General features: G+C 50.3%; 62 protein-coding genes, 1 other RNA gene and 1 pseudogene (2 of these 64 only partly in view). 27 read left to right on the forward strand and 37 right to left on the reverse strand.

Going from position 1 to position 56680, the window contains the following annotated elements; all coding sequences use genetic code 11:
• The 6 genes from LVQ79_RS15460 to LVQ79_RS15485 all read right to left on the reverse strand — a co-directional run.
• On the reverse strand, positions 1-997 hold the 5' portion of the coding sequence (locus tag LVQ79_RS15460; RefSeq protein WP_232865622.1) for an AAA family ATPase. 101 nt of this gene lie to the left of the window's left edge; the window shows 997 of its 1098 coding nt (coding positions 1-997); the start codon lies at positions 995-997; its stop codon lies off the left edge, out of view.
• A 226-nt stretch (positions 998-1223) separates the two neighbouring features.
• Positions 1224-1602: RNase P RNA component class A (rnpB, locus tag LVQ79_RS15465), an RNA gene on the reverse strand.
• Between the two features lie 42 nt (positions 1603-1644).
• The gene (garK, locus tag LVQ79_RS15470) at positions 1645-2790 is read right to left on the reverse strand and encodes a glycerate 2-kinase (protein ID WP_232865623.1); all 1146 of its coding nucleotides are present in this window, start codon (positions 2788-2790) and stop codon (positions 1645-1647) included.
• A 59-nt stretch (positions 2791-2849) separates the two neighbouring features.
• On the reverse strand, positions 2850-3740 hold the full coding sequence (gene garR, locus LVQ79_RS15475) for a 2-hydroxy-3-oxopropionate reductase (RefSeq protein WP_232865624.1): 891 nt from the start codon (positions 3738-3740) through the stop codon (positions 2850-2852).
• Between the two features lie 27 nt (positions 3741-3767).
• On the reverse strand, positions 3768-4538 hold the full coding sequence (gene garL / locus LVQ79_RS15480; protein ID WP_232865625.1) for a 2-dehydro-3-deoxyglucarate aldolase: 771 nt from the start codon (positions 4536-4538) through the stop codon (positions 3768-3770).
• A 37-nt stretch (positions 4539-4575) separates the two neighbouring features.
• Positions 4576-5907 (reverse strand): MFS transporter, encoded by a 1332-nt coding sequence (locus tag LVQ79_RS15485; RefSeq protein WP_232865626.1) that lies wholly within the window; start codon positions 5905-5907, stop codon positions 4576-4578.
• Between the two features lie 400 nt (positions 5908-6307).
• Between LVQ79_RS15485 and garD the strand changes: the two genes are divergently transcribed.
• Entirely contained in the window at positions 6308-7879 is a 1572-nt protein-coding gene (gene garD, locus LVQ79_RS15490) for a galactarate dehydratase (RefSeq protein WP_232865627.1), read from the forward strand.
• A gap of 146 nt (positions 7880-8025) precedes the next feature.
• On the opposite strand, the gene LVQ79_RS15495 is transcribed toward garD, so the two are convergent.
• Positions 8026-8955, reverse strand: coding sequence for a LysR family transcriptional regulator (locus LVQ79_RS15495; RefSeq protein ID WP_232865628.1), 930 nt, complete (start codon positions 8953-8955; stop codon positions 8026-8028).
• Between the two features lie 132 nt (positions 8956-9087).
• Here LVQ79_RS15495 and LVQ79_RS15500 point away from each other — a divergent pair, with 132 nt between their 5' ends.
• The 3 genes from LVQ79_RS15500 to LVQ79_RS15510 all read left to right on the forward strand — a co-directional run bounded on the left by LVQ79_RS15500 (position 9088) and on the right by LVQ79_RS15510 (position 12631).
• Positions 9088-10482 carry an MFS transporter gene (locus tag LVQ79_RS15500; protein ID WP_232865629.1) on the forward strand — a complete coding sequence of 465 codons (1395 nt, stop codon included), beginning with the start codon at positions 9088-9090 and terminating at the stop codon, positions 10480-10482.
• 294 nt (positions 10483-10776) lie between these two features.
• The gene (locus LVQ79_RS15505) at positions 10777-11568 is read left to right on the forward strand and encodes a nuclease-related domain-containing protein (RefSeq protein WP_232865630.1); all 792 of its coding nucleotides are present in this window, start codon (positions 10777-10779) and stop codon (positions 11566-11568) included.
• On the forward strand, positions 11477-12631 hold the full coding sequence (locus LVQ79_RS15510; RefSeq protein WP_232865631.1) for a DEAD/DEAH box helicase: 1155 nt from the start codon (positions 11477-11479) through the stop codon (positions 12629-12631). The genes LVQ79_RS15505 and LVQ79_RS15510 overlap by 92 nt, the downstream gene beginning before the upstream one ends.
• 182 nt (positions 12632-12813) lie before the next feature.
• Here the strand turns inward: LVQ79_RS15510 and LVQ79_RS15515 are convergent, their stop codons facing one another.
• Positions 12814-13623, reverse strand: coding sequence for a DeoR family transcriptional regulator (locus tag LVQ79_RS15515; RefSeq protein ID WP_232865632.1), 810 nt, complete (start codon positions 13621-13623; stop codon positions 12814-12816).
• Positions 13624-13874: 251 nt separating this feature from the next.
• Between LVQ79_RS15515 and kbaZ the strand changes: the two genes are divergently transcribed.
• The 10 genes and pseudogenes from kbaZ to LVQ79_RS15565 all read left to right on the forward strand — a co-directional run bounded on the left by kbaZ (position 13875) and on the right by LVQ79_RS15565 (position 21496).
• Complete coding sequence (kbaZ, locus tag LVQ79_RS15520) at positions 13875-15167, forward strand: tagatose-bisphosphate aldolase subunit KbaZ (protein WP_232865633.1); 1293 nt, start codon at positions 13875-13877, stop codon at positions 15165-15167.
• A gap of 27 nt (positions 15168-15194) precedes the next feature.
• Positions 15195-15257 (forward strand): annotated as a pseudogene (locus LVQ79_RS15525) (PTS N-acetylgalactosamine transporter subunit IIB); the annotation flags it as partial.
• A 174-nt stretch (positions 15258-15431) separates the two neighbouring features.
• Positions 15432-15866, forward strand: coding sequence for a PTS galactosamine/N-acetylgalactosamine transporter subunit IIA (agaF, locus tag LVQ79_RS15530; RefSeq protein ID WP_232865634.1), 435 nt, complete (start codon positions 15432-15434; stop codon positions 15864-15866).
• 25 nt (positions 15867-15891) lie between these two features.
• The gene (locus LVQ79_RS15535) at positions 15892-16059 is read left to right on the forward strand and encodes an amidohydrolase family protein (RefSeq protein WP_370639860.1); all 168 of its coding nucleotides are present in this window, start codon (positions 15892-15894) and stop codon (positions 16057-16059) included.
• Positions 16060-16362: 303 nt separating this feature from the next.
• Positions 16363-17517 (forward strand): SIS domain-containing protein, encoded by a 1155-nt coding sequence (locus LVQ79_RS15540; RefSeq protein WP_232865635.1) that lies wholly within the window; start codon positions 16363-16365, stop codon positions 17515-17517.
• Positions 17518-17529: 12 nt separating this feature from the next.
• Complete coding sequence (kbaY, locus tag LVQ79_RS15545; protein WP_232865636.1) at positions 17530-18402, forward strand: tagatose-bisphosphate aldolase subunit KbaY; 873 nt, start codon at positions 17530-17532, stop codon at positions 18400-18402.
• Positions 18403-18586: 184 nt separating this feature from the next.
• Entirely contained in the window at positions 18587-19063 is a 477-nt protein-coding gene (gene agaB, locus LVQ79_RS15550; protein ID WP_232865637.1) for a PTS galactosamine transporter subunit IIB, read from the forward strand.
• Positions 19064-19119: 56 nt separating this feature from the next.
• Complete coding sequence (agaC, locus tag LVQ79_RS15555) at positions 19120-19923, forward strand: PTS galactosamine transporter subunit IIC (RefSeq protein ID WP_232865638.1); 804 nt, start codon at positions 19120-19122, stop codon at positions 19921-19923.
• Entirely contained in the window at positions 19913-20704 is a 792-nt protein-coding gene (gene agaD, locus LVQ79_RS15560; RefSeq protein ID WP_064540490.1) for a PTS galactosamine transporter subunit IID, read from the forward strand. Before agaC ends, agaD begins: the two co-directional genes overlap by 11 nt.
• Positions 20705-20761: 57 nt before the next feature.
• Entirely contained in the window at positions 20762-21496 is a 735-nt protein-coding gene (locus tag LVQ79_RS15565) for a galactosamine-6-phosphate isomerase (RefSeq protein WP_232865639.1), read from the forward strand.
• Positions 21497-21581: 85 nt separating this feature from the next.
• Here LVQ79_RS15565 and LVQ79_RS15570 read toward each other — a convergent pair whose 3' ends face one another.
• Positions 21582-22184: a hypothetical protein gene (locus LVQ79_RS15570; protein WP_232865640.1), complete on the reverse strand. Its 603-nt coding sequence runs from the start codon at positions 22182-22184 to the stop codon at positions 21582-21584.
• Positions 22185-22326: 142 nt separating this feature from the next.
• Positions 22327-23193 carry a 16S rRNA (cytidine(1402)-2'-O)-methyltransferase gene (gene rsmI / locus LVQ79_RS15575; protein ID WP_232865641.1) on the reverse strand — a complete coding sequence of 289 codons (867 nt, stop codon included), beginning with the start codon at positions 23191-23193 and terminating at the stop codon, positions 22327-22329.
• A 62-nt stretch (positions 23194-23255) separates the two neighbouring features.
• Between rsmI and LVQ79_RS15580 the strand changes: the two genes are divergently transcribed.
• The 4 genes from LVQ79_RS15580 to dolP are packed head-to-tail and all read left to right on the forward strand — an operon-like array spanning position 23256 to position 26879.
• Positions 23256-25331, forward strand: a complete 2076-nt coding sequence (locus LVQ79_RS15580) for a penicillin-binding protein activator (RefSeq protein WP_232865642.1) — start codon at positions 23256-23258, stop codon at positions 25329-25331.
• Complete coding sequence (locus LVQ79_RS15585) at positions 25289-25684, forward strand: YraN family protein (RefSeq protein ID WP_064515874.1); 396 nt, start codon at positions 25289-25291, stop codon at positions 25682-25684. Before LVQ79_RS15580 ends, LVQ79_RS15585 begins: the two co-directional genes overlap by 43 nt.
• Before the next feature lie 19 nt (positions 25685-25703).
• Complete coding sequence (diaA, locus tag LVQ79_RS15590) at positions 25704-26294, forward strand: DnaA initiator-associating protein DiaA (protein WP_034461282.1); 591 nt, start codon at positions 25704-25706, stop codon at positions 26292-26294.
• 9 nt (positions 26295-26303) lie between these two features.
• Positions 26304-26879: a division/outer membrane stress-associated lipid-binding lipoprotein gene (dolP, locus tag LVQ79_RS15595; RefSeq protein ID WP_151994010.1), complete on the forward strand. Its 576-nt coding sequence runs from the start codon at positions 26304-26306 to the stop codon at positions 26877-26879.
• A gap of 362 nt (positions 26880-27241) precedes the next feature.
• On the opposite strand, the gene LVQ79_RS15600 is transcribed toward dolP, so the two are convergent.
• Genes LVQ79_RS15600 through LVQ79_RS15645 form a run of 10 tightly spaced genes read right to left on the reverse strand, consistent with a single transcriptional unit; the run spans position 27242 to position 35786 of the window.
• Entirely contained in the window at positions 27242-29152 is a 1911-nt protein-coding gene (locus LVQ79_RS15600; RefSeq protein ID WP_232865643.1) for a BglG family transcription antiterminator, read from the reverse strand.
• 15 nt (positions 29153-29167) lie between these two features.
• Complete coding sequence (locus LVQ79_RS15605) at positions 29168-30274, reverse strand: lactonase family protein (protein ID WP_232865644.1); 1107 nt, start codon at positions 30272-30274, stop codon at positions 29168-29170.
• 25 nt (positions 30275-30299) lie between these two features.
• Positions 30300-31040: a 2-dehydro-3-deoxy-phosphogluconate aldolase gene (dagF, locus tag LVQ79_RS15610; RefSeq protein WP_232865645.1), complete on the reverse strand. Its 741-nt coding sequence runs from the start codon at positions 31038-31040 to the stop codon at positions 30300-30302.
• Positions 31037-32155 carry a DgaE family pyridoxal phosphate-dependent ammonia lyase gene (locus LVQ79_RS15615; protein WP_232865646.1) on the reverse strand — a complete coding sequence of 373 codons (1119 nt, stop codon included), beginning with the start codon at positions 32153-32155 and terminating at the stop codon, positions 31037-31039. Before LVQ79_RS15615 ends, dagF begins: the two co-directional genes overlap by 4 nt.
• Positions 32139-33272, reverse strand: a complete 1134-nt coding sequence (locus LVQ79_RS15620) for an amidohydrolase/deacetylase family metallohydrolase (RefSeq protein WP_232865647.1) — start codon at positions 33270-33272, stop codon at positions 32139-32141. The genes LVQ79_RS15615 and LVQ79_RS15620 overlap by 17 nt, the downstream gene beginning before the upstream one ends.
• A 46-nt stretch (positions 33273-33318) precedes the next feature.
• Entirely contained in the window at positions 33319-33960 is a 642-nt protein-coding gene (locus LVQ79_RS15625; protein WP_064515863.1) for a DUF4310 family protein, read from the reverse strand.
• A gap of 11 nt (positions 33961-33971) precedes the next feature.
• Positions 33972-34748 (reverse strand): DUF4311 domain-containing protein, encoded by a 777-nt coding sequence (locus tag LVQ79_RS15630; RefSeq protein WP_064515860.1) that lies wholly within the window; start codon positions 34746-34748, stop codon positions 33972-33974.
• Between the two features lie 23 nt (positions 34749-34771).
• The gene (locus LVQ79_RS15635; protein ID WP_151994016.1) at positions 34772-35068 is read right to left on the reverse strand and encodes a DUF4312 family protein; all 297 of its coding nucleotides are present in this window, start codon (positions 35066-35068) and stop codon (positions 34772-34774) included.
• 2 nt (positions 35069-35070) lie between these two features.
• Positions 35071-35433 (reverse strand): SFCGS family glycine-rich protein, encoded by a 363-nt coding sequence (locus LVQ79_RS15640; protein ID WP_034492950.1) that lies wholly within the window; start codon positions 35431-35433, stop codon positions 35071-35073.
• A gap of 17 nt (positions 35434-35450) precedes the next feature.
• Complete coding sequence (locus LVQ79_RS15645; protein ID WP_232865648.1) at positions 35451-35786, reverse strand: glycine dehydrogenase; 336 nt, start codon at positions 35784-35786, stop codon at positions 35451-35453.
• 631 nt (positions 35787-36417) lie between these two features.
• On the opposite strand from LVQ79_RS15645, the gene LVQ79_RS15650 reads away from it, so the two are divergent.
• The 4 genes from LVQ79_RS15650 (at position 36418) to nadS (ending at position 37872) form a co-directional block, all read left to right on the forward strand.
• Positions 36418-36912 (forward strand): glutathione peroxidase, encoded by a 495-nt coding sequence (locus LVQ79_RS15650; RefSeq protein WP_232865649.1) that lies wholly within the window; start codon positions 36418-36420, stop codon positions 36910-36912.
• Positions 36913-36932: 20 nt separating this feature from the next.
• On the forward strand, positions 36933-37145 hold the full coding sequence (locus tag LVQ79_RS22595) for a helix-turn-helix domain-containing protein (protein WP_370639862.1): 213 nt from the start codon (positions 36933-36935) through the stop codon (positions 37143-37145).
• A gap of 108 nt (positions 37146-37253) precedes the next feature.
• Positions 37254-37586: a type II toxin-antitoxin system RelE/ParE family toxin gene (locus tag LVQ79_RS15660; protein WP_232865650.1), complete on the forward strand. Its 333-nt coding sequence runs from the start codon at positions 37254-37256 to the stop codon at positions 37584-37586.
• A 1-nt stretch (position 37587) separates the two neighbouring features.
• Positions 37588-37872, forward strand: a complete 285-nt coding sequence (gene nadS, locus LVQ79_RS15665) for a NadS family protein (protein ID WP_134186308.1) — start codon at positions 37588-37590, stop codon at positions 37870-37872.
• 33 nt (positions 37873-37905) lie between these two features.
• Here the strand turns inward: nadS and LVQ79_RS15670 are convergent, their stop codons facing one another.
• From LVQ79_RS15670 to LVQ79_RS15680, 3 genes are read right to left on the reverse strand one after another with little or no spacing between them, the layout of a single operon-like run.
• A complete protein-coding gene (locus tag LVQ79_RS15670; RefSeq protein ID WP_232865651.1) occupies positions 37906-39213 on the reverse strand; it encodes a TRAP transporter large permease in 1308 nt (435 codons plus the stop codon).
• Positions 39214-39225: 12 nt separating this feature from the next.
• Positions 39226-39768, reverse strand: a complete 543-nt coding sequence (locus LVQ79_RS15675) for a TRAP transporter small permease (protein ID WP_232865652.1) — start codon at positions 39766-39768, stop codon at positions 39226-39228.
• 47 nt (positions 39769-39815) lie between these two features.
• Positions 39816-40829, reverse strand: coding sequence for a TRAP transporter substrate-binding protein (locus LVQ79_RS15680; RefSeq protein ID WP_232865653.1), 1014 nt, complete (start codon positions 40827-40829; stop codon positions 39816-39818).
• Between the two features lie 283 nt (positions 40830-41112).
• Between LVQ79_RS15680 and LVQ79_RS15685 the strand changes: the two genes are divergently transcribed.
• On the forward strand, positions 41113-42051 hold the full coding sequence (locus LVQ79_RS15685) for a LysR family transcriptional regulator (RefSeq protein WP_232865654.1): 939 nt from the start codon (positions 41113-41115) through the stop codon (positions 42049-42051).
• Here the strand turns inward: LVQ79_RS15685 and mdcH are convergent.
• From mdcH to mdcA, 8 genes are all read right to left on the reverse strand, one after another.
• Positions 42035-42943 (reverse strand): malonate decarboxylase subunit epsilon, encoded by a 909-nt coding sequence (gene mdcH / locus LVQ79_RS15690; protein ID WP_232865655.1) that lies wholly within the window; start codon positions 42941-42943, stop codon positions 42035-42037. The two genes, LVQ79_RS15685 and mdcH, sit on opposite strands and share 17 nt — an antisense overlap.
• 2 nt (positions 42944-42945) lie before the next feature.
• Positions 42946-43563, reverse strand: a complete 618-nt coding sequence (locus LVQ79_RS15695) for a malonate decarboxylase holo-ACP synthase (RefSeq protein WP_232865704.1) — start codon at positions 43561-43563, stop codon at positions 42946-42948.
• Positions 43564-44523 (reverse strand): AEC family transporter, encoded by a 960-nt coding sequence (locus tag LVQ79_RS15700; protein WP_154152092.1) that lies wholly within the window; start codon positions 44521-44523, stop codon positions 43564-43566.
• Positions 44524-44661: 138 nt separating this feature from the next.
• Positions 44662-45462, reverse strand: coding sequence for a biotin-independent malonate decarboxylase subunit gamma (gene mdcE / locus LVQ79_RS15705; RefSeq protein ID WP_120065607.1), 801 nt, complete (start codon positions 45460-45462; stop codon positions 44662-44664).
• Positions 45459-46292: a biotin-independent malonate decarboxylase subunit beta gene (locus tag LVQ79_RS15710; protein WP_232865656.1), complete on the reverse strand. Its 834-nt coding sequence runs from the start codon at positions 46290-46292 to the stop codon at positions 45459-45461. The genes mdcE and LVQ79_RS15710 overlap by 4 nt, the downstream gene beginning before the upstream one ends.
• A complete protein-coding gene (gene mdcC / locus LVQ79_RS15715; RefSeq protein WP_232865657.1) occupies positions 46285-46584 on the reverse strand; it encodes a malonate decarboxylase acyl carrier protein in 300 nt (99 codons plus the stop codon). The genes LVQ79_RS15710 and mdcC overlap by 8 nt, the downstream gene beginning before the upstream one ends.
• 9 nt (positions 46585-46593) lie before the next feature.
• Positions 46594-47478, reverse strand: a complete 885-nt coding sequence (locus LVQ79_RS15720) for a triphosphoribosyl-dephospho-CoA synthase (protein WP_232865658.1) — start codon at positions 47476-47478, stop codon at positions 46594-46596.
• Complete coding sequence (gene mdcA, locus LVQ79_RS15725; RefSeq protein ID WP_232865659.1) at positions 47478-49133, reverse strand: malonate decarboxylase subunit alpha; 1656 nt, start codon at positions 49131-49133, stop codon at positions 47478-47480. The genes LVQ79_RS15720 and mdcA overlap by 1 nt, the downstream gene beginning before the upstream one ends.
• Positions 49134-49495: 362 nt before the next feature.
• Between mdcA and LVQ79_RS15730 the strand changes: the two genes are divergently transcribed.
• Positions 49496-49846 carry a type II toxin-antitoxin system RelE/ParE family toxin gene (locus tag LVQ79_RS15730; RefSeq protein WP_232865660.1) on the forward strand — a complete coding sequence of 117 codons (351 nt, stop codon included), beginning with the start codon at positions 49496-49498 and terminating at the stop codon, positions 49844-49846.
• Position 49847: 1 nt separating this feature from the next.
• Positions 49848-50147 (forward strand): helix-turn-helix domain-containing protein, encoded by a 300-nt coding sequence (locus LVQ79_RS15735; RefSeq protein ID WP_151994030.1) that lies wholly within the window; start codon positions 49848-49850, stop codon positions 50145-50147.
• Between the two features lie 56 nt (positions 50148-50203).
• On the opposite strand, the gene LVQ79_RS15740 is transcribed toward LVQ79_RS15735, so the two are convergent.
• From LVQ79_RS15740 to pmbA, 3 genes are all read right to left on the reverse strand, one after another.
• Positions 50204-50788 (reverse strand): hypothetical protein, encoded by a 585-nt coding sequence (locus tag LVQ79_RS15740; RefSeq protein WP_232865661.1) that lies wholly within the window; start codon positions 50786-50788, stop codon positions 50204-50206.
• A 68-nt stretch (positions 50789-50856) separates the two neighbouring features.
• Complete coding sequence (cybC, locus tag LVQ79_RS15745) at positions 50857-51243, reverse strand: cytochrome b562 (protein WP_034461367.1); 387 nt, start codon at positions 51241-51243, stop codon at positions 50857-50859.
• Positions 51244-51296: 53 nt separating this feature from the next.
• Positions 51297-52649 (reverse strand): metalloprotease PmbA, encoded by a 1353-nt coding sequence (gene pmbA, locus LVQ79_RS15750; protein ID WP_151994033.1) that lies wholly within the window; start codon positions 52647-52649, stop codon positions 51297-51299.
• 99 nt (positions 52650-52748) lie between these two features.
• Between pmbA and yjgA the strand changes: the two genes are divergently transcribed.
• Positions 52749-53300 carry a ribosome biogenesis factor YjgA gene (gene yjgA / locus LVQ79_RS15755; protein ID WP_064515802.1) on the forward strand — a complete coding sequence of 184 codons (552 nt, stop codon included), beginning with the start codon at positions 52749-52751 and terminating at the stop codon, positions 53298-53300.
• Between the two features lie 46 nt (positions 53301-53346).
• On the opposite strand, the gene LVQ79_RS15760 is transcribed toward yjgA, so the two are convergent.
• Both LVQ79_RS15760 and mpl read right to left on the reverse strand, forming a co-directional pair.
• Positions 53347-53874: a GNAT family N-acetyltransferase gene (locus LVQ79_RS15760; RefSeq protein ID WP_232865662.1), complete on the reverse strand. Its 528-nt coding sequence runs from the start codon at positions 53872-53874 to the stop codon at positions 53347-53349.
• Positions 53875-53932: 58 nt separating this feature from the next.
• The gene (mpl, locus tag LVQ79_RS15765; RefSeq protein ID WP_232865663.1) at positions 53933-55303 is read right to left on the reverse strand and encodes a UDP-N-acetylmuramate:L-alanyl-gamma-D-glutamyl-meso-diaminopimelate ligase; all 1371 of its coding nucleotides are present in this window, start codon (positions 55301-55303) and stop codon (positions 53933-53935) included.
• A 174-nt stretch (positions 55304-55477) separates the two neighbouring features.
• Here mpl and fbp point away from each other — a divergent pair, with 174 nt between their 5' ends.
• Entirely contained in the window at positions 55478-56476 is a 999-nt protein-coding gene (gene fbp, locus LVQ79_RS15770) for a class 1 fructose-bisphosphatase (RefSeq protein WP_034492895.1), read from the forward strand.
• A 95-nt stretch (positions 56477-56571) separates the two neighbouring features.
• Here fbp and LVQ79_RS15775 read toward each other — a convergent pair whose 3' ends face one another.
• Positions 56572-56680, reverse strand: the final stretch of a protein-coding gene (locus tag LVQ79_RS15775; protein WP_232865664.1) for a methyl-accepting chemotaxis protein. Its footprint extends 1445 nt past the window's final position; only the last 109 of its 1554 coding nucleotides appear in the window; the start codon falls outside the window, past its right edge; its stop codon occupies positions 56572-56574.

Raw genomic sequence — 56680 nt, forward strand, 5'->3', positions numbered from 1 at the left:
GGCTGGTGAGCCAGATTTGTGTGTAACGACTCGCTTCTGCAATCAGGCGAGCCAACGCGGGTAACATCTGTGGATGCAGGCTATTTTCAGGTTCATTCAATGCAATAAAGCGCGGTGGACGTGGGCTAAGTAACGCCACAGTCAGGCACAAAAATCGTAATGTCCCATCAGAAAACTCAGCCGACTCCAGCGGGCGGTTAATCCCCTGCCGGTGCATCATCATCTGAAAACGCCCGTTACTGTTATCACAGAAAAATGTGCATTCAGGGAAGGCTTCACCCAGCACCTCAAACAGTAACTCGCTATCACCAATTTCAACGATGGTCTGGAACGCGGCGGCCAGGTTTAGCCCATCACCCGCTAACACTGGCGAACGATAACCAACCTGCGGCAAGCGCAACCCGGCTCCTTTCGTGATATCGAACTCATGGTAGAAACGCCAGTTACATAGCGTTTCGCGGGCGCTGGAAACTTCGGGATAAAGGTGTGGCTCGCCAAGTTGGCCGAACAACGATTCGTTCTCGTAGAGCGTGGCGGCGTGCGTGACTTTCTCACCGTTAACATCGTTGAGAAAAACAGCCTGGTTGCGACGATGCATAATTGACGAAGAAGGTCGGCGGCGAAAACCACTCAGCCAGATTTGCTCTTCTTTTACGATAGGATCGAGATCGAACATCGTGGGGTACGGTAATTTGTCCGGGAAGCCGACCTGCAATTCATATTCAAAATCGTCGGTATCTACTGCAAGCGTCATACGCCGTGGCGCACTGGCATACCCTTTGGCGCGGGAGCCTGCCCACATAACCTTTTGGATACCACCTTCATCAGACAGCCAGTGTGACAACTGCCCCATCGCCGCGCCGTGGATCAAATGGATTGCTTTATAGATATTGGATTTCCCGCAGCCATTTGGACCGAAAACCACGTTCAGCCGCCCCAAATCGATGGAAAGTTTGCGCACTGAGCGGTAGTTGTCGATGTAGATGGATTTGATCATGGCGGCGTGGAATCCGGTGATGGCAGGAGTCGTATTATGGCAATTGTTCTATATATGCCCTAAATAATTCAAGTTACATCGCGGCGGCAAGAGAACAAGTCCCGATGAGCTTACTCCAGTAAGCGATTTGGGCGAGTGAGCGTAGCCAACAAAGAGGCAGCGCGAAGTATGACGGGTATAAACAAAACGCCCGCACAGTTTTCACTGTGCGGGCGTTTTGTTGAATGGTTGAAGCTGACCGATAAGCCGGGTTCTGTCGTGGACAGTCATTCATCTAGGCCAGCAATCGCTCACTGGCTCAAGCAGCCTACCCGGGTTCAGTACGGGCCGTACCTTATGAACCCCTATTTGGCCTTGCTCCGGGTGGAGTTTACCGTGCCGCGAACTGTTACCAGACGCGCGGTGCGCTCTTACCGCACCCTTTCACCCTTACCTGATCCCGCTTGCGCGGGCCATCGGCGGTTTGCTCTCTGTTGCACTGGTCGTGGGTTACCCCCCCAGGCGTTACCTGGCACCCTGCCCTATGGAGCCCGGACTTTCCTCCCCTCCGCCCGTCTCCTTCCGAAGAAGGACGACGACGAAGCGGCGACTGTCTGGTCAGCTTCGGCGCGGATTATAGAGGGTTTGCCCCTCCATGTCACGCATGCTTAACGAGTGATGTTCATCCCAATCTCAACGGTTGCCGCAATATCACGCGAAGCACGGTAAATATTATCGAACGCATTTTTCAGCGCTTCTTCCAGTGTGCCGATACTATTGAGCACGCTAAACACGGCATCAATGCCGTACTGATGAACAATAGCAACATCACTGGTCAGCGAACCGGCAATCCCAATCACGGGTTTGTGGTACTTTTTGGCGACCGCAGCCACGCCCACCGGGACTTTGCCGCGGATACTCTGACTGTCCATACGCCCTTCACCAGTCACCACCAGCGAACAATCGTGAATATGTTCTTCAAGGCGCAGAGCTTCAGTCACTATCTCGACTCCACTACGCAATTCCGCGCCGAGAAACGCCATCAATGCCGCGCCCATGCCGCCCGCCGCACCCGCTCCGGGGGCATTTTTCACATCGATGCGTAAATCTTTTTTAATCACATCAGCAAAGTGAGCAAGATTAGCGTCCAGCTCAAGAATCATCGCTTCATCGGCCCCTTTTTGTGGCCCGAACACACGTGAAGCACCGTTGTCACCAATTAATGGATTCGTCACATCACAGGCAACGTTAATCACGCAGTCAGCCAAACGGCTGTCGAGACCTGACATATCAATGCTGTTCAGGCTCATTAAACTGCCACCACCGTGACTAATTTCTTTACCGACTGCATCAGACAGTTTCGCGCCCAGCGCCTGCACCATGCCCGCTCCACCGTCGTTAGTTGCGCTGCCACCGATGCCGATAATAATGTTGCGCGCACCGTTATCCAGAGCCCGTAAGATCAGCTCACCAGTACCGTGCGAAGTCGTAATTAGAGGATTGCGGTTCACGATTGGCACCAGTGCAAGCCCACTGGCTTCAGCCATTTCGATAAACGCGGTTTTACCGTCACCGGACATACCCCAATATGCTGTAACTGGCTCGCCCAGCGGCCCGGTCACCGTAGTGGTGATTTTCTTGCCTTGTGTTGCACTGATCATGGCATCGACCGTACCTTCCCCGCCATCCGCAACCGGGACCGATATATATTCCGCATCAGGAAATATTTCGCGGAAACCTTTTTCAATGGCCTTAGCCACATCAACCGCCGAGAGGCTTTCTTTATAAGAGTCGGGTGCGATTACGATTTTCATAATGTGTCCATGCCAAAAAAGTGCCGAGAAAATCGGGCACCGAAAGGTGCCCATCTCTTTTATTTGCTGACTTCTACTTTCGCCAGTTTTTCGTAGTAACACGCAATGGCGCTGTGGTCATCGTTACCGTGGCCATCTGCACGCAGCGCTTGCATCATTTCCATTACGGCGGCGGTCAGTGGCAATTGAGCGCCCACACCGTGAGAAGTATCCAGCGCGTTTGCCAGATCTTTGATGTGCAGGTCGATGCGGAAACCTGGCTTGAAGTTGCGATCCAGCACCATTGGCGCTTTTGCTTCCAGAACGGTGCTGCCCGCCAGGCCGCCACGAATCGCCTGGAATACCAGTTCAGGATTCACGCCCGCTTTGGTTGCCAGTACCAGCGCTTCAGACATCGCAGCAATGTTCAAAGCTACAATCACCTGATTTGCCAGTTTGGTGACGTTGCCCGCACCGATATCACCGGTGTGCACCACGGAACCGGCCATGGATTTCAGCAGGTCGTAATACTTGTCGAAAATTACTTTGTCGCCGCCAACCATCACAGACAACGTGCCTTCGATCGCTTTTGGCTCGCCGCCGCTCACCGGCGCATCCAGCATATCGATGCCTTTTGCTTTCAGCGCTTCGCTGATTTCGCGGCTCGCCAGCGGAGCGATGGAACTCATGTCGATAACCACAGTGCCTGGCTTCGCGCCTTCAATAATGCCGTTCTCACCCAACGCCACTTCTTTCACGTGTGGGGAGTTTGGCAGCATGGTGATAATCACATCGCACTGCTCGGCGATATCTTTCGGTGTTGCAGCAGTTTCTGCACCGGCGGTGATAAGTTCAGCAATCACCTCGGGATTACGGTCGGCAACCACCAGGGAATAACCGGCTTTGATGAGGTTTTTACTCATTGGTTTGCCCATGATGCCCAGGCCAATAAACCCAACTTTCAGTGTCATAATTCAGTCTCTCTCTTTAGGTGGTAGTTATTTTTTAAAAGAATCAGCCAGTTTCTGTGTTGCCGCGCGGAAGCAACCTAAGTCGCTACCGACGGCGACAAAGGTCGCACCCCATTCCATATAACGGCGCGCATCGGCTTCAGCTGGTGCCAGAATGCCGGCTGGTTTACCGTGCGCTTTAGCGCGAGCAAAGATGTGTTTGATGCATTGCTGCACGTCCGGGTGTGAAGCATTACCCAGATGGCCTAATGCCGCAGCCAGGTCGCTTGGCCCAACGAAAATGCCATCCACACCGTCGGTTGTAGCGATGGCATCAACGTTATCCACGCCCTGCTGGCTTTCGATTTGCACCAGAATCGTGATGTTCTTGTTGGACTGCGCGAAGTAATCCGGCACGGTGCCAAACATATTGGCGCGGTGTGAAACGGACACGCCACGAATCCCTTCAGGTGGATAGCGGGTTGAAGAGACCGCCAGCACCGCCTCTTCCTGAGTCTCAACAAACGGAATCAGGAAGTTATAGAAACCGATATCCAGCAGGCGCTTGATGATCACCGGGTCGTTGGTCGGTGCGCGAACTACAGCGGCACTTTCACTGCCTTTTAACGCCATCAATTGCGGAATAAAAGTGGAGATATCGTTTGGCGCATGTTCGCCATCCAGCACAATCCAGTCGAACCCGGCCAGGCCCAGCACTTCGGTGCTGATTGGGTTTGCCAGCGCAGACCAGCAACCTATTTGAATCTGATTTGCCGCCAGCGCCGCTTTGAATTTATTGGGGAAAACATTGGTATTCATCTTTTGCCCTTATTTATCAGGTTATCTGTTGCGTTAATTACTTCTGCAATTCCATACGTTTAATGTCACCAACTACGAACAGATAACAAACCATTGCCATCAGCGCCGAACAGCCTACGAAGATCAGCGCTGCATTAAAGGAGTGAAGTTCAGAAACCAGGTAACCAATCACCAGTGGAGTCACGATAGAAGCAACGTTACCGAACACGTTGAACACAGCACCACACAGACCAACCATCTCTTTTGGTGCGGTGTCGGCAATAACCGGCCAGCCCAGCGCGCCAAAACCTTTACCGAAGAAAGCGAATGCCATCAGGGTGATAACCAGAGCCGTGCTTTCGGTGTAGTTACAAAGAATGATGGTTGAAGCAAGCAGCATCCCGAGAACAATCGGTATCTTACGAGCAACGGTCAGTGAGTAACCGCGCTTGATTAACGAATCAGAGAATACGCCACCCAACACACCACCTGCGAAGCCACACAGCGCCGGGATTGAAGCAACCATCCCTACTTTCAGGATCGACATGCCTTTATCTTGCACCAGGTAAATCGGGAACCAGGTCAGGAAGAACCAGGTAATGGTGTTAATGAAGTACTGACCGAAGAACACGCCCAGCATCATACGGTTAGTCAGTAACTGTTTGATGTAATGCAGTTTTGGCCCTTCTACCACTGCGCCTGGCTTTTTGTGGTCCATATCAACCACTGCGCCACCTGCGGTAATGTAGTCCAGTTCTTCTTTAGACATACGCGGGTGGTCAGTTGGGTTATGGATAAACTTCACCCACAGGAAAGTCAGCACGAAACCGATGCCGCCCATCACGGTAAATACATGCTCCCAACCCCACGCAAAGGTCAGCCAGCCGAGTAACGGAGAGAACAGCGCCAGGGAGAAATACTGTGCGGAGTTAAAAATCGCTGATGCTGTGCCGCGTTCTTTTGTCGGGAACCAGGCCGCCACAATACGGGCGTTTGCCGGGAACGATGGTGCTTCCGAGAATCCGAGCATAAAACGCATGATAAACATGGAGATACCCGCATATGCCAGCGGCACCATATCAACAAAGCCTTGCATGAACGTAAACAGAGACCAGAAGAACAGACTGTAGGTGTAAACCTTCTTCGAGCCGTAGCGGTCAAGCAGCCAGCCGCCAGGGATTTGCATCAGCAGGTACGCCCAACCAAATGCGGAGAAAATATAGCCCATTGAGATGGCACTGAGCTGTAATTCTTTAGCAACTTCAGTACCCGCAATAGAGAGTGTGGCGCGATCGGCGTAGTTAATCGTCGTCACAATAAAGATAATTAATAATATTAAGTATCGGGTGTGCTTCCCTTTTTTTGCTTCCACAGCTGTATCTAACATCATTTTCTACATCCTCTGTTGCGGGTACTTAATTCAAGGATTTTTTATTTATTTGAAAGCGATATTTCACAAATATATTTCGGGATAATACCGCTAACTGAAATTAACCTGGTGTTTGTCATTCGCAACACAGTATAGCCAGCACAGAACGAATGGACATTAGGCATATGCACAATAGATAACATTTAAAAAGCCAAATAGTTAAACTTATGCACATCTTTGTGGGGCGTATTGCACAGATTTGTCGATTGCCTACCCTCTGGCATCAAGCGTCACAATATAAAGTGATCAACGTCACATTTTTATTTCCCACGTCCTGACATTCTTTATTTAGCTTGTGAGACAATCACGATTAGAAAAATATTTAATTAACATTCAGTGTTGATTCTGGAGAATAGCGACAATGTCAAATATAGAAATTAAACAACAACCACCGGGGTCGTTTTATATAAAGGTTCATGAGACAGATAATGTCGCTATTATTGTTAATGATAATGGGCTGAAAGCTGGCACCCGTTTTCCGGATGGGTTAGAACTTATCGAACATATCCCGCAAGGGCACAAAGCAGCACTGGTTGATATTCCGGCACATGGCGAAATTGTTCGTTATGGCGAAGTGATTGGCTACGCGGTACGTGATATTCCACGCGGTAGCTGGATTGACGAATCATTAGTGGAATTGCCAAAAGCGCCACCGCTCCACACTTTGCCATTAGCCACGAAAGTACCTGAGCCACTGCCGCCACTGGAAGGTTATACTTTTGAAGGTTATCGCAACGCTGACGGCAGCGTCGGCACCAAAAACCTGCTAGGCATCACCACCAGCGTTCACTGCGTCGCGGGCGTGGTCGATTACGTCATCAAAATTATTGAACGTGATTTGCTGCCGCGCTACCCGAACGTTGACGGCGTGGTCGGCCTCAATCACCTGTACGGTTGCGGTGTGGCGATCAACGCCCCTGCGGCAGTCATTCCTATTCGCACCATCCATAACATCTCTCTGAATCCGAACTTTGGCGGTGAGATTATGGTCATCGGCCTGGGTTGCGAAAAATTGCAGCCAGAGCGCCTGCTGGAAGGCACCGATGACGTGCAGTCGATTAATGTTGGCGATGCCAGCATTGTGCGTCTGCAAGATGAACACCACGTCGGCTTTAAATCGATGGTCGATGACATTCTCAACGTTGCTGAGCGCCATCTGGTCAAACTGAACCAACGCCAACGCGAAACTTGCCCGGCGTCTGATCTGGTTGTCGGTATGCAGTGTGGCGGCAGCGATGCGTTCTCCGGCGTAACCGCGAACCCAGCTGTGGGCTACGCTTCTGACCTGCTGGTGCGTTGTGGTGCAACGGTGATGTTCTCTGAAGTTACCGAAGTACGTGATGCTATTCACCTGCTAACACCGCGTGCCATCAACGAAGAAGTGGGTAAGCGCCTGCTCGAAGAGATGGAATGGTACGACAACTATCTTGATATGGGTAAAACAGACCGTAGCGCTAACCCGTCGCCTGGCAACAAAAAAGGTGGCCTGGCAAACGTGGTGGAAAAAGCACTCGGTTCAATTGCTAAATCAGGCCAAAGCGCCATTGTTGAGGTGCTTTCCCCAGGGCAGCGTCCAACCAAACGCGGCCTGATTTTCGCCGCAACACCGGCGAGCGATTTCGTTTGCGGCACCCAACAGGTGGCATCCGGCATCACGGTGCAAGTGTTCACGACCGGTCGCGGTACGCCATACGGTTTGTTGGCAGTTCCGGTGATTAAAATGGCCACCCGTACCGCACTGGCCAACCGTTGGTATGACTTAATGGATATCAACGCGGGCACTATCGCCACCGGTGAAGCGACCATTGAGGACGTCGGCTGGGAGTTGTTCAAATTTATTCTTGATGTGGCGAGTGGCCGTAAGAAAACGTTCTCGGATCAGTGGGGATTGCATAACGCGCTCGCCGTTTTCAACCCAGCACCAGTGACCTGATACCCATCATACTTCAAGCTGCAGATGCGTTGGCTGCACCCGTGCGCCCCGGTCACATAGTTTACTATGCTCCCGGGGTCTTACGGCTTGGCCGCCTTTCTGCAACTCGAATTATTTTGGGTATTCTTATTACGGCAATGATTGCCTCACCCTGGCACTTTCTCGCGGCAAACCTTCAACACTAACTGCCGTAGCCAGCGATGTGCCGGGTCTGCTTCCGAGCGCGGATGCCACATTAAAGACACCGTAATCTCATTGGTTTTCACCGGCAGCTCAAAAACATAAAGCCTCGCCTCCCCTGAATTGCCATTCAACCCCGGCTGGTTCAGCAGGAATGTAGCTGGCACCAACGCCACTAAATCCGATGCCTGAGCCACCGCAATCGCCGCGGGAAACCCCGGCACCATTGCCGCAATTTTGCGTTGTAAATTCATCTCTGTCAGCAGCACATCAACCGGTCCAGTTCCTCGTTCATGACGGGAAACCACCACATGCCCCAAATCGGCATACTTCGCAGCAGTAATATCATCCTCTTGCTCAAGCGAGTGGCCTTTTCGTACCACGCCGACAAACTTATCCCGATAAAGCGCCGTTAATCGTATTTCTGGTCCCATCTCTCCAGGTACACCGATCTCAAGATCAATTAAACCTTCACGCAGATACTTTGCTGTTTTCTCTGGTTTGGGCATAAAGCGCAGTTGGACCAACGGCGCAACGGCGGCTACCGCAGCAATCAACGCAGCACCGAATATCTCAATAAATCCGGCGTTAGTACGCAGGGTAAAACTGCGCTCAAGTGTTGCAAGATTAAAAGCATCCGATGACGGGCGCAGTATCGCTCGGGCTTCAAAGACGGCATTTTGCGTGCGCTCGCGGATTTCTTCCGCATAAGGAGTCAGCACCATATTACGCCCAGCCCGCACCAGTAGCGGATCGCCAGTGGTGTCGCGCAGGCGGCTTAGTGTTCGGCTCATTGCCGAGGCACTTAACCCCAGACGACGCGCAGCCCCTGCCACACTTCCTTCGGCCAGAAGCACATCAAGAGCAATAAGTAAGTTCAGATCGGGTTCAGTCATAAACTCAATAGTAGCGCGCGCGTTGAAATGAGAGAAGGCGTTTGGTGCAGGTTATTAATGCAAATGCTGCGCCTTCCGCCTTATCTCCAGTGCAGCTATATTTCTGGCACACCCAAGCGAGAGAATTAAAAAATGGCACTATTTTCCGACCAGCCAGGCGATGAAGGTTTGCCTGGCCGTGAGCGCGGCTTAGCGATGGCCGCCGTCATGACCATGACGACCATGGCCGTGTTTGACGGCTCGATGATCAACATTGCCTTGCCGCAAATCGCCCGCTCACTCGATGCTTCATTGGGTGCCACAGTCTGGGTTTCCAACGGATATTTATTATCAGCGGCGATGACACTGGCGATATTTGCCGCCCTGTCCAGCCGCATCGGATTTCGCTCGATTTTCGCCTTCGGTCTTGGCCTTTTCACGTTGGCCTCTGTGGGATGTGCGCTCTCATCCTCACTGGATATGTTAGTTATCATGCGGGTTTTGCAGGGTATTGGTGGTGCGGCAACATTAAGTATTGGCCCGGCGATACTGCGCTCAGTTTTTCCCAATCGCCTGTTGGGGCGAATACTTGGCCTCAATGCTCTGCTGATTGGCACTAGCACTGCCATCGCGCCGATTCTGGGAGGCACGATTCTTTCCACGTTGAGCTGGCAATGGTTGTTTGCGATTAATATTCCGCTGGGCATTATCGCTTTATTACTCACGCTGCGTGTTATTCCCAATAACCCGGCGTTAAAACGCGAACCATTCGATTATGCCGGAGCCTTACTTTCGGCAGTTGCGTTAGGCGCATTGATTATGGCCGCAGATGCATTTACCCATCCCGGCAACGGCGACCTGACCACTGCGGTGATTTTCGCGAGCATCGCGATTCTCACCGGCCTTGCATTTATCTGGGTTCAGCAGCGCGTGACTAAGCCATTGCTTCCGCTCAATATCTTTGCCTCTTCACGGTTCTCCTTGGCAGCACTCACTTCGCTGGCCTCCTTTGTCAGCCAGGGCATCACGTTCATTGCCCTGCCGTTTCTGTTTCAGAGCGTTTACGGTTACAGCGCACTGGTTTCAGCACTGCTTTTCACGCCATGGCCCATCGGGATTATTCTGGCGGCACCTCATGCCGGACGCCTTGCAGACCGATATTCAGCCGCAATAATCTCAACAGCAGGGCTGTGTATCTTCGCCATTGGCCTGACATTGCTGGCTATGCTTCCGGAACACGCTCAAGCGTGGGATATCTGTTTGCGCAGTTTGATTTGCGGGATAGGTTTTGGCTGTTTTCAAAGTCCAAACAACAAAGAAATGTTGTCCAATGCCTCGCGGGAAAACAGCGGATATGCATCCGGTGTTCTGGCAATCATGCGCACCTTCGGGCAGTGCCTGGGCGCCGCGTTTGTCGGTGTGATGATGTCGATTTATGCGCAAAACAGCGCCGTGCATTTCAGCTTGTGGATGGCGGTGGTTGCGACGGTGTTAGCTATTGCGCTGAGCGTGAGTCGACTGCGGGGATATAAGTTGTCGCAGGCTTAGGTAAAAATGCCATCCACTACGTTAACAATTAAAACTATTTCTACCGCCATTTCTACCGCCAGGGTGGTGGAAGAAATGGCGATCTAACCGCTGGCACATTTGTTTAATTTGTGGTGAAGATCTGGAGTGGAGAAACGCCGATGGATCCCCACAAGAAAACCTAAAATTAATATATCGTTACTTCCATATGTTGTTTTTATGATCTACCTCCTGATATTCCTTTTTTCTTCTGAAAGAACTCCACATTTGCTTATAATGATTTACTTTCAGGATGTTACAACCCAAAGGAATAGTATGGCCAAGTTAATTCCCTCTCTAAGTAGTTGCTCAGGAAAAATAACATCTGGAGAAAAAAGACTCGGCAGGAAACTGGAGTCCACTCTTTCCGATAATTGTCTCTGTTGGTATGACGTATGGGTAGGCAGTAAAACGCAGAAGCGCTATCCAGATTTTATTGTGCTCAATCCCGACAGGGGGATGTTCTTTTTGGAGGTGAAGGACTGGAAAATTGACAATATCAAAGAGATAGACAAGCTAACGGTAAAGTATTTACGTAATGAACGTTTAGAGTCCTATGGCAATCCCTTAGAACAAGTCAGGCAATACGCTTATACAGCTATTAATACACTTGCCTCAGATAATCAGCTTGTTTTCCAGGAAGGGAAATACGCAGGAAAGCCACTATTCCCTTATGGTTATGCCGTGTTTTTCAGCTTTATAACCCGTAAGCAACTGGATGCGGCTTTAACAATTGAGGAGCAAAATAATGTATTGCCTCCTCACATGATTATTTGCAGTGATGAAATTAATGACCCTGCATTATTAGCAACAAAACTTTGGAATAATCTGCCATATTCACTTAAGGATAGTTTATCAACAGAGCAAGTTGATCGTATGCGTTGGCATATTTATCCTGAAGTGCGACTTAACCACTCCCAAATGGATTTACTTGAAGATTCAGCTCTTTCCTCAAGTACCCGTTCAGGTTGCGGAAATGACGAAAGTGATGTCTATCCATCAAGAAGACTTAGCCAGAAGCATGGGGAATGGACATCGAATTATTCATGGTGTTGCAGGATCGGGTAAAACAGTAATATTACTTTATCGTTGTTTATATCTTGCTGAAGAATTAACGACGCCTATTTTAGTCGTCTGCTTCAATGTCACATTGGCAGCTAGTCTGAGGGGAAGGATTACTGCAGCCGGATTAGGTAACCGAGTTGAAATAGTGCATTTTCATGGCTGGTGCAAAAACCAATTCTCGAAAGCTAATTTAAAATCGGACCCAAGCAGAAAAGCCTATGAGCAGCATGTCGAAGATGTAATTGCAGAGGTTGACCGTGGTGGTATTCCAACTCAGCAATATGGTGCCATTCTCATTGATGAAGGCCATGACTTCAAGCCTGAATGGTTATCCCTGTTATCGAAAATGACAGATGCAGAAAATGGGCATTTACTCTTCCTTTATGATGATGCTCAAACTATTTATCAGAAAAGTGGCACGCTTGATTTTTCGCTGGCAAGTGTAGGGATTCAGGCGAAAGGAAGAACACAAATCCTTCGTATAAACTATCGCAACACCAGAGAGATATTATCCTTCGCCTATAACTTTGCTGGTGCCCACTTAAAAAGCAAAAATGAAGGCGAACATTGTTTTATAGATCCAGAAACCGCAGGTACCACAGGTGAGCCACCTGAGCTTCAGATTTTTTCATCTCAAATAGAGGAAGGAAAATATGTTGTTCAATGGATCAAATCCCAAAAAGAAAAACTTAAATCATGGAACGATATTGCCATTATTTGCACAACCCATCAGGATGGGGATTATTTTGAAAGAGTACTTAAGGAAAATGATATTCCTCATGCACATCTCAGGGACTCAAACAGCAAGAAAAATTACAATCCAGTAAGCGATGTCATTTGCATTGTCACGATTCAGAGCAGCAAAGGACTTGAATTTAAAGCTGTAGCAATGGTGGGTTCCAGCCATATGACTGGTAAAGATGAAGATCTCACCGATCATGTTCGCAGATTGTATGTCGGTTTCACCCGCGCAACTAAAAATCTCCTTGTAACAATGCATGAGAAAAATAGCCTCAGTCAATTGATTGAAGATGGCTTTGAATTATGTGAAGACATGGATAATTAGATACAAATAAGAGGTATAAATCGAAGTGCGGTGCCGGCGGTTATTAACGATTTTTCATCATATGCCGTATATTAACAATATTCAGAGCTGCATTAGTATGCAGCCTGAATAACTGGAGAAATTGTTAATAAAATCAGTTAGTTTCCATTCCCATGCTCATCGCCCCCTAACCCGATTAGCTTTTATTCCCCAACCAATACCACTTCAATGCCGCCTTTACGCAGACCATTCAGGCTCTCTTCAGGAATACCTGCATCCGTGATAACCATATGAATGCGTTGGGTATCAATGATTTTATGCAGGCTGGAGCGATTAAATTTACTGGAGTCCGTGACCACGATAATACGCTCGGCCACTTCACACATCCGGCGGTTTAGACGCGCTTCATCTTCGTTATGGGTACTAACACCGCGCTCAAGATCGATGGCATCAACGCCCAGAAACAGCATGTCGAAGTGGTAGTTTTGCAAAGATTGATCGGCCTGATCGCCATAAAATGACAACGACTGGCGGCGCAGGTGCCCACCGGTCATCAGTAACTCCACCCCTTCAGCTTCAAGCAGCGCATTCGCCACGTTCATGCCGTTGGTCATCGCAATCACTTCCTTATGGTGGCGCATATAACGCGCAATCTCATAAGTGGTGGTACCTGAGTCAAGAATGACGCGATGGCCTGGTTTGATGAGATCCGCCGCTGCAAGCGCAATGCTGCGCTTGAGCGAAGTATTCAGAGAGCTTTTATCCTCAACGGTCGGTTCAACCGCAGCAGTTCCCGAATCGCAAACTAGCGCCCCGCCATAAGCTCGCACCGCAACGCCCTGCTTTTCCAGAAAAGCCAGATCGTTACGGATCGTCACCGTCGAGACACCAAAAAATGATGATAGATCATTAACCTGCACGCTTCCTTGTTGACGAAGACGCTGAATGATCTGCTCACGCCTTTCACTTGTACCTGTTACACGCTTGTCCGTTGCTGCGTCGGTATTATTCATACATGATCCTTTCATAAAACCTTTCGTTTCATTTCACTTCGTCTATTAACACCTTTCTTTTCACGGAAAGCAAGCCTTTACATCGCGTGCTGCATTCACTGCCATTGTGTCAAATAGCCTTTCATTATGTTTCTTTTGCGAAACAGATCTCAATTCCATTATCTTTCGTTTTGTTTTTATCGCACGATACACCACTATTAAATGAAACAAATCGAAAGACAAACAGATAGCCAACCCATACGGAGAGGAAAGTGAAACATTTAACCGCGTTTGTGGCCGACCATAAACAGGATTCACGATGTGGCATTTTTGCCGTTTGTTCTGCTCACCCGTTAGTTCTCGAAGCGGCGATGCGCCATAGCCGGGACGAAAAATCTCTCTTATTAATAGAAGCAACGTCCAATCAGGTCGATCAACACGGCGGCTATACCGGAATGACACCGGAAGACTTCCGTGGTTTTGTCGAACAAATGGCAGATAAATACCACTTCCCACGGGAGCAACTCATTCTGGGGGGCGATCACCTGGGTCCGAACCGTTGGCAGGCTCTGCCCGCAGAAGAAGCCATGCGTAACGCGGACGAGCTCATCCGTTGCTATGTCGCGGCAGGTTTCAAAAAGATCCACCTGGATTGCAGCATGTCTTGCGCAGATGACCCGGTTCCGTTGACTGATACCATTGTTGCCATGCGTGCCGCCCGGCTGGCAAAGATTGCAGAACAAACCTGTATTGAGAAATTTGGTGCTTCCGATTTGGTATACGTTATCGGCACTGAAGTTCCAGTCCCTGGTGGCGCGCACGAAACGCTGGCAGAACTCGCTGTCACTACACCACAGGCTGCAAAAACAACGCTCGAAGCCCATCGCCATGCGTTTGAATTACAAGGTTTGAGTGACTTGTGGCCACGCATTATCGGGCTGGTTGTCCAGCCAGGTGTGGAATTCGACCACACGCAGGTTATTGACTACCAACCTGAGAAATCACTTTTCTTAAGCCAGATGATTGAAGCTTTCGACACCATGGTGTTTGAAGCGCATTCCACCGATTACCAGACGCCACAGGCATTGCAGCAACTGGTACAAAACCACTTTGCGATTCTGAAAGTCGGACCAGCGCTGACCTTTGCACTGCGTGAAGCACTGTTTTCATTAGCCGCTATCGAGCGCGAATTACGCCCGGCACATAAATGCTCCGGGCTTCGAGATGTTCTTGAAAGCGTGATGCTTGAACACCCTGAATACTGGAAACACCATTATCACGGCAATGACAGCGACCGCCGACTGGCGCGCGGTTACAGCTACTCGGATCGCATTCGCTATTACTGGCCGGATCATGACATTGATGAGGCGTATTCAGATCTTGTCACTAATTTGGCAGGTGAATTTATTCCTTTGCCATTGATCAGTCAGTATCTGCCTCTTCAGTACGCCAGGGTCCGTGAAGGAAAAATTTCAGCCACACCGCATGAGCTGATTATCGACCATATCCAGGACGTGTTGCACCAGTACCATTGCGCCTGCCAGAGCGCACAGCCAGCGAACTAAACCCAACATAATAAGAGGGGAAACAACATGCCAAACATTGTATTAAGCCGCATTGATGAGCGACTGAGCCACGGCCAGGTTGGTGTTCAATGTCGACCAGCTAATGCCCCCCTTCTTACCATTGGTTTATAATTTGTGCATGTCCGCGCTGGTTCGCGGCAGCTTGAGTGCTATACGTCTTATTGATTTTACGGTTGTGTTGGGCATTGTCGGAAAGTTTGCTCCCCTCCTATAAGTGATGACTTGTAAAAGAGAGAAAACAATATGTTAAGCATTATTCTTAGTGGCCACGGTGGCTTTGCCTCCGGGCTGGAAAAGGCGATGAAGCAGATTCTTGGCGAACAAGAGCAGTTTATTGCTATCGATTTCCCTGAAACCTCATCAACTGCAATACTCACATCACAGTTTGAAGACGCCATTGGCGCATTAGATGAAAGCGATGGGCTGGTGTTTTTAACCGATTTGCTTGGCGGTACACCGTTCCGCGTGGCTTCAACCCTGGCATTACAAAAACCTGGGCGTGAAGTGATTACTGGTATCAATCTGCAACTCCTGCTGGAAATGGCGCTAGAGCGCGAAGGCTTATCCAGCCAAGAGTTTCGTCTGCAAGCACTAGAGTGTGGTCATCGCGGATTAACCAGCCTGGTGGATGAAATGGGGCGCCACCGCGAAGCTGAGGCGGTAGAGGAAGGAATATGAGAACACGGTTGCAAGTCTGCCGCCCTTGAGTGAAGCCGCTGTTCACATGGCTTCACTACACCCCGCAAAATTACTGGGGTTAGATAGCAACCGAGGTTCACTCGCCGTGGGCAAAAGTGCCAATCTGCTTGCACTGAGCTCACAGCTTTTGCTGCACAGCATCTGGATTTACAGCCTACCGTCTCCTTTGTAGTTCTTTCATTACACCTCTCTTTTATCTGCCGTCACCTGATCGACAGACCTTTCTTTTCCTTTCTTTTTTAATTTATCAGCACTACCCTCTTTTATGTTAATACATATAAATCAACAGGTTGCATTAAACCAACCGTTCACTAGATCACATTTTTCGTTTTATTGTTTTTCTTGCATTGACCTTTCGTTTTCTTTTATATAAATTTTATTCAAGCATTAAATTGAGTAAATGAAACAAAACGAAAGATTGTCCTTTTCTGTTTTGTGCTACTTCCCATGATCTTGCACTGCTAAGGACTGAGTTATGAGCGAAACCCAATCTGCCTGTCTTTCCGGCACAACAACCTGGACTGAAAAAGAGATCCGTCAACAGCCAGAAAGCTGGATCCGATCGCTAAAAAATATCGATACGTTACGTAGCAACATCAACGCATTTCTTGAGCCTTTGCTGCAAAACACCTCACTGAAAATTATCCTGACGGGTGCAGGAACCTCCGCATTTATTGGCGAGATTATTACGCCGTGGTTATCACGCCACACCGGGAAAAACTTTGTTGCAGTCCCTACTACCGATCTCGTCACCAATCCGCTGGACTATTTAACGCCAGCTCAGCCCACATTGCTGGTTTCGTTTGCTCGTTCCGGCAATAGCCCGGAAAGCGTGGCTGCAGTGGATTTAGTTAACCAGGTCGTCAGTGACTGCTACCACCTGGTCATCACCTGCAATGAAGCCGGAAGCCTGTATCAAAACGCTCAGACAGGTAGCAATGCACTAGCGTTATTAATGCCCGCAGAAACTCACGACCGTGGCTTCGCCATGACCAGCAGTATCACCACCATGATGGCAAGCTGCCTGGCCGTGTTTGCACCGGATGTTATCAACAGTACCACTTTCCAGGATGTGGCTGACCGCTGTGAAGAAATCATTACTTCACAGGGTAATCTCAGCGAAAGCGTGTTTGGTGATTTGCCTTTCCGCCGGGTTGTCTACCTCGGCAGTGGCGGTTTGCAAGGTGTAGCGCGTGAATCCGCACTGAAAGTTATGGAACTCACGGCTGGAAAACTGGCGGCATTTTATGACTCCCCTACCGGGTTCCGCCATGGCCCTAAATCACTGGTAAACAAAGAAACGTTAGTTGTGGTCATGGTTTCAAGCCATCCATACACACGCCAGTATGACCTTGATTTGCTGGCTGAGTTGCACCGTGACCAACAAGCTCTTCGCATAGTCGCTATCTGCTCCTCACCTTGCGCGGAAGTGGAAAAAGGGCCACACATCTGGCTATCACCTTCCCGCGATTTCATCGACGTCGAGCAGGCTTTTTGTTTCCTGATGTATGCGCAGATTTTCGCGCTCACGGAATCAATCAAAGCCGGTATTACCCCTGATTCGCCTTCTGCCAGCGGCACGGTAAACCGTGTTGTGCAGGGTGTGATTATTCATCCGTGGAAAGGCTGAGAGGATAACAACATGAGTATTATTTCCACTAAATATCTTCTGCAGGATGCACAAGCTCGGGGTTATGCCGTTCCCGCATTCAATATTCACAACGCAGAAACTATTCAGGCAATTTTAGAAGTCTGCAAAGAAATGCAGTCACCGGTGATTCTTGCGGGTACCCCAGGTACCTTCAAACATATCGCTTTTGAAGAGATTTATGCATTATGCGAAGCCTATTCTGAAAGCTACGACATGCCACTGGCACTGCATCTTGATCACCATGAATCGCTCGCCGATATCAGCCACAAAGTAAATGCGGGGGTGCGTAGCGCTATGATCGACGGCAGCCATTTCCCACTTGCAGAAAATGTGCATCTGGTGAAATCAGTGGTTGATTTTTGCCACCGCCATGATTGCAGCGTGGAAGCAGAGCTAGGCCGCCTCGGCGGTGTGGAAGACGATATGGATGTCGACGAAGAAAGCGCCTTCCTGACCGACCCACAAGAAGCACGCCGTTTCGTCGAACTCACCGGTATCGATAGCCTCGCGGTTGCCATCGGCACGGCACACGGGCTTTATACCAAGCGCCCAAAAATTGATTTCCAGCGCCTGGCTGAAATTCGTGAAGTTGTGGATATTCCGCTGGTTCTGCATGGCGCAAGCGATGTGCCGGACGAATACGTCAGACGCGCCATCGAACTGGGTGTGTGCAAAGTAAATGTCGCAACCGAACTAAAAATCGCCTTTGCTGACGCGGTGAAAAAATGGTTTGCCGAGAATCCGGAAGGTAACGATCCCCGCTATTACATGCGCGTGGGAATGGATGCGATGAAAACTATTATCAGAAATAAAATTAATGTTTGTGGCTCTGCACATAAATATGCCACAGAAAATCCGAAATAATATATTTTTTTAATTGAACAAAACCGCCCATTATTTTAATTTGAAAACAATTAAATCCGTTTTTAATTAAACAATTATTACCGGGAGAAAAAATCTTTTTCATTCAATGAATTATGAAAAAAACAATAACTCAATAATATTCTTACGTAACATTAATGGAATAATCACGACAGGAATTTAACTTATGAGTAACCCAAACATTTTATTAACACGCATTGATAATCGACTGGTACATGGCCAGGTAGGTGTCACCTGGACATCCACCATTGGTGCAAACCTTCTTATCGTCGTTGATGATGAAACCGCAAACGATGATATCCAGCAAAAATTAATGGGAATGACAGCGGAAACTTACGGCTTTGGCATCCGCTTCTTTACCATTGAAAAGACGATAAATATTATTTCCAAAGCTGCGCCACATCAGAAAATATTTCTGATCTGCCGTACTCCCTCCACCGTTAGGAAGTTGGTTGAAGGTGGCGTCCTCCTCAAAGATGTCAACGTTGGGAATATGCATTTTTCTGAAGGGAAAAAACAGATCAGCAGCAAGGTTTACGTCGATGAACAAGACCTGGCAGATCTCCAGTTTATTCAGAAAAATCACGTCAATATTTTTATCCAGGATGTGCCTGGAGATCAGAAAGAAAATATTCCCGGATAATAAACGATTTTAACCATCGTTATTTACAGGGTTTTTATCTGGACGAGGAATTTTAAATGCATGAAATAACATTAATACAAGGGCTATCGCTTGCAGCCTTAGTTTTCTTCTTAGGGATAGATTTTTGGCTGGAAGCACTTTTTTTATTCCGGCCAATAATCGTCTGTACTTTAACGGGCGCGATTCTTGGTGATATCCATATTGGCCTGATTACTGGCGGTTTAACTGAACTGGCATTTGCGGGCCTCACGCCTGCAGGCGGTGTGCAACCTCCGAACCCCATCATGGCGGGGTTAATGACGACAGTAATTGCATTTTCTACCGGTGTTGACGCCAAAACTGCAATCGGCCTGGGCCTGCCATTCAGCCTACTCATGCAGTATGTCATTCTATTTTTCTATTCCGCATTCTCACTTTTTATGTCGAAAGCGGATAAACATGCCAGAGACGGTAATACTGCTGCATTCTCACGTCTAAACTGGACGACAACATTGATTGTCGCAAGCTCATACGCCGTGATTGCTTTTTTATGTACCTATCTTGCCCAGGGCGCGATGCAATCGCTGGTTAAGTCAATGCCCGTCTGGTTGACCCACGGTTTCGAAGTCGCTGGCGGAATACTACCGGCTGTCGGTTTTGGTCTCCTGTTGCGCGTGATGTTTAAAGCCAAATACATCCCTTACCTGATCGCCGGTTTCCTGTTTGTTTGCTACATCCAGGTAAGCAATTTGCTCCCTGTTGCGGTACTGGGTGCAGGCTTTGCCATCTATGAATTCTTCAGCGCCAAAGCCAAAAAACAATCTGAATTACAACAAGAAATGAAAACTCCTGAAGAAGAGGATTACAGCAATGGAATCTGAAATTACTAAAAAAGACATCACCCGCTTAGGTTTTCGCTCTTCTTTGCTACAAGCGAGTTTCAACTACGAAAGAATGCAGGCAGGCGGTTTTACCTGGGCCATGCTTCCGTTGCTGAAAAAAATCTATCGGGATGACAAAGAAGGCCTCAGTGCCGCCATGAAGGACAACCTGGAATTTATCAACACCCACCCAAACTTCGTTGGCTTTTTGATGGGGTTACTCATTTCGATGGAGGAAAAGGGGGAAAACCGTAGCACCATTAAAGGGTTGAAGGTTGCACTTTTTGGCCCTATTGCCGGGATTGGCGACGCCGTTTTCTGGTTTACCTTACTCCCTATTATGGCGGGGATTTGCTCTTCTTTCGCCAGCCAGGGCAACATTCTTGGCCCGATTCTATTTTTCATTGTCTATCTGGCTATCTTTTTCCTGCGTGTCGGCTGGACGCACATCGGCTATTCGGTGGGGGTAAAAGCCATTGATAAAGTGCGAGAAAACTCGCAGATGATAGCCAACTCCGCCACCATTTTGGGGATTACTGTTATCGGCGGGTTAATTGCCTCTTATGTGCATATTAACGTAGTGACCGCTTTCGCTATCGATGCCACTCATAGCGTCCATTTGCAGCAGGATTTCTTCGACAAAATATTCCCCAATATTTTGCCAATGGGCTACACCCTGCTGATGTACTACTTTCTGCGCGTGAAAAGAGCGCACCCAGTGTTACTGATTGGAGTGACATTTATTCTTTCTATTGCGGCTTCGGCTGCGGGAATTTTGTAACCTCACAGAGCGTGCGACGCACGCTCGTAATGGCACTAATGACAGAGGGAGCATCAAATGGACGCAATGGCTTTCCATCGTTGCGCTGATTATCAAGCGCTCAGCGAAAAGGCAAGCGAGTGCCTAATCAGAGCGATAACACAGAATCCGCAGGCGACAATTTGCCTCGCGACCGGCGGTACACCGCTGCTCACTTATTCAATGTTTGTCAGTAAAGTGAAGCAACGCAATATTGATATCAGCCAGATTACGTTTGTTAAGTTGGATGAATGGCTCAATATCCCGCTCAATGCCGATGGCACTTGCGAGACATTCTTACAAACCCATATCATCCAGCCGCTAAATATCGCCCCCGAACGGTTCATCTCGTTTCGTTCACAGAATGTCGATGATAAGGAGTGTCAGCGCGTTATCGAATTGATTACCCAGAATGGTGGGATTGATTTGTGTGTACTGGGGCTGGGTAAAAATGGCCATTTGGGGCTCAATGAGCCAGGTGATTCATTAGAACCGGCTTGCCATATTACCATGCTCGATGAACATACCCGCCAACATGCAATGATTAAAGATTCAGAGCAGCCAGTTGAGCGTGGAATAACATTAGGATTACGAGAGATAATGGCGGCTCGCGAAATCTTATTTCTGGTCGCAGGCGAAGGGAAACAGTCTGCATTTTCAAAATTGCAGGAAAAAAAGGTGAGTTGTCAGACTCCATCTTCCTTCTTATGGATGCATCAAAACGTTCATTGCCTGTACGACAGTACACGCTTCACACAAGAACTTGAAAATTAAGGATCAATCCTGCCCAAGCAGATTGAAGATTTAAGCAAACCTCTTTCCAAGTCGGGTAATCGTCGTATTACCCGACTTGGGAAATTCATTCAGCCGCTCGTTCAGCCACCAGCACTATACCTCGGCGGGATTCATCGGGAGCAAGACTCCAGATTTCTGACTCGGGAATACTTTCACAGTCGTAACGGGTGCGTTCACCGTCATAAGGGTAAAAACGCCCGCTTTCCGTATCAAGGATAAATACATCAATTTTTTTAGACACCCTGGCGATGCGTTTCCAGATATTCTGACCGCCAATATATTGATCATGATCGCTCATCAGGATCAGTCCCTTTTCAACGATCAAATGCTCATAAAGCGTTGTCGCTACTCGGGTATCTTGCACAGATCTATCAACCACAACACCCTCAACCTGCAAAACTGCTTTAGATTCCCAATAGCGCTTAACCGCCAGAATAGATTCATTCTGGTTCGTGCTTTTACGCGGAATCAAATCCAGTTTAGCGGCAACAAGATGGCGCAATTCACCATTTTCTTCCTGTGAGGGTTCTGCATAAACAATTGCCGCAGCCGTTTTATCTTTTCGCAGCACAATCAATGCAGGCATACCAAGAATATCTGTAGTGCCAGACACATCAAATGCTCGCTCAAGAGCGGAAGGGCTATAGCTGATAGGGTAAAGAATCATGTTTGAATCTCCCTGATACAACACCGGCATAATTTGCTCATCCTGAACAGACTAAAGTATGAGCAAACTACCATCGCTTATTTAAACCACACTAACAATAGCGATACCTGTAATGAAAGAGTGCGAGCATGCTCGGAAAACGCTATTTCTCGCTGTTTTCTAAAGCATATTTATACAGCGCATTTTTCTTCACGCCGTGAATTTCAGCCGCCAGTGCTGCAGCCTTTTTCAGTGGCAGTTCCGTTTGCAGGAGTGCCAGCGTGCGCAGCGCATCGGCTGGCAGCGCGTCATCGACAGGGGCTTTGAAGCCTTCGACAATCAACACCATCTCGCCTTTACGGCGGTTTTCGTCTTCTTTAACCCAGGCTGCCAGCTCACCAATCGGTGCGCCGTGAATCGATTCCCAGGTTTTCGTCAGCTCTCGCGCCAGCACCACATAGCGTGATTCACCAAGCACAGCGCATATATCGTCTAAACTATCGAGCAGGCGATGCGTAGACTCATAGAAGATGAGCGTACGGGGTTCTTGCTCAATGGCTTTTAGTGCATCACGACGGCCTTTGGACTTTGCAGTAAGAAAACCTTCGTAGCAGAAACGGTCAGAAGGCAAACCAGCAGCACTTAATGCAGCAATCGCGGCACACGGGCCTGGCAGCGGCACCACGCGAATACCCGCTTCGCGGCAGGCACGCACCAGATGGTAACCAGGATCGTTAATTAATGGCGTTCCTGCATCAGACACAAGCGCGATGCTTTGCCCTTCTTGCAGTTTTGCCAGCAGGGTTTCTGCTTTTTGTTGCTCGTTATGATCATGCAATGCGAACATCCGCGCATTAATCGCAAAATGTTGCAGCAGCAAACCGGTATGGCGAGTATCTTCGGCGGCAATCAGGTCAACGCTTTGCAACACGGCTAATGCCCGCTGTGTGATATCGCCGAGGTTACCGATGGGTGTCGGAACGATGTAGAGCGTGCTGGCAGAAATAGCCGCCGTTTCGAGTTGTTTCATTGTTTCATCCGTATTGCCGATTTAATATTGAACACTGAGATAAAAATTACACTGGATACAGAATGGTACCGTCTAAATTTATTCGTTCTAAAGCCGGGCGTTGTCTGCCTGTTATGTTGGCCGCGCTAATATTCGCCGGCTGTACAACTAAAGCACCAGACCAGTCTGCTGCCCATATTCAGGGCGAGGCGACTGCTGATTCAGCGTATTACCTGCAACAAATGCAGCAAAGTAGCGATGATAGCAAGACCACCTGGCAATTACTCGCCATTCATGCGCTGTTAAAAGAAGGCAAAACTCAGCAAGCCGTTGATCTCTACAATCAACTGCCAAAAGAGATGAATGAAGAACAAGTGCGTGAGCAGAAGTTACTGGCAGTCGAGGTGAAAGTTGCCCAGAAGGATTTTGCTGACGCCAACACGCGCCTGAGCAAAATCGAGCTTTCTACACTCAATAAAAACCAGCAAACTCGCTACTACCAGGCAGTTATCGACGCAAGCCAGAACCGCCCGTCGCTTGAACTGCTGCGCGCGTATATTGCACAAGAGCCAATGCTGACTGGCCCTGCGCATCAGAAGAATATCGACGGTACATGGCAGGCACTGTCTCAGATGACACCGGAGCAGATGAATTCGCTGGTCATTAATGCCGACGAAAACACGCTGCAAGGCTGGCTGGATCTGCAACGCGTCTGGAACGACAACCGTAACGATCCCGAAATGCTGAAAGCCGGTATTAAAGACTGGCAAACGCGTTACCCGCAAAACCCAGGTGCGAAAACGTTGCCAGCTCAGCTCAGTAATATGCAGAATTACAAACCTGCCTCTACTGAGAAAATCGCACTGTTGCTGCCATTAAGTGGCCAGGCCGCTGTATTTGGTCGCACTATCCAGCAAGGTTTTGAAGCGGCGAAAAATATGGGCTCCGCACCAGTCGCGCAAACTACGACTCCGGCGCAGGTTGCTGATACCAACGGGCAGCCTGTTGACACCACTCAGGCCGCATTGCCGAAACCCGCAGATCCAAATATGGTAGCAAGCCCGGCGGCGGCATCGGTTGATGATTTAACTCAACAGCCTGACGCAACCCCAGTAGCTCCGGCTCCGCAAGCTGCTCCACAAACACAGCCAGCTGCAGCTGCCGCGGCTCCAGCCAATCCGGCTGCGGAAGTTAAAGTCTACGACACCACCACACAACCGCTGGCTCAGATACTCGCTCAGGCCCAGCAAGATGGCGCAACGATTGTTGTCGGCCCATTGCTTAAAAACAACGTCGATCAGTTAGCAACAACAACTTCCCCGTTGAATATCCTGGCGCTTAACCAACCAGAAAACGTGCAGAACCGTGCAAATATCTGCTATTTCGCCCTGTCGCCAGAAGACGAAGCGCGTGATGCAGCCGATCATATCTGGCAGCAAGGCCATCGTGCTCCGCTGTTGTTGGTTCCGCGTAGCGCCCTTGGCGATCGCGTCACTAAAGCTTTTGCCGATGAATGGTTGAAACTCGGTGGTGGCACAGTACTACAGCAGAAGTTCGGTTCAACGGCTGAGCTAAAACAAGGGATTAATAGCGGTTCAGGTATCGCGCTGAGCGGCACTCCGGTTAATGCCGCAGCCGCTCAACCGGAAGCTGTGACCATTGGTGGGCTGACAATTCCTGCTCCACCAACAGATGCACAAATTACGGGTGGTACATCCGGTGGCGTAGATGCAGCCTACATCGTTGCAACGTCTGACGAAGTCGCATTGATCAAACCAATGATCGCCATGCGTACCGGCAGCCGCAGCCCAGCGCAACTGTATGCCAGTTCGCGTAGCTCTCAGGGTGTAAGTGGCCCGGATTTCCGTCTGGAAATGGAAGGTTTGCAGTTCAGTGAAATCCCGATGCTTGCCGGCAACAACCCATCGCTGATGCAGCAAGCGCTTGGTAGCGTGAATAACGATTACTCACTGGCACGTCTTTACGCCATGGGCGTGGACGCGTGGTCACTGGCAAATCACTTCTCTCAAATCCGCCAGGTCCCTGGCTATCAGGTGAATGGCAATACCGGCACGCTTTCTGCAACCCAGGATTGCGTCATTAACAGGAAGTTAAATTGGCTGCAATTCAGTCAAGGTCAAATCGTTCCGGCATCCTGACCCGTCAACAAGCTGGCGCGCGCTACGAATTAGAGGCGCGCCGCTTTCTTGAACGCAATGGACTGCGTTTCATCGCCGCAAACGTCCATTCTCGCGGCGGCGAAATCGACCTCATCATGAAACACGGCAGCGTTATCGTCTTCGTAGAAGTGCGATATCGCCGCTCAAACCACTTCGGTGATGCAGCCGCAAGCATCACTCGCCGTAAGCAACAAAAATTATTACACACTGCTTCGTATTGGTTAGCCCGCACATCAGGAAGTTTTGATACTGTGGATTGCCGTTTCGATGTGTTAGCCTTCACCGGCAATGAAATAGAGTGGTTAACCAACGCGTTCACCGCAGATGTTTAAAGTAACCAGGTAAACTAACGTGCTCGAAAGAATCAAAGTCTGCTTCACGGAAAGTATTCAAACCCAGATTGCCGCAGCGGAAGCTCTGCCAGATGCTATCTCCCGTGCAGCAATGACACTGGTTCAGTCTCTGCTTAACGGCAATAAAATCCTTTGCTGTGGCAACGGCACGTCTGCGGCCAACGCCCAACATTTTGCCGCCAGTATGATCAACCGCTTTGAAACTGAGCGACCGAGTTTACCTGCCATTGCACTTAATGCTGATAATGTGGTCTTAACCGCGATTGCAAATGATCGTTTACACGAAGAAGTGTATGCCAAACAAGTACGTGCGCTCGGTCAAACCGGTGATGTTTTACTCGCTATTTCGACCCGCGGAAACAGTCGTGATATCGTCAAAGCGGTAGAAGCCGCCGTAACGCGCGATATGACGATTGTTGCACTAACTGGTTACGATGGCGGGGAATTGGCCGGGCTATTAGGGCCACAGGATGTGGAAATTCGCATCCCTTCTCACCGCAGCGCGCGCATTCAGGAAATGCATATGCTGACGGTAAACTGCTTATGCGATCTGATTGATAATACGTTATTCCCTCACCAGGACGATTAAGGAGTACAGATGAAGGCATATAAGCCACTTGCAGTCCTTATTACTGCGCTACTTCTACAAGGTTGTGTTGCTGCCGCAGTAGTGGGTACCGCAGCAGTCGCCACTAAAACGGCGACAGATCCGCGTTCAGTCGGTACTCAGGTTGACGATGGTACGCTGGAATTGCGCGTAAATAGCGCGCTTGGCAAAGACGAGCAAATTAAGAAAGAAACGCGTATCAACGTGAGTGCGTATCAGGGCAAAGTGCTGTTGGTTGGGCAGTCGCCTAATTCCGAACTCTCATCGCGTGCCAAACAGATTGCGTTAGGCGTTGATGGCACCACAGAGGTGTATAACGAAATCCGTAACATGGCGCCAATTGGCCTGGGAACGGCGTCTAACGATACCTGGATAACGACCAAAGTGCGCTCGCAGTTGCTGGCAAGCGATCAGGTAAAATCGACGAATGTGAAAGTCACTACCGAGAACGGCGAAGTGTTCCTGTTAGGTTTAGTCACTGACAGAGAAGCCAAAGCTGCGGCAGATATTGCCAGCCGCGTCAGCGGTGTGAAGCATGTGACGACTGCGTTTACGATGCTGAAGTAATCCTCCACGGAAGCTGTCTCTTGGTCATATCTGTGTGAGTCGCGAGACAGTTCCGTTCACCCGATGTTCCGTGTTTCATATAGCCACTGTACCGGTGAACGTCTTAGGGTGGCCGCCGTCGCCACCCTAAGAACCCGGACTCCCGGCAAATCAATCGCCGCAAGCGGTAATTTAATCACCGGGCGACGGGGTCGCCAGGGGGATGTCGTTATCCCACTGGCACGTTCACCGTTTGCAGGAATGAAAGAGATAACTGAACGCTCGGGTGAACGGAAAATCAACGAGGCTCAAAGATCTCACCCTGACAAAATGCCCGGGTGAGTTGTGACTAAGAGACAGCCCTGTGGGAGAGGCTACTCCCCCTAAAACCGACTCAAACAATCCATTGCCACCGCTTTAAACTCCTCAAAATTCTTACTATCGCGCAAACGCGGCATCGCCCTTTCACGCAGAAACGTGACAAACAGATCGTAAATCGCCATCGCTTCTTCGTACTCGCTTTTACTGATAGCAAGCAAGAAAATGACATGTGCCGTCTCATCTCCCCAGCGAATACCTTGTGGCGCAAGCACGGTGTACACCACAGTTTTGTTCGCCATCAGCCCCAATGAGTGAGGCAGTGCAATCCCCTCACCCAACACGGTGCTGACAATAGCCTCGCGCTCGACCACCGACGGATAAAAATCAGCAGCAACATAGCCTTCGCCCTCAAGCTGCTGGCATAGCGTGCTGAACAACTCCTGCTGAGTCATCGGCTCATCAACGACCCGGAAATGGCTGGCATCAAAGAATTTTTCCAGCATGTATGGGCGTGTGCGGTCCACAAGCACCAGTTTTCCCAACTGTTCAAGTTGGTACTCTGTCGGGAAAGGGGCCACCACCACAGTGGGCTTTTGTTTATCGCTAATGCGCGCCGTGGAAATAACAAAATCCTCTTCCACGTCGTCGAGCTGTTCATAATCGCGCAGGGAAATGATCCGCGTGACCTCAATTTGAGGGTATTTACGCAGCAGCATTGCCTGAATCATCCGTACCGTGGAGTTCCCGGTATCGCAAACCAGCAGCACGCGGGGATGGCGCTGATAACCAATGTTGTAGTGCCGCTCAAGTCCCACCCCAATATGCAGCACCAGGAAACCAATTTCGTTTTCGCTGATGACATATGGCGTGTATTTCCCCCAGCTCGACACCGCCGCAAGCGTCATGTCATAAGCCATCGGATAGTGTTGTTTAATATTGCCTAACAGGGGATTAGGAATATTTATCTGATAGCGCACACGGGTAATCATAGTTTTGATATGCGTGAGCAAATCAGCATGTAGCTGCTTATCGGTCAGTAGGTTGTAGTTATAGTTGTTGTTGATAAAGCTCAGAATGTAATTCACCAGCGCTTCATCGTCGTCAGCACTGATAGCGCTCGCCGCTACCTCTTGCACCTGGCGCGAGGCAATATGAACTTGCAGCCATTGTTCTTCCGCTTCGGAAAGCGCTTTACCGGCAAGCTCCTGTAGCAGTACGGTGATTTGTTTTGCAGCTTCGCGCACCGCTTCGTCTACATTATCGGCGCTAAATTCCGGCAGCGGGTAACCCTCACTGATACGGCGAACCGCAACGGCGCAGTATAAACGGATAAACTGTTCACCTTCGTCAGTCAGGCGGATACGGCAGCGCGTAAAACAATTGTGCAGTTCTGCCGCCAGTTGTTCTGGTACGCCTGCATTGAGCACTTCTTCAGTCAGCAGTGGATTTTCGCAATCTTCCTGCGTGAGTTTCCAAAGCAGATCGGTCAGACAGGCACGTACCGACATTTCACTGCCAAACAGCTTCATGCCGTGGCGCGGGCGGGTTTCAATCGTCAAGTTGTAGCGGGCCAGCCAATCACGAACTTCAGCCATATCGCTTTGCAATGTCGCACGGCTAACAAACCACTCTTCGGCCAGATCTTCGAGTTTCAATGAGAAGGCAGACGTCAGAAAACGCACCACTAAATAATGTACGCGCTCCGGGGAATTACGGGGAATACGCAGCTGGCGTGAAGGCTGCTGCTGGAGTTCTTCATACAGCGCCGGGTCTGCAATATTGAGCTGATAACCCGCTCCGCGATTCAGGACAAACTGCGCGCCATGCCCGACCATCAGCGCATTTAAAGCGGTAATATCCGCGCGCACGGTGCGAGTAGAAACGGATAATCGCCGCGCCAGTTCATCCTGGAGCAGCGTCTCGTTTTGCAGCATTTCAAACAGTTGGGCCAGACGTTGGTTTGGGAATCTCACTGCCGTTTCCTTTCGTTAATCGGGCGCAGCACCTGTCAAAACCATCTGTGACGGGCTGCCAACCGCAATGTAATCCTCAACAAAATTCAGTTTTCCAGTCGGCTGCGCCACGCTAAAACGCGCGATGTTATCGCTGCGCTGATTCATCACGTACAGATACTTTTCATTATGGCCGAGCGTTAGCGTGCGCGGGTAATCACCCCGCGTCCAGACGTGCTCCACAAGTTCCAACCTGCCATTCGGGTTCAAGCTAAAATGCCCAATACTGTTATGCAAACGGTTCGCCACATATAGCTGTTTCCCGTCGTTGCTCAACACCAGACCTGACGCAAAGCTGGTGCCCTTGAACCCCTTAGGTAGCGAGGAAATGCTCTCGCCCTCGGTTAGTGTTCCTTTGGCTACATCAAGTTGGTAGTGGGTAAGCGTAGAAGATTCTTCGTTGATCAACCATAAGCCATCACCCTTTGGCGTGAATACAAAATGACGTGGCCCTGCACCTTGCGATGAGGCGTCAATATAGGGAGGATCGTTTGGCGTGAGTTTGCCGTGGGTTTTATCGAAACGATATTGATAGATCCGATCGAGTCCAAGATCGGTGGTAAAGATGAATTTACCACTGGGATCGGCGGCGATCATATGTGCATGCGGGCCACTGTGGCCGCTGGCCGCAAAACTGCCTTCCACGGCGGCTTCTGGTTTTTTGGCGCCCGCGGGCCCTACATCCTGTTGCATATCCGTGGCCTGGCCCAGGCTGCCATCGCCCTTGACTGGCAATACGGCAACGGAACCGCTGCCGTAATTCGCCACCAGCAAATGCCGCTCGTCCGGCGTAAGCGTGAGATAGACCGCCCCAGCACCACCCGATGAAACCTGATTCAGTTCAGTAAGATTGCCATCATCCCCAACACGCAACGCTGCAATCACGCCGTTTTCAGTTTCGCTTGCCACATACAGCGTTTTACCCTCTTTCGAGGCGGTGAGCTGCGCGGCATTCGGCAGTTTACTGACCAGCGTTTTGCGGGTCAGCGCACCGGTTTCGGCATCGACATGAAAACGGTAAATCCCTTCACCATTTGGGTTGTAGGTACCGACCCAGGCGAATTGCGTTTGTGTTGCGGGCATTGATGCTCCTCATGGTTATCAGGTTTTAGCCGACCAGCTTCTTCGTCATATCCAGCAAAGTACGCACATCTTCCGGACGTGTATTACCGCTCGCTTTATCAATAATTGAGCTGTAAATATGCGGAATGATCTTACTCACTCCCGTATCCAGTGCGATCTTCAGGATTTCTTCGTAGTTCTCAAGATCGATCCCGCCAGTCGGTTCCAGCCAGAAATCGTGTTTTGCACAAGCCAGTGCCACCGCATGGAACTCATCACGGTATTTCAGGCCACCCATCGGGAAATATTTGATTGAGCTGCCGCCCATATCTTTGAGCAACGCGATAGCGGTATCTACCGGCACAATACCGTCAGAAGAAGCTGAACTCAGTGGGCCGGTTGAAATTTTTACCATCCCGACCATTCCCGTTGGAGAAACCAGGCCATTGACCACGCTTTCATTTTGCCCAAGCAACGCACGACTTGCACCCACGCCGGTAAACACCTGGTTTACGTGCTGCGGTTGCACCTGGCGGGAGATTTCACTCACCATTGCCGACTGGTTTGGGTCACCTGCGCCAAGGCCAACAGAAAGCGCATTTTCGATCAATGCCGCATATTCACGCATATCCGCTACGGCAGTTGCTACATCAGGGTAATTTTTAGAAAGCACGCCGACCAGAACATGGCCTTCTGCAGCGTCATAAATCTCTTTCGCGTTCTCTTTCGAACCCGCCAGCACATTCAGGCATACACGGTCACGGTAAAAATTCGGGGTCAGTTTCATGCCTGCTTCTCCTTGCTTACCAATGCGCTAATGCATTGATAGATAATCTCTAACTGTTGCGAGCTGACGCTACGCACATCGGCTTCGATAATCCCTTCGTTGGCTTTGTAGCCACGGAAGAAAATCGCGTACTCGCCCTGTTTCAACGCGCTCACCAGTTCGCTGGTGCTGATGCCGATAACCGCTTCATCGAACTTAATCTCGGTACGCGCAATATCACGCCCTGCAGCATCCCACACTACACGAGCACTCACGCCATCAAGGGTGTTGAGGCTCTCGATAAACGGCGTCATTTTTTCGACCATCTGTGCGCCGCTTTCTTTGGCTGCCGTTAAATAGTGTTCGATGGCGCAGGTCAGGCCAAGAATACCTTCTTTGCCGACTTTCATGGCGCGGCCAATGCCGCCTGTTTGCAGCTTCACCCACTCAACATACTGCGCTTTGCCAATTACCAGGCCGCTGGTGGGCCCTTCGATGGCTTTTGCGCCGCTGTAAATCACCAGGTCAGCACCTGCGCGGTAGTAGCACTGCAAATCTTCTTCCGCTGCTGCATCAACAATCAGCGGCAGGTTATGTTTGCGCGCCACGACAGCAGCCTGCTCTACGCTAAGCATGCTTTTCTGAACCGAGTGATGCGATTTGATATACAAAATTGCGGCAGTGCGTGGGGAGATGGCAGCAGCTAATTGTTCGGCAGAACATTCGTTGGCATAACCGGCTTCCACCACTTTGCCACCACCGAGATAAACCATCGTACCCACCGGCGCACCGAAGTTCACGTTGTGGCCCTTCGGCAACACAATTTCGTTGTTCTCAAGTGGCGTGCCGTGCAGGTTTTCAATCAGCCAGGCGTTGTCCTTCACAAGTACTGCCGCCACAGATTGCGCGATACCCGCAGATGCGCATGACACTACTGTTGCGGCTTCAACATCCAGCAGCCTGGCGATGTACTCCCCGGTTTTGTTCACCAGGTCTTTCATCTCAAAGTAATGATTCATACCGTTAGTCACGGCTTCAACCACTTCCGGGCGCGGGGTAGAAACACCGAGTGCCGTCATGCGGCCAGAGGCATTAATGACTTGTTTTAAATTATATTTCTCATAAATCGAAGACATGTTCTTGTTTCCCTTGTTCGGTCGTAAACCATTTCCCGGCGCGAACGGCGGCAAGTGCCACCAGCAGTTGTTCGCCCTGGAGCGTCTGATTTTCGGAATCGGTAAATACCGTCGGCTGGCGGCGTTGGGCAAAAATCGTCAGGTCGCCATCAAGGCCAACGGACAAGCGCCCTTTATTCGTCAGGCGTAAACCTTGCGCGGCATGCGCGGTAACGCAATCAATCACTTGTGGCAGCGACATGCCAATGGAGAGGAATTTGGATATCACCACGCCGAGGCTATGCACCGGGCCGTTAATGCGGTTGCGGCAGTAAATATCGGAGCTGATGGTGTGTGGCAGAATCCCTTTGCTGATGGCAATTTTCGCCACTTCGAAGCTGAAACTGGCAGAACCGTGGCCCACATCAAGGCGCACGCCACGCTGAATGGCGCTTGAAATTGATGCCCGCAATTCACCGGCAGGTGTCAAAATGCGGTTCGGTTTGCCGTTGTAGCAGTGGGTAATGATGTCACCGCTTGTCAGCAAATCGGCAATTTCATCAAGGTCAGGCGGGTTATTACCGATGTGTACCATCAGCGGTAAGTTACCGTTTTCGCGCTGGATTTCTTTCGCGCGCTCCAGCGGTTTAATGCCGTTCATGCCGACTACACTGCTGCTCATGCGCGCTTTGATGCCAACGATAAAACCAGGATGGCGTTTCACCGCATCACGTGCGGCGATTTTGTCGATATTCGTCATATCCGACAGTTCGTTCTGCGCAATCAGCCCGACGCGAGAGATGTTCAGTAACGCGTAAACATCCGTCGTCGCTTTGCGAGTTAGCTCGTAAAACTCGTCGATATCGTCAGCGCCTGTGCTCCCGGCATCAACAACGGTCGTCACGCCTGTATTAATGCCGATGCTGTCCGGGTCATCGTGATAGATGGGGGATTTTTGGTAGCAGTGGACGTGGGAATCAATCCAGCCTGCGCTGACATAATATTCGCCATTGAGCTGGCGCTCTTCTTGCGCCTCACCGGTGACCTCGCCAAGTGCGGCAATTTTTCCATCTTTCAGCGCGATGTCGATAACGGTGTCATCCACCAGACACGCGTTGCGCAGGATTAAGTCGTACATGATTTTTCCTCGCTGGCGGATGGCACGCGCCATCCGCCAAAAAGTTCTACAAAGCAATCGGGAAGAATGCCCCAAACAGCATTGCGCCAAGAATCGCGCCACCGGTAATCGGCTTGTTCCACAGATAAAACAGCAGAGAACCAATCAAGGATCCGATACCAATCGGAATAGAAGCGGTCATTGCGCTCAGGATAATCAACGGGCCAAGGAAGCGGCCGGATGCGTTACCCGCCCCCATCATGACGTCTGCCCCGTAGGTTGAGTTGCTCTGGTTGACGGTGAATTTACGCGCCAGAATAATCACATAACCAATTGCCAGGCCAATCACCAGCCCCGTCACCAGCGATGCCGCAAAGTTCGCGACCGGGAAGATAATGCCCGCGCCAAGTAACAGCGCCGGAACGCCAAGACCTACGCCGGTTTGAATCGCGCCGCCGATATCCAGAATCCCGACCAGCGAACCTTCAATGATGCGGGCAAACAGGAAGCTGGCACCAAATGCGGCGACTGCGCCATACACGCCGGTGTCGATTCCGGCACGCAGCATGGAAACAAACGCCACTTCGTTAAATGCGCCAATGCCGTAGAGGTAATACATGTGTGTCCCGGCGAACACGCCGGAAGAAAGCAGGCCAACGAAAATCGGGAATGACCAGTCGGCATACCAAAAACCTTTATTCGTTTCCATCACAGGCTCCCTTATTTTCCGCTCATCGAGTTATGGATCAGACTGAGCCAGTCCGGCACGGTCAGATGGAAGGATTCGATCATCTTCATATCGAAGCCACGGAAGAAGCCACTCAGCACAAACAGCGCGATAATCGCCACCATCATCACTTTAGTGACGTGGTTCCAGCCGCTCTCTTCCACACCTTTACCAATCAGGATGCCAAGCACCAGACCAGGTACGGCGTTGCCCATAATCAGTTGCGCACAACCGCCGAAAATCGTGGCCCAGAAGCCTGATTTTTTACCGGCATCAATCGCTGCCAGCCAGAAAATCACTGGCATGATGATGGTCACCAGCAAGTTCGCCGCAGGGACCAGCACTTTGACTGCGGTAACCTGTAGTGCAGCGGGAACGGCAGACGCGGTGGTGTTAAGGAAGGCCACTACAATCATGCCGATGATGCCGCACGCGACAGCCATTTTGCGCGGGTCGTGCAGGGTCTCTGCCACATTACGATTTTTCATCATCAACGCGGCGGCACCCCAGTGTGGGATGATTCGGTGGTCAACGTCCTGAGTAAAAGCACCCGCCGCAACGGACGATGCCCAGGCGTTGAAGAAGAAACCTAAACCAAATGAGAAGTGTGAAGCCGGGTCGCCTTCGCAGGAGTTCAGCTCGCCCAGAGTACGAAAAGCACCCATACCTTGCGTGGTCGGCGCATGAAACATACGTGCAGCCCCGGCGCCCACTCCAACGCCAACCAGACCGCCGATGATTAGCGATTTTATTAATATAATTAAGAACATCTGTCTGTCCTTTCTGTGTGATTTTATTGGGGGATGAAGTCTACTTTGTCCATATTGATGGCCGTCACACTGACTGAAACATCCAGCTCCACGCTGAACATCTGTTTTTCACGTTTCAGAAAGAAGAACAAAAAAGCCTCTTTCTTGACCTGCACTCGCGCCTGAACAACCTGCACATCCTGTGGCTCAATACGCAGTAAAATGTGGGGAGATGACTTCATAACCGAGCCCTGAACATGGTTCAGAGCATCAGCAAAGGCCTTGGCTTTCGTGTCGCCACGACCTTTCACTCTCACCGTTTCGGAGAAGTGTTCTTTCATACTCACTGACCGTACTTCTTGGCCCAAGCTTGCACCAGACGCTCGCCCAGCTCTTCTTTATCCATAAAACCGAAGCCCAACACGTTGTTGCCTTCGTTGATTGCCGTCACGCCTTCATCCACTGAACGCATGCCGTACTTGGCTTTGTAGCCGTGTTTAGTTTGCGCGGTGATAGCGCCCGCACCGCCACTGCCGCAGAAAGAGATACCAAAAGTGGCGTTTTCTGCTTTCATCACGTCGCCCAGTTTCATATCAGCGGCAACACCAGGAATAACCACGGCACGGCCGCCTGCTTTCTCAATCCCTGCTGCCACTTTTTGGCCTTTACCCAGGCGGTCGCCGATCACTACGGTAATTTGTTCCATTTGAATCTCCTGATTATTCAAAGATTGTCTTTCGCGACTTCGAAATGCACTGACAACAACCACGCTTCTTCAATCGGTAAATTGCCAAATTGCTCCACCACTGCTTTTGCCATTTCCAGAGAGTCATCAGAAATTTCCTCAAACAGGCTTTCTTCAACTTCTGGCAATGGTTCGCCGGTCAGTGACCGGTGCGCCATGGCGCGAACGTGGGATGTCAGCATCTGTTCCTGAACTGCGTTTGGCGTAATGTTTCGGCCTTCCAGCAGCGTCCTGATAAATGCCAACACTTGCTCCGTAAGTTGTGTGGCGTCGGTACTTCCGGCGTCATTAACCTTTACCGCTCCGTTATTCACACTGCATACCTCGTTTACTGATATGGCTCTAAGGTATCGGCGAGGGTTAAAGGTTTGTAGCGAGTTGTTTTCCACTTGGAAGTGGAAATCCCGGAGGCAAGAGTGATATGCGCCACAAAAAGCGGCCGATTCATGATAATTCGCTGGCTTAATGTGATTACAGTCACGGCTTAAAGAGGTCGAATCTATTGGTGACAGTGATAGTTTTTGAGCAAAATTGTGATATGAGGGGCGTTTTGCGGGAAATATTGGAAAGACTTATGAGTGTGGGATAGGGAGTTGGTTGGGCTTAGCTTAAGACCGGAGTTAGGTTAAGACTGAGATACCCGGGGCGACCACCGGGTTTGGCGTCCCTCCGGGAACCAAATCCCGGTGTTTCCCCTAATTCATTGGCTTTAGTGAATAGCGTTATCCAGGGAATAGTGGGAGAAGGATTTATAGTTCTTTTGATGGATTTGGTAGTACGGGCATAATCAGAGGGTGACTGTCGCTTAAGTCCTGTAAGTTCAGCGGGTCGATGCAACGCTATCCTTAAACAAGGGGGGCGTAGCCATGAAACGAAGAACGCGTATTTACTACACGCAACGTGGCAATGCTAACGTCAAACTGATTGTGTTCTGAGGATTCCGATATGACCACCTTTCATCAACTTACTGCCACCAGTCTGCGTGGCCAGCCCATCTCTATGGCCGACTATGCTGGCAAGTTGGTGCTGGTGATTAATACCGCCAGCCATTGTGGCTTCACGCCACAATACGCAGGCCTTGAAGCGCTCTACAAGAAGTACGCCGCCCAGGGTCTGGTGGTGCTTGGTTTCCCCTGCAACCAGTTCGGTAAGCAGGAACCCGGCAACGCCGACGAAATCGCGCAGACCTGTCACATCAACTACGGCGTGAGCTTCCCGATGTTCGAGAAAGTAGAGGTCAACGGTGCAGCAACGCACCCGGTGTTTCGTTACCTGAAGGATGAATTGCCCGGTGTGCTGGGTGGGCGAATCAAGTGGAACTTCACTAAGTTCCTGATCGGACGCGATGGCAAACCGCTCAAGCGCTTTGCACCTTTCACCACCCCAGAGAAAATGGAAGCCGCAATCCTTGCTGCACTTGAAATCAAAGTGTCCCTGTAATTTGAACCATTCATTTTTAGATATCTTCCGACTGGCATAAAGCCGAAATTATTGCTTCGCTGCATAAGAAAGGCTTTTCGCTGGATGCTCTCTCGCGCGAAGCTAATCGGGCATCTTCAATTTTAGCGAATGCGCTTTCTCACCGCCTCCCTCCTGCCAATTATCTTCATAACCAACTATTTTTGAACGATAAACTTACTTATTGCGAGGCTCTGCGCAAAGTAGTGCGATAGCGTTAGGGGAGTTGGCAGAAATTCGTAGAATACATTTCTTAGCTCCTCACAGGTGTACATAGTACCCCTCGTGATATACTCTATCCCCAGACAAGGAAAGTCCCCCCGTTGAGCCATGCGCTAGAATTTATTGAGACTTCGATGTTCACCCGACAGATAAAGCAAATCACAACGGATGATGAGCTTAAAGATCTAAAAAAACAGCTCATTGAATCTCCGGCTAAAGGTGAACTGATACAACAAACTGGTGGGTTGCGAAAAATCAGGATGGCAACGGGTTCTCAGGGTAAAAGCGGAAGCGCCAGAGTTATTTATTTTCTCGCAACCAAAGAGGTCGTCTATCTGGTGATGGCTTACCCGAAAAGTACTAAAGAAAACCTGACTGATGCGGAAAAAGCAGATCTCCAGAAATTGACGAAAATCCTAAAAAACGAGGTGTGATATGAGCTTTTTTGACGACCTGAAAGCGTCCCTTGAAGAAGCGGTCGACATTAAAAATGGCGTTCAGTCTCCCGCACGTGTCACCCGTTATGAGATCGCTGATGTTAAGGCAATCAGGGAACAATTGAATGTTTCACAAAGCGAGATGGCCAAGGCGCTGGGTACTAGCGTTGATACCATCAAAAGCTGGGAGTCAGGAAGACGTAACCCAACCGGACTGGCTGCAAAAGTGCTGGCAACTATCCAGGCTAACCCTGCATTCTTCCAGGAATTAGCTGCGCATTAGTGATTGGCGGGGAAAATCCCCGCCAACTTTGATCTATTTCACCAAACCCATGCTCTGTGGCAGTGCCATGGTGATAGCCGGTAAATAGGTCACCATCATCAGAACAATCGCAATCACCGCAAAGAATGGCAGCAACGGTTTAATCACACGCTCAATCTTAATATCCCCGACTTTACAGCCGGTAAATAAGATTGGCCCCACCGGTGGTGTTATCGTGCCGAGCGATAAGTTAAACACCATCATGATACCGAAATGCACTGGGTCCATTCCAAACTGCATGCAGATTGGCAGGAAAATTGGGGTGAAGATTAATACCGCAGGCGTTGGGTCCATAAAGGTGCCCACCAGCAGTAATACCAGGTTCATAATCAGCAGAATAACGATGAAGCTATCTGTCGCAGAAAGTAAACCGGAGGCAATCAATGCAGGGATTTTGGTAAATGCCATTACCCACGACATAATCGAAGATGCCGCCAGCATGAAAATAACAATCGCCGTCATTTTCGCGGTCGCGAGGAATATCTTCGGCAAATCATCCATTTTGATATTGCGGTAAATAACACCGAGCACCAGTGAATAAACCACCGCAATTGCCGAGGCTTCTGTTGCGGTAAACACGCCACCCAGAATGCCCCCGATAACCACAACGATCATCATCAGGCTTGGAATAGCATCAAACAGAATACGCAGCGTCTGGCCTTTATTAGCAGAACGGTCAGCGACGTACCCACGGCGTTTAGCAATAAAACCGGCGACCAACATTACGCCCAATCCCCACAGAATACCCGGCACATAACCGGCCATAAACAGCGCGGAAATAGACACGCTCCCCGCAACCGTTGCATAAACAATCAAAGAGTTGCTTGGCGGAATCAGCATACCTGTTGGGGCAGAAGCTATGTTCACCGCGGCACTAAACGCCGGGTCGTACTGCTCTTTTTTCTGGATTGGCGACATGATGCCACCCACCGCTGCCGCAGATGCTACGCCAGAACCACTGATCGATCCGAACAGCATATTGGCCACGACGTTGGTTTGCGCCAAAGGACCTGGCAGGAAGTTACTAACCATTTTTGCGCAGTTAATTAAACGAATGGCTATCCCGCCATTATTCATTAAATTCCCGGCCAGAATAAAGAAGGGAATAGCTAATAAGGCAAAGGAGTCGAGGCCAACAAAGACACGCTGGGCAGAGGTTAATATCGCACCATCGAACGGTAAAATAAGACACATCGCGGCGAAGGATGAGATCCCAATACTAATACTAATTGGCGTTCCCGCTAGCAGCAGAATAAATACACCGCTAAACATTACCAGAGCAACAATAATTGCAATATCCATATCGACACCTAATCAATCTTGTTTCGAAGAAAACTTTCTGAACAACCCATATTGGTTATACAGGCAATAGAACAGCGTCATTGCACCACTCAGTGGAATCGCAATGTAGATAATACCGATAGGAATTTGTAATGCGGAATCGAGCTGCGCCATCTGGCGGCTCATACCAATATAACCACCGATAGTCAGCACCAGTAATGCAAATACTGAAGTGGCTAACTCACCAATAATTTCCAATGAAAGACGCAATCTACGCGGCATTTTATCGCGCATAAAAGTGATAGCCATATGTTCACGCAGGCCAAAAACATAGGCCCCGCCAATCAACACCAGCCAGATAAACAAATATCGCGCCAGCACTTCACTGACAGCACTCGGGCTATTAAACAAATAGCGCGATGCCACCTGCCAGGTCACCAGCAAAGTCATTAAGCTAACAATCAAAATACATAGATAAGACGCCGCTTTATCAATGGCCTGTTTTACTCGTGTGACATGCGAATAAAAATCAGATTTGGATGCTGTGGCGGAGGGAATGGACTGGGTAACTTTCATTTTTATCTCCACGGGGGACATCCTCGTCCCCCTGACTTCAAGCCGTCTTACTCGGCCAACTCACGAATTTTTTCGTACAGCGCTTTTTGTTCCGGGGTAGTCAACATTGCAGACTGCAGCGGTTTGCAACGTTCCTGGAATGGTTTGATATCCACTTCAGTGAAGGTCGCGCCATTGTCTTTCGCTGTTTGACGGGCACCGTCGAGTGCTTTATCCCACAGCTCGAACTGAGTCTGGGTGCTCTCTTTGGCAAGCTTACGGAATAGTTCGCGATCGCTTTCATCCATTTTGGCGATGAAGTTTTCATTTGCGACGAGCAAATCAGCCACCATTACGTGACGGGTTGCTGAGAAGTAAGGCGCCACTTCGTACTGTTTCAGGTCGGCATAAGTGATTTCGTTATTTTCAGCACCATCCAACACGCCCTGCTGAATCGCTGAATAGACTTCACCCTGGCCCATCGGTACGCCCGTACCGCCCATGCAACTCAGCATTTTGATCATGGTATCGGACTGCATTACGCGAATTTTTTTGCCCTGCATATCGGCTGGGCTGGTGACTGCGGCACCCTTGGTGTAAACACTGCGCGCGCCAGCTGTATACGCGGTAATAACTTCAAAACCGGTGCCTTTGGTGGAGGCAAACAGGTTATCGAGCACGCCAGAAGTAAACACTTTGCGCTGATGTTCCGGGTTGTCGTAAACATACGGCATCGCCAGAACAGAGAAGTTTTTATTAAAGTTTTCGACCAGTGGATTGGCGACAACTGCCATCTGAATCGCGCCAGACTGAACCAGTTCCAGTGAGGCACGCTGGTCACCTAACAGTTCGTTAGGGTGAATTTCAAGTTTGTAGCGACCATTAGTCGCAGATTCCAACTTATCGCTGAAAGAGACTAATGCTTTGTATTGTGGGTTGTTTTCAGACTGGTTAAACGCTGTTTTCAAGACTACAGGGCCTGTTGGCGCTGCGTCATCTCCACATCCGCTCAGTAAAATTGTCGCCGCAACAGCGGTAGCAACCAGCGAAATTTTTGGCAAAACATGTTTGAAATGCTGCATCCTTCAGACTCCCTTATCCATGATTTCAGTTCGGTACTATTCCGTTTCGGAATCATTTACACATCAAACCCACATAAAATGAAACGATATTTCATTTAAAAAGAACTTTTGATTCATTTTGTAATTTAGATCTCAAAACCATATTCAAAAAAGGGCTTAAAACTGACTTTTCTTTACGGTTAGGGCGCAACTAACGGACCTGAAAAGATTTCATCCCGTGAAGCTCAAACGGTTTTAAGGTACTTTATGGCGAACTTACCAGGGCAGCAGATCCAGATAAACCATGAAAATAGACGCAGAAATCACCTTCCGAAAACTCGAAATATTCATGGTGTTTATGGAAAAGGGAAATATTGCCCGTACTGCTGAGGCGCTGGGGATCAGCGGCGTCAGCGTCCATCGTGCGCTTCACACGCTTGAAGAAGGCGTGCGCTGCCCGCTGTTCATCCATAAAGGCCGCAATCTGGTACCACTACCCGCGGCGTTAACCCTACTGGAATACAGTAAAGAAGCCGTAGCGTTAATGGCGCGTGGTATTGCAGAAACGCGCCAGGCGGCTGGTGTTGGTCAAGGTCGGTTACGCATCGGCACGCTCTATTCGCTGACTCTCGAAACCGTACCGCGCCTGATCATGGGAATGAAATTGCGCCGCCCTGAACTTGAGATGGATCTCACCATGGGTTCCAATCAGATGCTGTTAAACATGCTCGAAGATAGCGTGCTGGATGCAATTCTGATTTCGATTTCGGAAAGCGAAATCGACCGTAACCGCCTCGAAGTGCTGCCGTTATTTCAGGATGATATTTTCCTCGCCGCCTCCAGCACGTTCCCGCTCGATACCAGCAAACTTGCCGATCTTCGTGATTATCATAGTGAGAAGTTTGTTTCGTTAGCCGAAGGGTTTGCGACCTATAACGGGTTCCAGGAAGCGTTTCACATTGCAGGTTTTGAGCCTGAGATTGTGACGCGCGTAAACGATATTTTCTCGATGATCAGTCTGGTACAGGCAGGTGTGGGACTGGCATTAATGCCGGGGAGAATGAAGAAAGTGTATGAAAACTCAGTGCAACTGCTGAAGCTCGCCGAGCCTTATCAAATGCAGCAATCCATTGCGATTGTCTTTGCCCGCAATCGCGAACACGATCCAAACTTGCTGGCACTTGCGGCCGAAGGCCGCATGTACGCCCGTTCGTTTATTGATACGCCTAACGCGCTGCTTTAGCCCGTTCGGTGAGACGTTGAAGTACCCCAACGCTGTTGTTTTCCGCGCAGACCATTTCGCCTTCACGGAATGCCTGCCGCGTGAGTCCAGTCAGTACGCTGCCCGGCGGCATTTCAATCGCCAGACGCACATCGCGTTCGTTAGCGGCAATCATCGCATCACGCCAGCGCACGGTGCGCGACATGTTCAGTGCTAAATCTTCGGCAATCTGTTCTGGCTGCCAGGCCACGCGAGCAGTGCTGCCGCTAAGATACGTGCAATGCGGGCGATTCAGCGTTATATCGGCAAACGCCTGTTGCAGTTTTAGTGCAGGTTCAGCCAGTAATTCACAGTGCGATGGCACGCTAACCGCCAGCTGTTTGGCTTTCTGCGCGCCAGATGCCAGCGCTTTTTGCGCCACGGCAGCCATCTCTTCGTTACGTCCGGCAATCACGATTTGCTGCTCAGCGTTAATATTGGCGATGTATGTTCCGCTACCTTCCACCAGCCGCTCAACCTGGTTGAGTTGCAAGCCAGTAATGGCAGTTAAACCATAACCTTGCGGATACGCCTGCTCCATTAAATCGCCACGCAACGCCACTAAACGCAGCGCGTCTTCAAAACTTAACACCCCTGCCACCACCGCCGCCGGAAATGCGCCGATAGATAAACCACAGACCATATCCGGCTGCACGCCGTTGCGCTTGAGTTCTTCGGCGCAAGCCACGCCAGCAATCAGCAGGCAAAGTTGAACGGCGCGGGTATGTTTCAGGGCATCTTCGGTATCGAGTGTATCGGCTTCATCGCCTAACACGGTGCGAACACGCGCCATGATGTCACCATCTTGCGGTAACTTCTGCAACATACCTACACGTTGCGTTCCCTGTCCGGGGAAAGTGAAGAGAATTTTCATGCTTATCCCTTTATTGCCCACGGGTCGCTCACCAGCTGCGGCCCACTGCTTGTTTTCAGCAATACGCGCCCGTCGCGTAGCCATTCCGCCAGCGCAAAAGCGCCCTGCGGCGTTTCGATTTGCGTATCGGCGCGGCACAACAACTGGCCGATAACTTGCTGCCATTCCAGCAACGCTTCACGCGTAGCCCGTTCGGGGCAACGGATGATTAAGTCGAGATCGCTATCGGCATGAAGTACCGGAACTTCGGTCGCCAGCGCGTAGCCGACGCTGCCGGTAATGCCCCAGACCCAGGGCCATTCACGCAAAGCGAGTTGAATTGCCCCCTGAACAGGCGGCATAGAAACAAACGGGGATTTCACTAAGAGATCGCGGGAGGCCAGTGATTCCGGGGAAACGACGCGTTTAATCTTTGCGGCATTCACCCAACCGGCTGCCCGCTGGTCGCGGCGCATTCCACGAACACCGACCGGAATGCGCCCTTCACGATTCACATCACGCCGCACCACCACTGGAAGCGCGAACCGCCAATGGCTTGCCACCCACTCTTCACTCACACCTTCAAGCGCGTCGCTATCGGTTAACCAGAGCAGGTCGTGTGGGCGTGGTGTGTTCATGATTTACATTCCTGAAGTCAGAGAAATAAACAGCGGTAACGACAGGATAGAGAGCACGGAGCTAAGCAGCAAGACAGCTTCTGCATCCGGAGACTGCACGCCGAAACGGTTGCCGAACACCACGCCGAAGAAGCCCGCAGATAGCGCAATCATCAGGATCGCGGTGATAGCAACCGGCCCAGTCAGACCCAACGCCAGCACGATACCCCATGCGATGAACGGCTGAATCAGCAGTTTGGTCACGGTCGCGACACAAACCACGGTGTTGATTTTCAGCTTACGAGCCGAAAGGATCACACCGGTCAGGAACAGCGCCGCAGCGGTCGCAGACATACCCAATGGTTTGATAGATGACAGCAGCAGGTCAGGCATACGAATGCCAATCGCGGACAAAATCACACCCAGCAGCGGGCCCCAAACGATAGGTTTTTTCAGCGAACGCCACATCAGAACAGGCAGCATTGCGAGGGTTGAACCCACTGCTTCGCCAGCTGCACGCGCTTTTTCACGCTCCAGAATCATCAGGCAGAACGGTGTCATCAACACGGAACCACAGGCGATGGAAACCGCAACGGAAAGAGAGGTTGCAGAACCTTCGCCCAGAACGCTGCCCAGAATTGGCAGGCCAAGCGCCGCATAGTTTGGCAACGCAACGGTCAATGTCAGTACAGCCGCATCCTGCGGAGATTTTTTGAATACTTTGGTCGCCAGGAAATAAATCGCAGCGTAGGTAATCCACATCGCCAGAACCAACACGACACTCATCGGTGACTGTTTGACGATACCTGCCCACGGAGTCTGAACCGTTGCGCTAAACAGCGCGGCTGGCAGGGCGAAATCCATTACAAAGATATTGAGCAGGGAAACATTTTTATTATCGACCATCTTCGCTTTACCGGCGAAAAAGCCAAGCAGCATGATGACAAAAATGGGCGCAAGAGCATGAACAATTACGTAAGTCATAACTTCACCTGTAGTTAAAAAAAGAATTCCAGCACCGGTGCGATGGTTATTATTTTCAGGCGGTTATTTTTTATTGGGCACTCTAACGGTGCCCATTATTACCGTCTGGCAGGTCTGTCTTTTTAAACTCTATCGCGACTACCAGGCCGCGCGCATACGCTCGCGAACCAGCGCCGAACTGTGGCGATTTTTCGCATTCAGTCTGTTTTTCAGGGTGTTATCGGTTCGCGCTTCACGAACAGCCGTGACCAGTGCCGCATTTACTTTGTCCATATCGTCGCTTTGCGGTGCTTCTGGATTAGCAATTTCAAGCAATGCAGATAACAGACCCAGGGTTTCGTAGTTGCTGATGTCATAAGCCATCGGCGGGATGGTGGCGGCCAGCTTTTCCAGCGCTTCCACGGTACGCAGTGTGATACGCGCTGCGGACTCTTTACCCATCGCGTGGATCATCACGCCGGAATCGTTGAACGCAATCAGGCGGTTTGCCTGGTAGCCGTGTGCCAGAAACGCACCGGACATCGCTTTGCCAACAATCAGGCCCACAACCGGGTGGCCCGCCAGACGCGCATTGGCATAAGCCGCTGCCGCACCGGCCAGTGCCTGGTGGATACCGAACGCTTCTTCGCGGCGGCCATAAGCCTGGCTCGGAACGTCGATCACCGCCACGATGGCGCGTTTCTCTGATTTTTCAGCATCTTCGGCGATGGTTTCGCTAACCACTTTCGCCAGTGTCCAGCCTTCGAGCAGACCCACTTCCCCGCCTTTAGCGCGTGGATAATGGTTATTTTCGTCTGGCACGACCGCGATAAAACGGGCGGCTTTGCCATCAACGCTGCCATCGGCAACCTGAACGGAAGCGCACAGGCCAGCCATACGTGGTGCGTTAGCAGTGAGTTTGTCCAACCAAATGGCGGCGCGATTCAGTTTCTGGCTCATGCGCGTTTCTCCCCAAAAAGCTGTTTAATCTGTTCGGAATCAGCCTGTTTCGTAGTGTCGAAATTGCTCAGGCGTTCGAGATACCAGGCGTAGTTATCGGTGCGGTGCTGCGCCGGAACGCCTTGCGCGATAGCTGCGTTAACCGCTTCTTTAACTGCGTTAACGCCATCGCCCACCAGCGTTTCGACCAGGCCGCTCTCAAAGCGAACTTCGCCACCGGTCATGCTCCAGATAAACGGACGGTTACGTGAATCGTATTCGTCGATACCCGCTTCCTGTTCGATAACCTGCGGGCCATTCAGACCCAGACGCGCTTCGCGAGTCACGATTAAGTGGCTGCAAAGTGCGGCTGCGATAGACATCCCGCCAAAGCAACCAACTGTTCCTGCGACGACGCCAATAACTGGCGTGTAACGGCGCAAATCTACGATCGCTGCGTGAATATCAGCGATTGCTGCCAGGCCAAGGTTTGCTTCCTGTAAGCGCACGCCGCCGGTTTCGAGACACAAAACGGCCTGAGTTGGGATGCCGTTACGATTATCTTCCGCTGCCAGTTCAAGGGCTGCGGCCATTTTCGCGCCGGACACTTCGCCCATGCTACCGCCCTGGAAAGCGCCTTCAATAGCGATCACCACTGCCGGACCGCCGTTGATGGTGCCTTTGGCAACAACCATACCGTCGTCGGACTGCACCACGATGCCCTGCGCTTCCAACCACGGAGAAACGATGCCTTCGAATGGGTCAAGCAGTTCGCGGAAGCTGCCGTCATCAAGCAGCAAACGCGCACGTTCACGCGCTTTGAGTTCGATAAAGCTGCTGTCGTTACGCATGGCTCACCCCTTCAAATACTTGTTCGATACGAATGCGTGCCACGCCTGGCGTCGCGCCAAAATCGTGGATCTGCATCTGCCCCGCAGGAATGCTGGTCAGTTCGCCCAGACGGGAAAACAGTGCCTGCCAGCGTTGCTCGCTGTTATCTACAGACGTGGTAATGGCGATGGTCAGGGTATCGCCCTGAGTCGCGGTAAACAGAACTTCCATATCACCGGAGCCAACTACACCCGCCAGCGCTTTGCCGCTAACGGTGCGAGTTGCCGGAAAAGACAACGTAATGTGTTCCATAACACCCTCTTAAAAGTGTGAATGTTGCGGTAATGGGGTAATCGTCGCGTTATCGCAGGCGATGCGGTCAATCAGCAGCGTGGCGGCCAGCAAATCTGCGGCCCCACCCGGTGAGGCATTGAGTGCCAGCATCTCTTTATCGAGCCAGGCGAGCGCCGCGCGGCCTTGAGATGTTGCCGAACCACCAGCAACCAGTACGCTACGCGCGCCGTTTTGCATGGTTTCCAACCCTTCAAGCCCGGCGCGAGACAACACGCAGGTATCGCTAAGCGAGGTCATAATGGCCATCAGTGCATCAAGCCGCGCCTGCGGTTCCGTTGCTCCGTTCTGGCGACTGCGACGCAGTTGCGGCAGAGCCAGTTGCATGATGTGCGGGAAGCCAAGTTGCGCCTCTTCGCGAGCGCCGGGAACCTGATAACGCCGTGTTGCGAGTAGCCCCTTACTGAAAACTTTTGGTGCTGAACTGTCTGACAGGCTGGCAAGTTTTGCGGCACTTGCCGCAATTTCTTCACTGCTGCCTTCAAGGCCGTGCATCGCGGCGGCAGAGACCAACAAACCGAGCGCCCAGATAGCGCCCCGGTGAGTATTCACTCCGCCTGTAGCCATCATCATCTGCGCCTCACCTTCACGACCTAAGCGGCCGACGAGTTGGCGCAGAGCGATATCTGCCGGGCGCTGCCAGCTTTGCAATGCCAGCGCATGAAACGTCGGGGAAAGGCTGTGCGCAGAGCGCTCCATCAATTCCAACGTCAGGTCGTGATGTGCACCACTTCCCCGACTGTCCACAAGACCAGGTTTCGGGCTTAAGCGTGCTTCTGTGATCAAGCTTTGGGTGGCAACCCTTGCAAGCCATGCAGCGCTGCCTTCACTCCCAATCTGTGGCTGTAGTTTCATTACCAGCTCCGGAATTTCGCAGGTGGGTTATACAGACCGTCAGACCATTCGACTAAGTCCGCCACGCTGCTGGCTGCCAGCAGTGAACGGGTCGCATCGGTGCGACGAATGCCCATATCTTCCGGGAAGACCACTTTGCCGCTTTGGCGCAGTGCGGCAACGCGTTTCGCATCCACGCCCAGACCGATATCGGTAATACCCGCAACGGATGCCACCATCGCGCGGCGTTCTTCCATGCTTTCAGCACGATACAGATACGCGATGCCTTCTTCGGTGAGCACGTGAGTCACGTCGTCGCCGTAAATCATTACCGGAGCCAGCGGCATACCGGAGGATTTAGCCACGTCCACCGCATCGAGTTTTTCCACGAACGTTGGCTTAACACCAGCCTGGAAGGTTTCGACCATCTGAACTACGAGCTTACGGCCGCGCTGCATCAGGTCTGGTTGAGCCTGCATCGCAAGCCAGGCAGCCGTTGCATGGCGACGACCATGTGGGTCATGGCCCATGTTTGGCGCACCGCCAAAACCAGAAAGACGACCGCGAGTCACCGTAGAGGAGTTGGCGTAGCCATCAACCTGTAACGTGGAACCGATAAACATATCGACCGCGTACTGGCCTGCTAACTGGCAGAACGCACGGTTGGAGCGCATGGAACCGTCGGCACCGGTAAAGAACACGTCCGGACGAGCACGCACGTACTCTTCCATACCCAGTTCGCCACCGAAGCAGTGAACAGTTTCAACCCAACCGCTTTCGATAGCAGGGATAAGCGTTGGGTGCGGGTTTAGCGTCCAGTGTTTACAGATTTTGCCTTTCAGACCGAGCTGTTCGCCGTAGGTTGGCAGCAGCAGTTCAATGGCGGCAGTGTTAAAGCCGATACCGTGGTTGAGCGATTGAACCTGATGTTCTGCATAGATGCCTTTAATCGCCATCATCGCCATCAGAATGTGTTCTTGCTTGATAAGACGCGGGTCGCGGGTAAACAGCGGTTCGATAAAGAACGGTTTGTCAGCCACAACCACGTAGTCAATCCACGAGCCGGGAATATCCACGCGCGGCAGGTCGCATTCGTCATCAACCAGTTCGTTAACCTGAGCGATAACAATACCGTCGTGGAATGCAGCAGCTTCGACCAGTGCTGGCGTGTCCTCGGTGCTGGCGCCGGTATACAAGTTACCTTTGCGGTCAGCTTTAAAACCGGCAATCAGTGCCACGTTTGGTGCGAGATCCACATACAAACGGGAATAGAGTTCGATGTAGGTATGAATGGCACCAATCTCTAACTGACCATCTTCGAGCAGCTGCGAAATACGCAGGCTCTGGGTGCCAGAGAAGGAGAAATCGAGCTTGCGGGCGATACCTTTTTCAAAAATATCAAGGTGTTCGCTACGCCCGACGCTCGGCATAATCATATGCAGGTCGTGAACTTTGGATGGGCTAACTTCAGCCAACATGCGGGAAAGGAAATCCGCCTGTTTTTGGTTATTGCCTTCAAGCACCACGCGATCGCCGGGAGCGATCAGTTTTTCCAGCATATCAACAAGGTCTTCGGTTGGAAGCACCTTGCCCTGCACGTTGGTGGAAGCCATACGACGCAGTTTCTCAGTGCGGCGTGTGTTCCACTGGCGTGCTGGCTTTTGGAAAGCCGTCATTTTAACCTCCTGATTCAGCCAATCATTCTGATTTGCTTTAGCTTGGTTAAATTGTGCGCCTCACTGGTTAGACCATCAATTAAGCTCGGGGAACAATCATTAGCCTTAGAGTAATAATGGACTTTTGGTTTTGTGATCGGGGTGGAAGGCGAGCATTGAATTGATGGGCTAGCGACTTACCTAAAAATCCAACTTACGAGAAAGGCCGCATCGTGAAGCTGTGAAAATAGGATGCTGGCAGCTAGTTTGTAGAATGCGCTCGATTCTTCACGAGAAAAGCGCAATTTTCATTTCGCTTTCTTTTAAGTTCATAGCTAAAAGGCTATGATTGAACAATAGCCTTCTGGCTATGGGATAAAGTGATGTGGAACGTTCTGACAACGGAAGTTTTTGATCAATGGTTTTTAGCGCAAAACGAAATGCTCAGAGAAGATGTCCTTGCGATGATGGGGGTCCTTGAAGAGTTTGGTCCGCATTTGGGTCGGCCGTATGTCGATACCTTAAAAGGCAGCGTATTTCCCAACATGAAAGAACTTCGTATTCAGCATGCCGGAAACCCGATACGTGCCTTTTTCGCTTTTGATCCACAACGCCAGGCCATCATTTTATGTGCTGGTGATAAAACCGGGAAAAACGGGCAGCAATTTTATCGCAGTATGATTCTGCGGGCTGAATCAGAGTATCGTAATCACTTGGCAAAACTGGAGAGGTAATATGTCTACTTACAAAGAGTTGCTGTCACAACAAAGCCCTGAAAGCCAACAGCGTATTGCTAAAAAAATCGAAGTTTTACGCCAGGAATTAATACTCAGCCAGTTGCGTGAAGAGCTCAATATTTCACAGACTGAATTGGCCCGAACCATTGGTGTATCACAACCAACGCTCGCAAAAATTGAGAAAACCGGCAATGACCCACGGTTATCAACTCTTAAACGTTATGTGACAGCGCTGGGTGGGGAACTGAGTATTGATATCACTCTCCCTAACGGAAAGCGGGTGGCGTTTCACCTTTGACTGAAAAAACTCTCCTCTTCCCACGATGCAGAAAGAGGAGTTTAAAGCATCAGCTATTATGATTTAGCCGGGTGGGCAGTGATTTTGATTGAGTCGGTGTAAGTCACGCGCACGCTTTGGTTCACTTTCAGATCTTTCAATTTTGCCTGAACTTTAGGGTCTTCAACGGTTACCGTTTTTTCCTGACCTTTTGGTCCGACAAATGTGATTTCATTCTTTTTCAGATCGATGTGTTTAATTTTCAGCTGAACGTTAACCTGGCGGAAGGCTTCGTGCTCAGGTGAACCACTGGTCGCTTTTTCCATCCCTTTGGTGGTTGAAGCCGTAGGTGCGGCTTTATCAACGTTGGTATCAAAAGCAATAGCAACGGAACGCGTTACGGTAGTATCAACGGTATCGCCCGCTTTGATATTCGCCAGCGTGCCGGCTTCTTCTGGAACGTTGAGAGAGACTTTATTCCCTGCTTCCCCTTCCAGCACCACAACATGATTTTTTTGATCAACAGAAACAACTTTCGCGGAAAAATGATCGGCCTGGAAATCACCTGCTACAGGCAGGACGGTTGCATTAGCGGACATGATACTGAATGCCAGTAGGGAAACAGTAGCAGCACCTTTAATGAAGGTTTGAATCGGTTTCATAAATCAGATGTCCTTATAAGATAAACAGATATGTTCCGGCCCCTTAGGGGTTAGGGGCCAGTATGAGCTTAGCGGTATTTTTTATGGTAGGCATTGCGAGTGGTTTTAAATTCTTCTGCTGCTGCCTGCGCTTCTTTTACTTTGCCTTCGTTGGCAAGTTTCAGCGCACCGTCAATCTGTCCAACCAGTAAATCCAAACCGTGGCGATAATCCTTCATCTCGGCACTATCTGCCGCTTTGTTCTCGAGTTTTGGTGGTGTGCCCTTTTGCGCATCCAGCGCTGCGGTTCGCATGTTGTTTAGCGAGGTTTTTAACTCTGCCGCGTTATCGGTCTTCAACACGGTTTTGTAGTTTTCAGCGATGGTATCCATATCATCGCCAACATCTTTCGCCATTACAGCGCCAGTAAATAACACGGACGATACTGCCAACATTGCAATTAATTGCTTACGCATTGACTCACCTTTTTTATTAGAAAGGCGCGGCAGGACGCGCCTGTTACGGTTAACTACTGACCGGCGATTTTCATCTCCGGCAGTAACACTGAACCACATTGAATATTACTGCGCTTCTCAATATCACTACCAATTGTGACCATTTCACGCCACATATCTTTCAAGTTTCCAGCGATAGTAATTTCGCTCACTGGATATTGAATTTCACCGTTTTCGACCCAGAAACCGGACGCGCCGCGAGAGTAGTCGCCAGTAATGCCGCTTACGCCCTGACCCATCAGCTCGGTCACCACCAGGCCGGTGCCCATCTCTTTAAGCATACCCGCGAAATCCAGACCTCGCCCTTCGATACGCCAGTTGTGGATACCACCCGCATGACCGGTGCTTTTCAGACCCAGTTTGCGCGCGGAATAGTTGGTCAACAGCCACTGTTGCAGGACACCGTCTTTGATAATGTCGCGGCGTTCTGTGCGAACCCCTTCGCTATCAAATGGTGTAGATGCCAGGCCTTTGAGCAAATGTGGATGCTCTTCAATGGTCAGCCATTCCGGCAGGATTTGTTTGCCGAGAGAATCCAGCAGGAATGTGGATTTACGGTAAACCGAACCACCCGCAATCGCGCCAACTAGGTGACCGAACAGGCCAGTCGCCGCTTCAGCGGCAAAAATAACCGGCGCTTTCATGGTAGACAGTTTGCGAGGAGACAGGCGCGCAAGCGTACGGCGAGCACATTCGATACCCACTGATTCAGGGCTGTCGAGATCTTCCATCGCGCGGCCAATGGTGTAGGCGTAATCACGCTCCATCTCACCGTTAACTTCTGCGATAACACAGCTGGAAAGCGAATGGCGCGTTGAACAGTAGCTTTGCAGCATACCGTTGCTGTTACCGAATACTTTAATGCCGTAGTGGCTGTTAAAACTGCCGCCTTCAGTATTATTGATGCGCTTATCGACGTTCAATGACGCATTTTCAGCGCGAGCAGCCAGTTCAATCGCGCGGTCAGCGTCCATTTCCGTTGGGTGGAAAAGGTCCAGGTCTGGCGCTTCATAAGCCAGTAACTCTTTATCTGCCACACCCGCAAACGGGTCTGGTGAGGTGTAACGGGCGATATCCAGCGCCGCCTGTACGGTGCGCGCAACGGCGTCCGGGCTAAGGTCTGTTGTGGATGCGCTACCTTTACGGTTTTGATGATAAACGGTGATGCCTAACGCACCATCGCTGTTAAATTCGACGTTTTCCACCTCACCGTATCGGGTACTTACGCTGATACCAGTGGTTTTACTGACGGCAACTTCTGCTCCATCGGACTGAGCGGAAGCCAGTTCCAGCGCCTGAGATACCGCTTGTTCCAGAACCTGACGTTGTTGTGCTACTTGCGTGTTTACTTTCATCGCTACTGCCATAATGTAAGGTGAGTGAATTAAGTCTAACCCAGAACAGAACAATTTCGCAGTGAACAGGCTTTACTGGTAGAATTAGCCACTTTTTTTAAGGAGCCTAATATGACTAAGCAGCCCGATGACTGGCTCGACGACGTACCAGATAACGAAAATGAAGACGAAGATGATGAGATTATCTGGGTCAGTAAAAGCGAAATTAAACGTGATGCCGAGGAGTTAAAACGCCTGGGTATGGAACTGATGGAGTTGGGCAAAAATGCGCTCGACAAAATCCCTCTTGATGAAGATTTGCGTGCCGCTATTGATTTGGCTCAGAAAATCAAAAAAGAAGGCCGTCGCCGTCAGGTTCAGTTAATTGGCAAAATGATGCGTTCGCGCGACATGGACCCTATCCGCGTAGCACTCGATAAACTGAAAAACCGTCACAACCAACAAGTCGCACTGTTCCATAAACTGGAAGCACTGCGCGATCGTTTGGTTGAGGAAGGCGATGATGCAATGAGTGAAGTGTTAAGACTTTACCCAGAAGCTGACCGCCAGCAATTACGTGTACTGATTCGTAACGCACAAAAAGAAAAGGCCGCAAATAAGCCGCCAAAATCTTATCGCCAGATTTTCTCATATCTGCGCGAACTGGCTGAAACCCAGGCCTAAAAAAATGCCCGCAAATTTGCGGGCATTTTTATTAGTGCCTGGCATATTATTCCCGCCCCATTACCACACTGGATAAATCCGTATTAAATCGCTGATATTGATCGCTGCTTATCGCATGCGGGTAGCTCAAAACAATCAGCTCATGATCTGATATATCAATGTGGTAAGTCGGATGATAATGATTAAATCCATTCTCATGGAAGCCGAGCTTTTGATAAAAGCGCAGGCGTTTCTGGGCAATATCAGTCGTTAACGGATCGATCTCCAGAATGGTCAGCGGCTGCATTTGCAGAAACTGGCTCAACATTCTTTTGCCATATCCTTGTGCCCGTAATTCCCCGTTTACCGCCAGATGCTCAATGTAGGTGTAATCACCAAAACTCCATGACGCAATCATGCCAATAAACTGCTCACCATCAAACCAGGCTTGCAAAGTGTAGTTTGGACTACTGAGCGCACTCACCTTAGCTTCGGGTTCACGTTTCTCATGCCATGGAAAAGCGCTTTCATATAACGCATCCACGGGCGAAAACCACGGAGCATCAGGAGAGGTAATACGTTTAACTGTGAGCATATTGGTAGGCCAGGAAATGCCAGCCCGATGGCCGAGCTGGCATGTTAGGGGAGTACGATTACTGGTTTTCTGATTTTTTAGCCAGTGCATCCAGCAGCTTCTGGTGAATACCACCGAAACCACCGTTGCTCATCACCAGAATATGGTCGCCAGGTTGAGCCGTTTTCACCACCATATCCGCCAAAGTGTCGACATCCGCACTCCAGTGAGCAGGCTGAATACAGGCTTCTGCCACTTCAACCACTTGCCATGGAATATGCGGAGGCTGAAGTAAGAAGACTTCGTCAGCACGACCTAAAGAAGGTGCCAGATCATCTTTGCTCAGGCCCATTTTCATGGTGTTAGAGCGTGGCTCAAGCACCGCGAGAATACGTGCGGTGCCGCCAACTTTGCTACGCAACGCCGAAAGTGTTGCCAGAATCGCCGTAGGATGGTGAGCAAAGTCGTCATATACCGTCACGCCATGCGCTTCACCACGTAATTCAAGGCGACGACGGGCATTGATGAAGCTATCCAGGGCTTTCGCAGCATCTGCCGGGGTAACACCCACATGGCGTGCCGCGGCAATCGCCATCAGCCCGTTATGCATGTTGTGTTCACCAACTAGCTGCCAGTGAACTTCACCGACACGCTCGCCATCCAGGTACACTTCCCAGTTGGATGCATCAGGATTAAGCTTCTTCGCCTGCCAGTGGCCTTGCTCGCCCACCAGCTCTTGCTCGCTCCAGCAACCCATTGCCAGCGTCTGCTTAATGTTGGTGTCGTTCTCAGGCCAGATGATTTTCCCCTGCCCCGGCACAATACGCACCAGATGGTGGAACTGTTTCTGAATCGCTTTCAGATCGTCAAAGATGTCGGCGTGATCAAACTCAAGGTTATTGAGGATCAACGTACGCGGGCAGTAATGCACGAATTTGGAACGCTTATCGAAGAACGCACAGTCGTATTCGTCAGCTTCAATCACAAAGAATGGGCTATCGCCCAAGCGTGCAGAAACATCGAAATTACCCGGTACGCCGCCGATCACAAAGCCAGGCTTGTAGCCACAGGCTTCCAGAATCCACGTTGCCATACCTGCGGTGGTAGTTTTACCGTGAGTCCCCGCCACAGCCAGCACCCAACGGTCGCGCAGCACAAAATCGTGCAGCCACTGTGGGCCAGACATGTAAGGAATACTTTTCTCAAGCACCGCTTCAACGCACGGATTTCCACGCGTCATTGCGTTGCCGATGATCACCAGATCCGGCTGTGGGTCGAGTTGGCTTGGGTCGTAACCTTGAATTAATTCAATACCCTGCTCTTCAAGCAGAGTGCTCATTGGAGGGTACACATTGGCATCCGAGCCCGTAACCTGATGGCCGAGTGAACGAGCCAGCATAGCAAGGCCGCCCATGAACGTGCCGCAAATACCCAAAATATGAATACGCATAAAACTATCCTTTTATTATTTGGCGCACATTCTAACCGTATGTTGGATGCTGGCAAATCGCATTTAAGTTAATTCCGTATTTTGCTGGCGCGATTCACCTGTACGCTACTATTTGAATCTTTGTTAGGATTGTTGCAGTCGTTTCATTTAATTAACAGAAGCAGGGAAAGTGTTATGAAAACGTTAGGTGAATTTATTGTCGAAAAGCAGCACGAGTTCTCGCACGCAACCGGTGAACTGACTGCCTTGTTGTCGGCAATAAAGCTCGGCGCAAAAATCATCCACCGTGATATCAACAAAGCAGGTCTGGTTGATATTCTGGGTGCCAGCGGAGCTGAAAACGTTCAGGGCGAAGTGCAGCAAAAACTTGACCTGTTCGCAAACGAAAAACTGAAAGCAGCACTGAAAGCCCGAGGGATTGTGGCCGGTGTGGCTTCCGAAGAAGAAGATGACATCGTTGTTTTCGAAGGCGCGGAACATGCCAAGTATGTTGTACTGATGGACCCACTTGATGGTTCATCAAACATCGACGTGAACGTATCAGTTGGTACCATTTTCTCCATCTATCGCCGTATTACACCGGTAGGCACTCCTGTCACCGAAGCCGATTTCCTCCAGCCCGGCAACCGTCAGGTCGCGGCGGGTTATGTGGTTTACGGCTCTTCAACCATGCTGGTTTATACCACCGGTTGTGGCGTTCATGCCTTCACCTACGATCCTTCCCTTGGCGTGTTCTGCCTGTGCCAGGAGCGTATGCGCTTCCCGGAAATTGGCAGCACCTATTCCATCAACGAAGGGAACTACATCCGTTTCCCGCAGGGTGTGAAAAAGTACATTAAGTTCTGCCAGGAAGAAGATTCCAACACCCAGCGCCCGTACACCTCACGTTATATCGGTTCTCTGGTTGCCGACTTCCACCGCAATCTGCTGAAAGGTGGGATTTATCTCTACCCAAGCACCGCAAGCCACCCACAAGGGAAGCTGCGTTTGCTGTATGAAGGCAACCCGATGGCGTTCCTTGCAGAACAGGCTGGCGGTAAAGCGAGTGATGGCAAAGAACGTATTCTGGATATCATCCCGGAAACCCTGCACCAGCGCCGTCCGTTCTTCGTTGGGAACGAACATATGGTCGATGATGTAGAACGCTTTATCCGTGAGTATCCGGACGCATAAGTTTTGCCCTAACCCTCTCCCACGGGAGAGGGGATTGCCCGGTTTTCTCCCTCTCCTTGAAGGAGAGGGCCGGGGGTGAGGATGGCTTTAAAAAATCAACACCTGAACGTCGCCATTGCCGCCACCAAATGCTGCGACTGCTCTTCAAGCGATCGCGTAGCCGCTGTTGATTCCTGGACCAATGCCGCATTTTGCTGCGCTGCC

Origin of the sequence: Buttiauxella cochleicola, assembly GCF_021282405.1 — a bacterium.
Classification (GTDB): Bacteria; Pseudomonadota; Gammaproteobacteria; order Enterobacterales; family Enterobacteriaceae; genus Buttiauxella; species Buttiauxella massiliensis.

Bases quoted from the DNA above. Each gene is read 5' to 3' on its own strand.
- garK (WP_232865623.1), bottom strand. From the start codon at position 2,790: ATGAAAATCGTAATCGCACCCGACTCTTATAAAGAAAGCCTCTCGGCG.
- garR (WP_232865624.1), bottom strand. From the start codon at position 3,740: ATGACACTGAAAGTTGGGTTTATTGGCCTGGGCATCATGGGCAAACCA.
- garL (WP_232865625.1), bottom strand. From the start codon at position 4,538: ATGAATACCAATGTTTTCCCCAATAAATTCAAAGCGGCGCTGGCGGCA.
- LVQ79_RS15485 (WP_232865626.1), bottom strand. From the start codon at position 5,907: ATGATGTTAGATACAGCTGTGGAAGCAAAAAAAGGGAAGCACACCCGA.
- garD (WP_232865627.1), top strand. From the start codon at position 6,308: ATGTCAAATATAGAAATTAAACAACAACCACCGGGGTCGTTTTATATA.
- LVQ79_RS15495 (WP_232865628.1), bottom strand. From the start codon at position 8,955: ATGACTGAACCCGATCTGAACTTACTTATTGCTCTTGATGTGCTTCTG.
- LVQ79_RS15500 (WP_232865629.1), top strand. From the start codon at position 9,088: ATGGCACTATTTTCCGACCAGCCAGGCGATGAAGGTTTGCCTGGCCGT.
- LVQ79_RS15505 (WP_232865630.1), top strand. From the start codon at position 10,777: ATGGCCAAGTTAATTCCCTCTCTAAGTAGTTGCTCAGGAAAAATAACA.
- LVQ79_RS15510 (WP_232865631.1), top strand. From the start codon at position 11,477: ATGACGAAAGTGATGTCTATCCATCAAGAAGACTTAGCCAGAAGCATG.
- LVQ79_RS15515 (WP_232865632.1), bottom strand. From the start codon at position 13,623: ATGAATAATACCGACGCAGCAACGGACAAGCGTGTAACAGGTACAAGT.
- agaF (WP_232865634.1), top strand. From the start codon at position 15,432: ATGTTAAGCATTATTCTTAGTGGCCACGGTGGCTTTGCCTCCGGGCTG.
- LVQ79_RS15540 (WP_232865635.1), top strand. From the start codon at position 16,363: ATGAGCGAAACCCAATCTGCCTGTCTTTCCGGCACAACAACCTGGACT.
- kbaY (WP_232865636.1), top strand. From the start codon at position 17,530: ATGAGTATTATTTCCACTAAATATCTTCTGCAGGATGCACAAGCTCGG.
- agaB (WP_232865637.1), top strand. From the start codon at position 18,587: ATGAGTAACCCAAACATTTTATTAACACGCATTGATAATCGACTGGTA.
- agaC (WP_232865638.1), top strand. From the start codon at position 19,120: ATGCATGAAATAACATTAATACAAGGGCTATCGCTTGCAGCCTTAGTT.
- agaD (WP_064540490.1), top strand. From the start codon at position 19,913: ATGGAATCTGAAATTACTAAAAAAGACATCACCCGCTTAGGTTTTCGC.
- LVQ79_RS15565 (WP_232865639.1), top strand. From the start codon at position 20,762: ATGGACGCAATGGCTTTCCATCGTTGCGCTGATTATCAAGCGCTCAGC.
- LVQ79_RS15570 (WP_232865640.1), bottom strand. From the start codon at position 22,184: ATGATTCTTTACCCTATCAGCTATAGCCCTTCCGCTCTTGAGCGAGCA.
- rsmI (WP_232865641.1), bottom strand. From the start codon at position 23,193: ATGAAACAACTCGAAACGGCGGCTATTTCTGCCAGCACGCTCTACATC.
- LVQ79_RS15580 (WP_232865642.1), top strand. From the start codon at position 23,256: ATGGTACCGTCTAAATTTATTCGTTCTAAAGCCGGGCGTTGTCTGCCT.
- dolP (WP_151994010.1), top strand. From the start codon at position 26,304: ATGAAGGCATATAAGCCACTTGCAGTCCTTATTACTGCGCTACTTCTA.
- LVQ79_RS15605 (WP_232865644.1), bottom strand. From the start codon at position 30,274: ATGCCCGCAACACAAACGCAATTCGCCTGGGTCGGTACCTACAACCCA.
- dagF (WP_232865645.1), bottom strand. From the start codon at position 31,040: ATGAAACTGACCCCGAATTTTTACCGTGACCGTGTATGCCTGAATGTG.
- LVQ79_RS15615 (WP_232865646.1), bottom strand. From the start codon at position 32,155: ATGTCTTCGATTTATGAGAAATATAATTTAAAACAAGTCATTAATGCC.
- LVQ79_RS15620 (WP_232865647.1), bottom strand. From the start codon at position 33,272: ATGTACGACTTAATCCTGCGCAACGCGTGTCTGGTGGATGACACCGTT.
- LVQ79_RS15625 (WP_064515863.1), bottom strand. From the start codon at position 33,960: ATGGAAACGAATAAAGGTTTTTGGTATGCCGACTGGTCATTCCCGATT.
- LVQ79_RS15630 (WP_064515860.1), bottom strand. From the start codon at position 34,748: ATGTTCTTAATTATATTAATAAAATCGCTAATCATCGGCGGTCTGGTT.
- LVQ79_RS15635 (WP_151994016.1), bottom strand. From the start codon at position 35,068: ATGAAAGAACACTTCTCCGAAACGGTGAGAGTGAAAGGTCGTGGCGAC.
- LVQ79_RS15640 (WP_034492950.1), bottom strand. From the start codon at position 35,433: ATGGAACAAATTACCGTAGTGATCGGCGACCGCCTGGGTAAAGGCCAA.
- LVQ79_RS15650 (WP_232865649.1), top strand. From the start codon at position 36,418: ATGACCACCTTTCATCAACTTACTGCCACCAGTCTGCGTGGCCAGCCC.
- nadS (WP_134186308.1), top strand. From the start codon at position 37,588: ATGAGCTTTTTTGACGACCTGAAAGCGTCCCTTGAAGAAGCGGTCGAC.
- LVQ79_RS15670 (WP_232865651.1), bottom strand. From the start codon at position 39,213: ATGGATATTGCAATTATTGTTGCTCTGGTAATGTTTAGCGGTGTATTT.
- LVQ79_RS15675 (WP_232865652.1), bottom strand. From the start codon at position 39,768: ATGAAAGTTACCCAGTCCATTCCCTCCGCCACAGCATCCAAATCTGAT.
- LVQ79_RS15680 (WP_232865653.1), bottom strand. From the start codon at position 40,829: ATGCAGCATTTCAAACATGTTTTGCCAAAAATTTCGCTGGTTGCTACC.
- LVQ79_RS15685 (WP_232865654.1), top strand. From the start codon at position 41,113: ATGAAAATAGACGCAGAAATCACCTTCCGAAAACTCGAAATATTCATG.
- mdcH (WP_232865655.1), bottom strand. From the start codon at position 42,943: ATGAAAATTCTCTTCACTTTCCCCGGACAGGGAACGCAACGTGTAGGT.
- LVQ79_RS15700 (WP_154152092.1), bottom strand. From the start codon at position 44,523: ATGACTTACGTAATTGTTCATGCTCTTGCGCCCATTTTTGTCATCATG.
- mdcE (WP_120065607.1), bottom strand. From the start codon at position 45,462: ATGAGCCAGAAACTGAATCGCGCCGCCATTTGGTTGGACAAACTCACT.
- LVQ79_RS15710 (WP_232865656.1), bottom strand. From the start codon at position 46,292: ATGCGTAACGACAGCAGCTTTATCGAACTCAAAGCGCGTGAACGTGCG.
- mdcC (WP_232865657.1), bottom strand. From the start codon at position 46,584: ATGGAACACATTACGTTGTCTTTTCCGGCAACTCGCACCGTTAGCGGC.
- LVQ79_RS15720 (WP_232865658.1), bottom strand. From the start codon at position 47,478: ATGAAACTACAGCCACAGATTGGGAGTGAAGGCAGCGCTGCATGGCTT.
- mdcA (WP_232865659.1), bottom strand. From the start codon at position 49,133: ATGACGGCTTTCCAAAAGCCAGCACGCCAGTGGAACACACGCCGCACT.
- LVQ79_RS15730 (WP_232865660.1), top strand. From the start codon at position 49,496: ATGTGGAACGTTCTGACAACGGAAGTTTTTGATCAATGGTTTTTAGCG.
- LVQ79_RS15735 (WP_151994030.1), top strand. From the start codon at position 49,848: ATGTCTACTTACAAAGAGTTGCTGTCACAACAAAGCCCTGAAAGCCAA.
- LVQ79_RS15740 (WP_232865661.1), bottom strand. From the start codon at position 50,788: ATGAAACCGATTCAAACCTTCATTAAAGGTGCTGCTACTGTTTCCCTA.
- cybC (WP_034461367.1), bottom strand. From the start codon at position 51,243: ATGCGTAAGCAATTAATTGCAATGTTGGCAGTATCGTCCGTGTTATTT.
- pmbA (WP_151994033.1), bottom strand. From the start codon at position 52,649: ATGGCAGTAGCGATGAAAGTAAACACGCAAGTAGCACAACAACGTCAG.
- yjgA (WP_064515802.1), top strand. From the start codon at position 52,749: ATGACTAAGCAGCCCGATGACTGGCTCGACGACGTACCAGATAACGAA.
- LVQ79_RS15760 (WP_232865662.1), bottom strand. From the start codon at position 53,874: ATGCTCACAGTTAAACGTATTACCTCTCCTGATGCTCCGTGGTTTTCG.
- mpl (WP_232865663.1), bottom strand. From the start codon at position 55,303: ATGCGTATTCATATTTTGGGTATTTGCGGCACGTTCATGGGCGGCCTT.
- fbp (WP_034492895.1), top strand. From the start codon at position 55,478: ATGAAAACGTTAGGTGAATTTATTGTCGAAAAGCAGCACGAGTTCTCG.